We start from the raw sequence: 57,158 nt of genomic DNA, 5'->3' as shown, positions 1-57,158 counted from the left end.
ATTGAGCATTTGATTGGCTACGGTACAATGACTTCATATCCTCAAGGAACCTTTTTACCTTATTCGCCACGCATGAAACAAATTTTTGCATTGGCAAATAGTGAAGTAAGAAAAATGGGTGCTCAAAAAGTGGGAACGGAACATATCTTATTGAGTATGCTAAGAGATGAAAGTATCATGGCTACTCGGATGATGATCAATTTGGGGATCAGTTTAACGAAAGTCCGACAATCTTTGAAACAAAAAATGGGCATAAAAAATGATAGTCGTAATAATAGTATCCGTCGTAAAAACCCACAAGAAAAGCGTCAAATGGTAAAAGGTACTCCAACGTTAGATTCTTTAGCAAGAGATTTGACGAAGTTAGCGAGAGACGGAAAACTTGACCCAGTTGTTGGGCGTTCAAGAGAAGTAAAACGCTTGATTCAAATACTTAGTCGCCGAACTAAAAACAATCCTGTATTAGTAGGAGAACCTGGTGTTGGTAAGACAGCGATTGCTGAAGGTTTAGCCCAAAAAATCGTGATGGGTGAAGTTCCTGATGAGATGCAAGAAAAACGCTTGATGATGTTAGACATGGGGTCTTTAGTAGCGGGAACAAAATACCGTGGAGAATTTGAAGACCGTATGAAAAAGGTGATTGACGAAATCTATAACGACGGTCAAGTCATTTTATTTATTGATGAGTTGCATACCTTGATCGGTGCCGGTGGTGCAGAAGGGGCAATTGATGCATCTAATATTTTGAAACCTGCTTTAGCTCGTGGAGAATTACAGACAATTGGTGCTACAACGTTAGATGAATATCAAAAGTACATTGAAAAAGATTCTGCCCTTGAACGACGCTTTGCTCGAATTCAAGTAGATGAACCGACACCTGAAGAAGCAGAAGAGATTTTACGTGGTCTTCGTTCAAGATATGAAGAGCATCATGGTGTAGAAATCACTGATGATGCGATAAGAGCTGCGGTTCATCTTTCTGTACGCTATATCACTTCTCGTCAATTACCTGACAAAGCAATCGATTTGATTGATGAGTCAGCTGCTAAGGTACGCTTAGATCAAACAGATGATCTTTCGGAATCTACAGTAATTAAGTTGGAAATCGAACAATTAGTCAAAGAAAAAGAACGAGCAATCCAAAAACAAGACTTTGAAATAGCAGCACAATTGCGAAGACAAGAAAAAGCATTACACAAAAAATTAGTAAAACTATTGATACTAGAAGAAAAGCAGGAAAATGGTTATGCTGATCGTGTGACTGAAGAAGATGTAGCCACAGTCGTTTCTGAATGGACAGGTGTTCCATTACAACAACTGGAAAAGAAAGAAAGTCAGCGTTTATTGGAATTAGAAGCACTTTTACATGAACGTGTTGTTGGACAAGATGAAGCAGTCAAAGCAGTATCAAGAGCAATTCGTCGGGCTCGTAGTGGGTTAAAAGATCCAAATCGACCAATTGGCTCCTTTATGTTCTTAGGACCTACAGGAGTTGGTAAAACGGAACTTGCCAAAGCTTTATCGGAAGTGATGTTTGGGGACGAGAATTCCTTGATTCGGGTTGATATGTCTGAATTTATGGAAAAATACAGCACGAGTCGGTTGATTGGGTCACCTCCGGGCTATGTTGGGTATGATGAAGGTGGACAATTAACAGAAAAAATTCGACAAAAGCCCTACTCTGTCATCTTATTAGATGAAGTAGAAAAAGCCCATCCAGATGTATTTAATCTGTTATTACAAGTACTAGACGATGGACATTTAACAGACTCTAAAGGTCGGAAAGTTGATTTTAGAAATACGATCATGATTATGACTTCCAATATTGGTGCAACCCAAATTCGAGAAGAAAAAAACGTTGGCTTCAATGTCCAAGACATTACCAAAGATCATAAAGCCATGCAAAAGCGTATTTTAGAAGAATTAAAGAAAACATTCCGTCCAGAGTTCTTGAACCGGATAGATGAAACAGTTGTCTTCCATTCATTAAGCAAGGATGAAATCCACTCCATTGTTCAAATTATGAGTCGAGCAATCGTCAAACGTTTGAAAGAACAGGATATCCAAGTGAAGATCACTCCGGCAGCAATAGATGTGATCGGAAAAGCTGGTTTTGATCCTGAATATGGCGCTCGTCCAATACGAAGAGCGTTGCAAAAAGAAATAGAAGATCGTTTAAGTGAAGCATTATTAGGTGGAGAAATCCATTTAGGCGATCAAGTGACAGTGGGAGCCTCCAAAGGAAAAATCACTTTGAATGTACGTCTTCCAAAAAAGTATGTAGTTGAATCATAGGAGTTAAAAAAGAAGTGAGAGAATTTTGTTCCACATAACGATTGAAGGTTATGGGCAAAAGGCTCTCACTTTTTTATTTTTTTTAACTTTTTTTCTTGTGAATTTAAATTCAAAAATCCACCAATAAATGTAAGAAGTGTTGGCAACTTTTTTAAGCTATGCTACTATTATGGAGTTGTAGGAGGAGGAAATGATGATCGAAATCATAACTACGGTAGAAACTTTTGAACAAGCAAAAGAATTACTTGAAGCAGGAACAGATACTTTGTATTTTGGCGAGGAACTATTTGGTTTGCGATTACCTGCGTCGTTTACAAGAGAAGAACAACGTCAATTAGTTGAATTGGCGCACACATATGGTAAAAAAGTAAATATTGCGATGAATGGGATTATTCATCCTGAAAAAATGAAAAAAGTACCTGAATATCTACAATTCCTGAAAGAAATTGGGGTAGATCAACTGACAGTAGGTGATACAGGTATCATATACACCATGAAGAAACATCCAGAATGGCGTATTCCCTACATTTTTGATGCAGAAACGTTAGTTACTAGTGCTAGACAAATCAATTTTTGGGCGAAAAGAGGAGCTGTTGGAGCTGTTTTAGCTAGAGAAGTTCCTTTTGAAGAAATGAAAGCCATGGAAGAAAAACTAAATGTTCCGGTAGAAATTCTAGTGTATGGTGCTACTTGCATTCATCAATCAAAACGTCCTTTATTGCAAAATTATTATCATTTTACCAAACAAGAAGAGCGAGTAGATCGTGATCGGGGATTGTTTATTTCAGAACCTAAGAAAGACGACACACATTATTCCATCTATGAAGACACTCATGGGACCCATATTTTTGCCAGCAATGACATCAACCTGTCAAAAGAATTAGGGTTATTGTATCAACATCAGTTCCGTACATGGAAACTTGATGGTTTATTTACCCCAGGAGAAAATTTTGTAAAAATTACCAAAGCATTTGTGGAAGCGAAAGAACAAATCCTTGCAGGTACTTGGAATGAGGAAAGTGCTGAAAAATTAAGCAAAAAGATAAGTGAATTACATCCTCAAAATCGTGAATTAGATACTGGCTTCTTCTATATTGATCCTGAAGCCATCAAGTAAGGAGTATGACGAGAAAAAATGACAACAAAAAGAAAATTGAAACGACCCGAAGTCTTAGCTCCAGCTGGGACACTTGAAAAATTAAAGACAGCGATTCATTATGGCGCAGATGCAGTCTATATTGGCGGAAATGCTTATGGACTAAGAAGTCGCGCAGGTAACTTTACCTATGAAGAGATGGCTGAAGGCGTAGCTTTTGCAAAAGCACATAACGCAAAAGTATATGTTGCTGCAAATATGGTGACACATGAAGGAAATGAAGAAGGTGCTGGAGAATTTTTCCGTCAATTACGTGATGTCGGAATTTCTGCCGTAATTGTTTCAGATCCAGCGCTGATTGAAATATGTGCGACAGAAGCACCGGGCTTACCGATCCATTTATCGACACAAGCATCTGCCACTAACTTTGAAACTCTTGAATTTTGGAAAGAAGAAGGATTAGAGCGTGTCGTTTTAGCTCGTGAAGTTTCTATGGAAGAAGTGGCTGAGATTCGTAAAAATACGGATGTGGAAATTGAAGCCTTTATCCATGGTGCGATGTGTATTTCTTATTCTGGCCGTTGTACCTTATCTAATCACATGTCAATGCGTGATGCTAATCGTGGGGGCTGTTCACAATCTTGTCGTTGGAAATATGGATTATTTGATATGCCTTTTGGCCAAGAAAGAAATCATCTGACAGAAAACGGCGAAATAGAAGAAGAATTTTCAATGAGTGCAGTAGATATGTCGATGATCGAGCATATCCCGGAATTGATTGAAAATGGGGTAGATAGCTTTAAGATTGAAGGAAGAATGAAATCAATTCACTATGTATCTACAGTTTCTAATGTTTATAAAGCTGCGGTCGACAGTTATATGGAAGACCCTGAAAATTATGTCTGCAAGCAAGAGTGGATTGATGAGTTATGGAAAGTGGCACAACGGGAACTTGCTACAGGATTTTATTACAATACACCAACAGAAAATGAACAATTATTTGGGGAACGTCGTAAGATCCCTGTTTATAAATTTGTAGGTGAAGTAATGTCTTATGATGAAAAAACCAAAATTGCAACGATCCGTCAACGAAATCTATTTTCTGTGGGAGATGAGATCGAATTTTATGGTCCAGGATTCACTCATTTTAGCCAAACGGTTGAGGTAATGTACAATGAAGAAGATGAATCCATTGACCGGGCACCAAATCCGATGATGATTTTAACTATGCCAGTGACACAACCTGTAAAACCAGGAGATATGATTCGGAAAAGAAAATAAAAGCATACGCTAATCAATCCAATAAAAATAAAGCATCAAAGTTATATTATCTGTTTAAACGTGTTAAACTTATTTTTTGTAAGGATAAAAAGAGTAGAGAAGAAATTTTTCTTGAAAATTTATCCAAAGTAAGAAGAAAAGCAAGCATCTTCTTAAATTAGGAGGCATAGCATGAAAACGTATGATTATATAGTTGTCGGTGGTGGTTCTGGAGGGATCGCCTCTGCGAATCGTGCCGGAATGCACGGTGCAAAAGTTTTATTAATTGAAGGAAATGAACTTGGTGGGACTTGTGTGAATGTTGGTTGTGTACCCAAAAAGGTGATGTGGCAAGCCAGCACGATTTTAGAAACAATGGAACGAGATGCTTCAAGTTATGGGATTCAAGCAGATGTAAAAAAAGTAGATTTTAGAGAGTTAGTTGAAAAGCGTGAGAAATATATTGACTTTTTACATGGTGCGTATCAACGTGGCTTGGATAGTAATCAAGTGGATGCAATTAAAGGATATGCTACCTTTATAGACAGTCAAACCGTGGAAGTAAATGGGGAAACCTATCAAGCAACAAAAATTCTGATTGCAACTGGTGGTAAGCCTAGCAAAATGACGATCCCTGGTGGCGAATATGCAATTGATTCAAATGGCTTCTTTGAGATGACAGAATTGCCAACACGGACAATTGTTTTAGGAGCAGGTTATATTGCCGCAGAACTTTCTGGTGTTTTACACGGGCTAGGTAGTGAGGTAATGTGGGCGTATCGAAAAGAACGTCCATTACGAACTTTTGATAAAATGCTATCTGATAACTTAGTTGAGATGTATCAAGAAGCTGGGATCAAAACTTACGCTGGACATATAGCTAAAGAAATCATCAAAAACGACAATGAGTATACAGTTGTATTTGAAAATGGTGAACGACTCTCTGGTGATTGTGTATTGTTCGCAGGTGGTCGAGTGCCTAATACCGATCAATTAGGATTAGAAAATACCCAAGTAAAATTAGATGAACGTGGTTTTATAAAAGTTGATAAATATCAAAATACCACAGATCCACATATTTTTGCGGTGGGAGATGTGATCGGTAAAATTGATTTGACACCAGTGGCAATTGCTGCAGGTCGCCGTTTATCTGAACGGCTATTTAATGGGAAAGAAAATTCTTATCTAGACTATCACTTAGTACCAACAGTTGTATTTACCCATCCACCAATTGCAACGATCGGTGTAACAGAAGATGAAGCATTGGCTACCTATGGAAGTGATCAGATCAAAGTTTATCGTTCACGATTTACACCTATGTATTTTGCATTGAATGACTATCGACAAAAATGTGAAATGAAATTGATTTGCGTAGGAGAAGAAGAAAAAATCATTGGCTTACATGCAATTGGTATTGGTGTCGATGAAATGTTACAAGGTTTTGCTGTTGCAATTAAAATGGGCGCGACAAAAGCAGATTTTGATGATACGGTCGCTATCCATCCAACTGGTGCAGAAGAGTTTGTTACTATGCGATAGAAAGTATAACTATAGTGCGAGTCCAAAGTTAGTTTTTAGACTAACTTCAGGTCGCACTATATTTTTATGCTGTGATACCGATGTTAAACGAGCAATGATGTAACTCCCTTATGCATAAAGAAGTTCTTTTAGGTTGCTCCAAAAAGCAGAAGTGGGAATTTTTGATATTTTTAACATATTAGTCGAGATCTTCGTTTGATTTAGCTCGATATCAGTTAAAATTAGGTCATATTGATTGATTTTCACATAATCAACAGAGAAAATATTTTCTTGATACATATCAATTTTATATAACGACGGAAATTTTTTTAACAGCAGTTGTTTATAGAAAGACAAAATCCGTTCTTCCTGATAAGAAACAATGACGATGGATAAATGTTTTTTATAAGGAAGGAGTGTTGATAATAATTGTGGAGATAATGTAATCAGTTCTAAAAATAATTCTTCATAAAGCAATTGGTTTTCTTTGATTTCAGTCAAACCGGCTTGTTCGATTGACTTTTCATAAGCTGATAATAGTTTTTCTGATTCTTTGATAAATGTTTGTGACAAAAGATCTATGTATGTCGTCTTAAAGGATTGCAATCGTTCATTAAAATGGATAAAGTCATTTAGTCTTTGTATGTCATTAGGAGATAAGGTAATATCTATGCCCATATAATGATAAAAACTATGAACTAAATTTTGTAATTTCTTTTGCTCCATTAATTCATCATTTTTTGAATTAAAAAAATATAAATGACTATATGAACTTAATAGGTTATGGACATTTGACTTTGTAATACTAAAATTATATTTCTTTTCAATGATCGAACAAAGAACGGTACTTTTTGTCAATAAGTCAAAAAATAATCGTTCACTTTCGGTTTCTTTTTTTAAAGGGTAATCAATTATGTGTCGTTGTCCGATACGAATAATGGACGTATAAAAATAATAACTATTTAAAATTAACTTATATGTACTTACTGAAGAAAACGTATGGTTTTTATTATGATAACGTTGTAACAAGTCAAATATATAGTCAAAATGTGGTAGTTGCTGCGGGGTATAAATTTCACGAAACATGCTACAAAAAAAATGCCGTATAAAACTTTCGTCACCTGTAATTTGTAACTGAGAAGCAACTTTGATCATGATTGGCCAGTTTCTTTCAGAAAAATATTCATTGATTTTAAAAATAATTCGCCGAATACTGGTTTCACTTAAAAATAATGTTTCAGCGAGTTTTGACAAAACAGGCTCATTGATAAAAATCGTTTTTAAGATTTGAACGTTCGTAGAATGATTTAGTATTTTTTTGATTAAGTCTTCCAGATTCATATCATTAGGCATTTTTAATGTTATGATTTGATACTGATCAATTTTAACGACAACAGGTGAATAGGTGTGGTTAAAAAAAACAATGTCACTTAATAATGTTTTTTTTGTCACATTTAATTGCTTTGTTAGCGTGTTGCACTCAATTGATGACATACCCAGAAGTAATGCTAACTTGACTTGTCTTTCTGAAGTTTTTTCCAGTATATTAAGTTCTTTCATCATCATTTTGGATTTCAAAATCTTAGAAATCGCTTCCTCCCACCTTTCTCTTATGGTATATAAATTATTTTATCATATATTTTTGTTATGTTAGTGTTTTTTTTATAAATTTCTATACTTGTTTTTTGTTAACTTTATAGTAAATCGTTCATGGTTATTTGTTACATTGGTTATTATTGTATTTAGTTATTGTTATTTAAAAAATGGAATAAATATATTCTATATGATTGGATTTTTAAATTTTATATTTTAACACAATTCAAATATTTTTGAGAACTTAAATTTCTAAAACTAGAAAAAAACATACGGGAAATTAAAGGAATTGACTGTACGATACTCTTACATGATGTTTAATAGAAGGGAGTTTTGTACTTATGGGGTTACTTGAAAAGCAATTAGAAAGACAAGTTACCTTACTTTATTTGTTAAATACTAGATCTTCCAATCTTAACAAACTAGCAAGGAAGCTGACAATTACCGATAAAACACTAATTGCTGATATTGAACACTTCAATGATTCCTATTTTCCTGTTCATATTGAGGTAAATAATCACAAAGAAGTGAGTTTGACGATACCGAACAATGTCAATTTAGATGATATTTTTGTTAAAATACTGAATAATTCAATTAATGTCAAAATACTAAAATACATAGTCATATACGAACCAACACTAACTGAAATTTCTCAATCTTTATTTTTGAGTAAAACAAGTATTCGCAGGATTGTGTCAAAAATAAACAATTATTTTTATACAGAGACCATAAATATTCAGATCGATTTACAAGCAAAATTAATGGTAGTTGGCAATGAAACGGAAATTAGACGTTTATTTGCATGTATGTTTAAAGAGATGTATCGAATACAAGAGTTTGCTTATTTTGATTCTATCTATCAATTAATACGTAGGTGTCTCAAAGCACAAAATAAAACGGCTAGTGCTCCTAAAATTATTTATTCGGTGTATTACATTTTTCTTTCGATCATTCGTATAGGTCACAAACACTTTGTACCGGAAGATGAGTTGGAGAATAAAGAAATGGTTGTCACTGAGCTTTTAACAGTAATTCAAAAAGATACAGTCTTTACAACGTTGATGAGTCAAAAATATAAGTTTAATGTAACTAGAAATAATGTAGCAAATGTCTTAAGTTCCTATTTCGGTTTGCTCTTTACAACAGATACTAATCGCCAGACAATCATGCCTAAGAAAATTGAAACTTTTCTTACTCATTTTTATTATTTACTTAATATTGAAGGATCGGTCAGTAAAAGGACAATCGACTACTTATCTGACTTTATCAATTTTTATAAAGAATTAATGATCTTTAAAGTCAGTTATGCGGATATATTTTATCAAAAAGTGATGCAAAACAATCCTAAGATTTGGCAAGCGTATCATCATTCGCTAGAAGTTGCAGAACTGAGCTTTATTGAAAAAAGTGAATTATTACATAAAGACTTATTTTTGGAATTACTTATTTCTTCCAATCAATTAGTACATATGATCGAACCACAAGTGAAAGAAAAGTCAATTTTGGTTTTAAGTACACAGGAAATTGGTGTAGCTTTACTTTATAAAAATATTATTTTAAACAAGTATCCTTTTTTTAAGCAGATTGATATTTATGAACAAGATGTTTTTTCAATTGATTACCAGGTGTTGAATCAATATGACTTGATACTAACAGATCTCTCCCTGAATTTTGAACGAATCAATGCGGATATTTTAAAAATTTCAAAAGTGCCAACGCCAATTTTTTGGTCGAATTTTGAGGCGTGTTTATATTCTTCCTAAGGACAACTTTTACGAGTGCCATCTTTTTTTATTTTTTGGAAAAAATAGGATAGAGCTAGCAAGAAAGTCAGGTATGATTAAAATAAACAAAAAAATAAAAAAATTTAAAGGAGGAAAAAGTGATGGATTCTGAAGATCGTAGTATGTTGTTTCTTTTATGTTGTCTATTTGGGGGCTTGGGATTTTTGACTGTGAAATTATTAAAATTGACTTGGGAAGTAGCGAAGTGGACTGGGGATAAGCTTTGGATAGGAGTAAAATGGACTGGAGTTAACCTTCGAAAAGGATATAAAGTTCTTAAGAAAAAATGGAATAAACGGCAAGAAAGAAAGTTATTAGCCAAAGAAAAACCAGACCTAAACCAAGAAACAGATAAGGTCCCATTACTTAAAGATGAACAAGTTCCAGAATTACAACCAATTGATAAACAAGTTCCAAAATTACAACCAATTTGGTTAGTAGCGCAACAACAAAATTCTGTGGGTGTATCAGATAAACAAGTAGATGACAAAAAGAGTATGAAAGATGCCATTACGGGAGCAGTAAAAACCAGTATAGATACTAAAAATAGTCTAACAAATGGTTTCCAAATAAACAACGGTCGTAGTGAAATTGCACATCAGATTTAATAAATTGCGCTATTATGCAATTAGAATAGATCTAGTAGAATGATCCAAGAAGGATGGAGGAGGAATGAACTACTTGGTAAGAAAGAATATATTGGAGAACGAAACCGGTGAATGGCAAAATAAATCTAATTTAAAGTCAGAGTTTATCAAAGAAGCATCGTCGTTTTCTGTCAAAAAAGAAAATGTCTTTACTCTTTGTGAAAAGTCAATCCAAGAGAATCATGGAGAAAAGACTGCACTTTTAAAAGTGCAAGATATGTTAGATGACTTTAAATTTGAAGTACTTCGACGGATGGCTGGGGATCGTAAAGTGTTTGAATTACAAAGTGAAAAAACTGAGTATGAAGCAAGAATCGAACACGCCGAGGGAAAAATCAGCGGGGAGCAACTTCAACAAAAAATTAATGTATTAGAAAAGGAACAAGAAACGAAGATCGTAAAGCATGAAAGGGATAAGGCCACAATAGAAGAATTAGAAACAAAGGACGTTTTTTTATCTAATAATAGTCATGAAAGTAATGATTATCTTGGAGCCATCGCAAAAGATGAAAAAACGAAGTACTTTGAGAATAAAGATCTGGCCGAAATATTAGCTAGTGAGATCAGTCAATCGAAACAAAAACTTACTGGGCTTAAGCAGCACAAACGAAACGAAGTAGCAGATTGTAACAAAAAATTAAATGAATTAAATAATGTTAGTCAGAAAAATAAAAAAATGATGCAAGAGATGTCAAATACGTCAAATACGCTAGATCCGCCAAATGCGTCAGATAAGGTAAGAGACCAAACAATAACAGATCAAACAATAACAGACGCTAAGATTGTTGATAAAATTAAGAAGCTTGTTAAAGAATTCATGAGAACTGAGAATTTTGAAATAATAAAAACGGATACTTTGGAAGAGAGGTATGCAAAAGCTACTGCAGTTGATATTACGAGGGAGGAAGTAGAGAACAGAAAAGACAAGGCGAAAAAAGTTCTCGTAGAGACAGCCACTATAAGGAGGAAAAAAAGACAGGATAGGGGGAGTGTATTAGAACAAAATCAAGACCAAATGAATGTATCAGAAAGGGTTGCAACGTTTGAAAAGAATGGAGAGTCAAAACCCGACCAAACAGTATCAGTAAAAACACCTAATAAAAATGGAAGTAATCTATCAAAAGGAAACAAGCAGCAAACGAATAATTCTTTCAATCGATCAGAAGACGATTTGCGAGATCAAGTAAAACCTGAACCTAAATCTATCAATCGCCTAAGTAATAGTAATCTATCAAAAGAGAACGAGCAGCAAACGAATCATTCTCTCGATGAACCAGAAGTCGGTTTGCGAAAGCAAGCTAAGCCTGAAATTCAAGCTACTAATAGTCTCCCAAATGGTGCATCAGAAAAGGATTCGGCAAATGCTAGACCTTACAGTGGCAATGTGCGAGGGCTAATCGATAAATTTAATAGCGAAAAAAAAGACTCTCACGAGCTTCAGAAAGGTCCTAGAATAACATTCGCTCAAGGACATAGCCAACAAGAAGTGTCTAACCCAAACGGAAATAAGCAGCAAACGAATAATTCTTTTAATCGATCAGAAGACGATTTACGAGAACAAGTAAAACCTGAACCTATCAATCACCTAAGTAATAGTAATCTATCAAAAGAGAACGAGCAGCAAACGAATCATTCTCTCGATGAATCAGAAGTTGGTTTGCGAAAACAAGCTAAGCCTGAAATTCAAGCTACTAATAGTCTCTCAAATGGTGCATCAGAAAAGGATTCGGCAAATAATAGACCTGTCAGTGGCGATGTGCAAAGTATAATCAATCAATTTAATAGCAACAAAGAAACCTCTCCCGAGCTCCAGAAAGGTCCTAGAATAACATTCGCTCAAGGACATAGCCAACAAGAAGTGTCTAACCCAAACGGAAATAAGCAGCAAACGAATAATTCTTTCAATCGATCAGAAGACGATTTGCGAGATCAAGCAAAACCTGATCCTGAATCTGAAACTAAATCTATCAATCGCCTAAGTAATGTATCAGAAATAGTTTCGACGTTTGAAAAGAATGGAGAGTCAAAACCCGACCAAACAGTATCAGTAAAAACACCTAATAAAAATGTAAGTAATCTACCACAAGGAAACAAGCAACAAACGAATAATTCTTTCAATCGATCAGAAGACGATTTGCGAAAGCAAGCTAAGCCTGAAATTCAAGCTACTAATAGTCTCGCAAATAGTGCATCAGAAAAGGATTCGGCAAATAATAGACCTGGCCCTGGCCATGTGAAAAATCTAATCCATAAATTTAATAATATAGAAGAAAAAGACTCCCTCGTGCTCCGGAAAGGTCCTAAAGCAAATTTTATTCATGGACTTAGCCAACAAGAGGAGCGTAGACCAAATAGAATAGCAAGATCTAGATCAGTTAGTCACACATTACATGAAGTACATAGAGAACAAACAGATAAAGGTCGCCGAAATAGTGCACCAGAACTCACTATGCCATCTGAATCTCCATTACGTTCAGAAGATCGAGAAACATCTTCACCCATGTATGATGACAGTCTTCATGAACGGCATTTAAAATTATCAGATTTTGAGTTAGATCCAGAGAAAAAACCATTTGATGATACACAATTTGACAAATTTCAAAGGTTTGAAAATGATATTCCATTGCGTTACATTGGAAAGTTACGGAATTTAACCAATTCAGAACGTGTACTATCATCATTATCTACAACTCAAGATTTAAAGAATCATGACAAGTTAGTTCGTAGAAATTCGGCTCCCGGAGTAATGACGGAACAGTCTATACCAAGTCACAGTTTTGACCAATTTGACCGAATTCTTATACCAAGAGTTAAATTGCGTTATGTTAATGGTAAAGTTAGTTTATCAAAGGAAATTACAAATCAAACTGCTGAACTCAATAAATTTCCAGAATTAAGCAGTTTTACAAACCAAGTTTTAACACCAGGAGATTCCTTAGACCAACCGTCTACACCCAATAGCGATTCAGAAATAAATAATCTTACAAATCAAGTTCCACTACCAAAGGATTCCACAGATTTACGTTCAGTATCAGAAGGTGACATGAACCAAACTTCTATGCCGGAAAACGTCAACAGTACATTAGATGAAACAGATAGTGTGAAAAAATCAGTTTCGGTTGAGGATCTAAAGTTAGCATACGTAGAAAGATTACGATCTCAGGTCGCGTTTGTCGAACAAAAGATAAAGCACGATGAAGAATTAAAAAAATATGGACCGTACAATAATTTTTTCCTTGATCAATCGAAGAAGTCTAAAGCAGCAAGATCTAAGATAGAAATCGATCTTACTAAAAATAAAACACTATGTGAAGGTTTAAAGACAATTCTTGGCGATGAAAAAAAATTAGCTGAATTTTTAGAAGAGATACAGCCAAAGGATCCTCAGGTGCTAGCTAAGGAACTCGAAAATGTTAAGCAAGATACGGCAGAATTGCAAGGAAAAGCCGAAGAGTTAAAAGAAATTACTTATAAAGATCTTAAAAAGAAATGGTATCAGGTGCTGACCCGCCCTTCATTTTATTTGTTTTTAGCAAGACAAGTACTGTGGGTTGCACCGATGGCGTTTTTTAGTGCGATGGCTGGCGCTCTTCCGCTAATGCCTACTGGCACACAAATATTACACGGATCCGCTGTAGTCAACTGGTTAAGAGGCGTGATTATTGGTAGTTATGTCGGTCAACGTTTAGTAAATGCCGTACCTAAAATCATTCCACGTACTTCCAAGAGAGTCCAGCGATTTGCTAAGGAAAGATTTCCTAAGACAGTGGCAGCGCTAGAAAAAGGATCAAAAACAATTGCTAGACCTTTTAAATCCATCGGAAAATCTGTGCGCTCGACAGCTAGAACAATTGGTCGACCTTTAAAACCAGTCGGTAAAGTAGTGGCTAGACCATATAAATTTGGTAAGGAAAAATTAAGTAATCTTAACGCTAAAACCTTTGTTCCAATCGGAAAGAAAATAAAAGAAACATTCGATATTGCCCATTCTGAAAAGCGTTCATCAGAAGAAAACCAAAATCTGAAAAAAGGGTTGGATGCTAACGGACAGCGGTTGCCGTTTGCTACTCGAGTAAAAAATGCGGCATTGATGACGACAACCAATTTCGCCAAACGTTTATGGAGAAATAAAGTGAAAACGTTAATTGGAGTCGCCCTATTTGTTGGGTTAGCTACTTTCGGCTTACCTTTACTGTTAACCGCAGCTCTTCCAGCGATTTCTGGTACACTTATTGCTTCAGTAGCAGCTATAGCAGTTCCTGCCCTTTTTACGTTGCTAGGTGTGTGGGTTGCTGATAAATACTTATTGAAACCCCTGCAAAATCGATTAGCTAATCGAGAAAATGCGAAGCGTGAACAGTTATTTACCGAACGCTCAGCTAAAGTGCAAGAACTAGGACAGCACCACTCTCTTACCCCTGATTTTAATACGCGAGTAGCACGAGTGGCTCAGATAGACAATGAAAAGCAAACAGCTGAAAAACAGAAAACGCAGACGAGCCAAAAAACGCAAGAACAAGAATCAGCTCGGACGAGTATATCTTCCATTTCTACTTTGAATAAACAGACAGAAACTGACAAAGTAAGATTAAGGGATTCTGTTAGTAGAGTGCTGAATAATCCAACTAATGCAAAACAATCTAGTGGACGAGCATCAGTGAGCAGTAAAAATGATCACCAGCGCTCGGAGGGCTACGGACGTTAGTGATAATATCACATAAACGCTATATTCAAATTAAGTAACGAAAGGGATGAACAACCACTTGAAAAAGTCTCAATATGTTTTATGGGTAGTCCACGTAGTTGTGGTGAGTACATTAATGTATATAGGGAATCGTACATTTTTTTTATTTACGATTGATCAAAATACAACCGTAACATTTGTGGAAAAAATAGCTAGATCTTTTCTTCACGCAGTTGATGAAATAGCTAGTTTTTCCTTCCAATTCTCATTTAACGTAAAGTCATTACTGGGAGGGCTCGCTTTTGTTCTTTCTTATGGATTACTAGTATTATACAAAACGTTTGATGAAAAAAAAGTACGCCCAAATGAAGAATATGGAAGTGCAAAATGGGGGAAATTTCGAGATATCAAACCATTTTTGGCGAAGAAAAAGAGTTTTAATATCATATTGACTAAAACAGAGAGTTTATCCCTGTCAGGACGAATGAAAATTACTGGTAAAGATAATTTTAACCGTAACAAAAATGTCGTTGTGGTTGGAGGAGCCGGTAGTGGTAAGACGCGATTTTATGTAAAACCGAATCTGATGCAAATGCATTCTTCCTATGTAGTCAGTGATTCCAAAGGATTGTTATTGATGGAAACAGGAAAAATGTTTGAGGAAGCGGGTTACAATATCAAAGTCTTTGATTTGATCAATCGGCGTGACACCCATCACTACAATCCATTTAAATACATAAGAACGGAAGACGATATTCTAAAAATCGTAAATAATTTGATTAAAAACACTTCAAACCCTGATAAAAAAGGTGGCGATGATTTCTGGGAAAAGGCAGAGACTGCTTTATTAATGGCAATTTTTAGCTATTTGATCCAAGAAGTCGTTGAAGAAGATCGCACATTAGGAAATGTGATTGAATTGGTACGTCTAGCAGATATTGACGAAAATGTTCCTGGATTCGTCAGTCCTTTAGACGTGCTGTTCAATGAGTTAGAAGAGAAAGATCCAACAAACTTCGCGGTTGCGCAATATAAAATTTTCAAACTATCAGGGGATAAGACGACCAAGAGTATTTTAGTTAGTTTAGGGGTAAGATTGTCTCCGTTTGATATTCCTAGTATCAAAGACTTGGTCTCTAAAGATACATTAGAATTGGACACCATTGGGGATCGGAAAACGATTTTGTACATCTTATTGCCAGATACAGATACCAGTTTTAACTTCTTAGCCAGTATGATGTACCAACAGCTCTTTGATATGCTGGTCTACAAAGCAGATAATATTTATAAAGGACGCTTACCATGTCACGTTCGCTGTATTCTAGATGAATTTGCCAATATTGGTCAAATTCCGGATTTTGAGAAAGTTATTTCGGTTATTCGAAGTCGAGAAATCTCAACAAATGTGATCTTACAAAATATTAGTCAGTTAAAAACGTTGTATAAAGACACTTGGGAAACCATCATCGGTACGAGTGACGTCTTTTTATATTTAGGTGGGATGGAACAAAGTACGCATGAATATATTTCTAAACTTTTAGGTAAAGAAACGATCGAACAAAGAAATATCAGTGTCACTAAAGGCTCAAATGGATCATTCAATGAAAGTTTCCAAAAGTTGGGGCGTAATTTGATGGACCCCGATGAAGTAGCCAGTTTGAAAGGGCAACAATGTATTTTAAAAATACGTGGAGCAAATCCTTTCCTGTCTGAAAAATATGACATTGTCAAACATAAAAACTATAAAAAATTAGGGGATGTGACAGACTCATATATGTATGAACGTAATCTCTCTACACCTTCCACTACGTAACATACATATGTAATAGGAATTTAATCCTTGTCAATGATGCTGAGTGAAACTAGTAGAAGATGATATAGGGACTGTCTGGCACTCGGAAATCATGGTGAATCCAAAAGTGGCTTCTTGTTATTTTGAGCATTTTTGATTTTTCGACTTATTTTCAGGAATCAATTCTTAAGCGCTGTGCATTTATTTGAAAAAAATGGATAGATGTTCCAAGTTTTGTAGATGAATCAATCTATTGTGTCCAAAATAACGAATTTTAAAATTTTTTAGAGTAACTATTCTTCTCAGCTAGTCTGCTTTTTGATAAGGACCTCTTACATATATTGACTAAATTAGTCAATTATAAAATTTGAGAGAGGGAGTTTCTAAAATTTCTCAACTTAGAAATAACTGGCAAACATCGGTTGAAAAATTACCATATACTAAAAGTAGTAACAAATAATAAATAACTCAAAAAAGGGGAAATGTTTAAATGAAAGATGCAGCTTTATTAGAAAAAGTTTTTAGTTTAGTATCAAACTTCACTTTAGTAGGTGGAGGTCTTTGGCTAATTTGGGGAACGGTCATTTTAGCTGGTGCATTAAAAGATAAAAATGGTCCGCAATTACAGCAAGGAATTTGGCAAATTGTCGGTGGTGGATTGATTTTAGTTGCTGCAGGCTGGTTCGCAACTCAATTTGATTTCTCTTCACTTTTACAATAATACACTGAAAGCAGGATTTAATTTATGACATCAGCGATAATGTGGCTCTTTAATCAAATCATGTTTTATTTGAATGGAGATGATTTAAAATACACTCTGAGTAAGAATCTATCAGGATACATGTATGATGCATATAAATTAGTAGTAGATTTACAGGAACTAGTTGTTATTCCGCTTTCATTGTCTATTTTAGCCATCTTTATTCTTTTGGAATTTCAAAAAATTTCACTTAAGGTTGAGGGAGCTGGAGGAGCACCAATGCTTGGGTTTGAAATGATCATCAAATCATTTATTAAATTTGCGATTTGTTATGTGGTTATTTTAAAAATCCAAGTTTTGTTAGACGGAATCATAGTGATTACTTCTAATTTAACGTATAAAATTTTACAAGTAGGTGACGAAAAAACTGTAGCGAATGTAGCAGCAAGAGTAGAACAGGCGGTAAACGATCTAGATTTCTGGTCACAAATCGCTGTGCTATTAATTATGTTCATTCTATTTTTAGTGTCACTTGTTGTACGGACGTTGATTCAGGTAACGATTTATTTACGATTTATGGAGCTTTATATTTTTAGCGCGATGGCACCAATTCCGATGGGGGCTCTACCAAGCCAAGAATTTTCTGCTATGACCAAAGGCTTCTTTAAAAATTTTGCCGCCACGGGGTTGCAGTCAACCTTTATCGCCCTGGTTTTAGTTACATATCCAATGCTATTCATGAGAATAATGGAAGACGTTGGCACCCATATGTTTGGGATTATTTTAGGATTAACGATCTATATGATTGGAATCTTACTAGCTATCAATAAAACTAAAGGATGGGCCAAAACACTAATATCTGCATCATAAGGAGGGGAGATATGGCAATAGAAGTAAAAGTTCCAAAAGATATCAAAGAATACAAAGAAAAAGTAATAGCAGGAATGAATCTAAAACAATTATTGTGTCTTTGTATTGCTGGCGGGGTAAATGTCGCGATCGCACTGATATTCATTGCATGGTTAAAAATGCCAATCGAAATCATCAGTTGGTTGATGATCATTGCCTCTATTCCAATCGTGTCTTTTGGATGGTTCAAACGAAATGGCTTATCATTTGAAGTTTATGTTAAGCAATTTTTTAAATACCATATTTCGACAGGAACTAGAAAAAAGAAACGAAAAAAGAATGATGGTCAGCAAGACATGTCAGAAAGTAAAGAATTAGGCGGACAAGAACGATGATGAAATTAAAGTCAAAAATTAAGAATAATCATAAAAATTTAAAGAAGACTTCTAAAAATATAAAGAAACAACAGAAAAAAAATCCACAAGATGTGGATTTTTTGCGCGATACTTTTTACTTTAAAACAATTTTTCCCAGCGGTGTTTGTCAACTGGATGATAATACGTACTCCATCACAGTCGAATTAGAAGATATCAACTATCAGCTTTCATCAGAAGAGAATCAGATTGAGATTTTCTCGCAATATTGTGATTTCCTTAATTCTTTAAGTAGTAAAACCCAGCTACAGTTAACTGTCTACAAAAAGAAACGACCGTTGAGTGAATTGCAATCAATTCTCTACTACCAAGAAAAGAATGATTTTTTAGACCCTTATCGCGTAGAAATGAATGATGTTATTTCCAGAAAACTGGATGAAGAAAAAAATGGCTATAAGAAACGGATTTTGTTTACCTTCATCCAGCAACATCAAACAGAAAAACTTGCTCATAAAGAGTTGGAAATGGTTGTAGATCGCTTTGCAATGTTTGCGAGTCGATTAGGTAGTAGGATCAACCGTCTTGAGAAAAAACAGATGTTGACAATTTTGTCTGATATTTTATTAACAAAAAGCGATAAGGAAGAACCAGAAATTGAGGATATCCTACCAGAAGTGATTGAACTGAAACAAAACAAAAACTACTTGAAAATGGATGATCATTATGCCAAAACCGTTTATTTGCAAGAATATCCATCGGAACTAGCAGATACTTTTATTTTTGAACTGTTAGAAATCCCTCAAGAGTTGGTGATTACATTACATATCAAGCCACTTGAGCAAGATGAAGCATTTGACTTAGTGAAGACCAAATTAGCTTTTATGGAACAACAAAAAGTGGATGAACAGAAAAAAGCCCTACAAAATGGCTACGATTTTGAAATGCTTTCCTATGATTTGACTTATTCGCTAACAGAAGCGAAAAATTTAGTTGATGATTTACAGAACAAGGGTCAAAAGCTTTATTCGATGACTGGAAGTATCCATTTCCATGCCCCAACAGTTGAAAAATTAACAGAAGTACATGACGAGGTATCTTCTATTGGTCGACAATTTGGATTTAAGATCATCGAGTTAGAATTTATGCAAGAGGCTGGGCTGAATGCAACCTTACCTTTAGGAAATAATATATTGCCATTGGATCGAACACTAACGACTGCCAGCACTGCGATATTTGTGCCATTTACTATTTCAGATCTAATTCAAGAAAATGGGAAATATTATGGCGTAAATGCTATTTCAAAGAATATTTTATCTCTTGACCGGAAATTATTAAAAGCACCCAATGGATTTGTTCTAGGAACTCCTGGTTCTGGTAAAAGTTTCTCGGTGAAGCGTGAGATCGTAAATGTACTATTGCGTGATGCCGAAGATGAAGTCATCATTATTGATCCTGAACGTGAGTATTCCGTTATCGGTAAAAATTTCAATGGTGAGATTATCAAGATCGCTAGTGATTCCGCTACCACGATCAATCCAATGGATATCAACGAAAACTATGGAGATGACAGTGACCCGGTTGTTTTAAAGTCGGAGTTTTTGATTTCATTGTTCGACTTGATCATTGGCGGCGCATTGGGGCTAACCTCTACCCAGAAAACGTTGATCGACCGTGTATGTCGTCGAACGTATGAAACAGTTAGCGATCGGATGCCAACTTTTGTAGATTTCTATCACATCTTACAAGAGCAAGAGGAAGAAGAAGCGCACCAATTGAGGACGGACTTGGAAATTTATATCGAAGGAAGTTTGTCAGTATTCTCCTCTGAAACAAATGTCGATATTACCAAACGGCTCGTTGTCTATGATATCAAAGATTTAGGGAAACAGCTCAAAACAATGGGGATGTTGATCGTGTTGGACCAAGTCTGGAATCGGATCACCACCAACCGGGAAAGAGGCGTTCGGACCTGGTTGTATATCGACGAAATGCAATTACTGTTTACAAATGAGTATTCTGAAAATTATTTCTTTGAATTATGGAGTCGTGCCAGAAAGTGGGGGGCAATTCCAACTGGGATTACACAGAATGTGGAGACGCTTTTACTTTCGGACCTTGCACGGCGGATGCTTTCAAATAGTGATTTCGTCATGATGCTCAATCAAGCAAAATCTGACCGTTCACAATTAGTCCGGTTATTTGATATCTCAGAAGAACAAGAAAAATTTGTTGTGAATTCACCAGAAGGTTATGGACTGATGGTATTTGGCGATACAACTTTACCTTTTTATGATCATTTTCCGAAAGATACGCAGTTGTATAAGATGATGTCAACCAAACCTGGTGAAGACTAAAACGAAAATGGAATCAGAAAGGATACGTCACAGTGCCCGATTTGAATGAACCCAATAACGAACAGCAGGAATCACAAAATAGTATTATCAGCACAGGATTAGAAAAAACCAAAGGTCTCATCAAAGACCAAAAAAAAAGTTCAGAACTAACAAAAGCGATCCTTAAAAACAATCAGACAATTAAAGTAACGATAATCGTCCATAGAAATGATAAACTACCAATCATTAAAAAAAATCTCGTTTAAAAAAGAGTCATTAAACAAGGGAAACAAAAGATTAAACTGACTAAGAAACAAATTTCAAAAATAAAACGAGACGTTGAAGAATTTGGAAATAAAACCGTCGTATTAGCTAAAAATAGGTTCCGTAAAGTTTTAGGCATAAAACGCAAAAATGATCAAAAAAAAGTGCGACAGGAATTACGTGCTGATTCAAAAAGTCAGAATAATATCCTGGGAACAAAACAGTCGACAGATCAACCAAAAGTGAATGTGCAAAAGAAACAGCTAAAAAAAGAACAGTTAAAAAAAGTAGCAGAAGAAACAAAAAAAGGCAATTTGGTTGCTCGTTCTTCTAAGGATAGTACCCCTTACAGCTACACTGCTTACAAAGATCAAAAAGGATTTGCACCTCAAGATTCAGTGAAATCCACCAAAAAAAAATGGTACAATATTTTTGGTAAGGGTAAAAACACGGAAGTTGTCTATGTAAATCCTACAAAAGGCGTTGGTAAAAAGGGTGGTTTCTTCAAGAATTTTCTAGGTAAAGCAAAATCAGCGCCAAAATTTTTAGATATGGCTCAAAAGCTGTCACCAAAAGGGCAAGCAAAAGAAGCGGCTATGAAAATGCTTGGTGGGCGAGATGAAAAGGGCGATCTAACGATTATCGGGATCCTCATTACGCTGATTTTTTTAGTGATTACAATCAAAGCGCTATTGATCATCGCGATAGTTATCGTTATACTAGCGATCATTCTCGTGGTAATCTCGGTTGTTTTAGCGATTTGGACTTTTATTGTCGCCTTGTTCACATTGAAAACAGAAGATATGGCGATCGCTGAAGCATTTGAGTATATTTCCTATTTGGATGCCTCTAAAAATAGAGATGTTTATAATCGTTACAATCAATTAGTTGAAGAACATGATGAAGTTTATTTTGAAGTGAATGGAATGGTTGCCGATCCGGAACAATTTTCGTTTGCTTCAAATGGGGATAACTATATCTATTACTTAAATGCCAAATATGAAAATTATAATATTAAAAATAGTGCGCTTCCTAATTATCTGAAACGACTAAAAGACCAAACATCCATGAGTCCTCCATTATATATGTCTTTTTATGCCCAGTTTAAAGATAAGTATTCACCAATGGAGGAAGAGCCAGTTAAGATTGCAAAAGTAGAAGATGAACTTCGCGCAATCCATGATGGCACTTTTACATACAAAGTCGAATTTGAAGAAGATAAAGATACAGAAGAAAAAGTTAAAGACAAAGACAAAGAAGAAGAAGACAAAGAAGAAAAAGACAAAGACAGCGTCACGCTGAATGTCAAAGTACAAACGATTGCTGAATTTCTTGATTTAGATCCTCAAATCGAACTCTATTCAAACAATAAAGTGATAGGAACGATCTCAGCATTCTCACAAGATGAAATCGATAAATATTATCCTGTGTTAGAAATCGATCGTTTTCAGGATAAGATTTTTATGGATAATCCTTTAGGGAAAGTTTCGTATGCTTCTGTTATAGGTAATTATGGTTATCGCGGTCGGGACGATGCCAATATGAATGATGAAATAATCATTGATGCGAAACCACAAACGCCTATCTATGCCACATCAAACGAGAAGGTAACAGAGATCAGTACACGTACGGCTCGAGATCTAAATGGGAAAAAGCAAACGACAACAAGTATCAAAACGGAAACAGGGAAATACCAAGCTTATTATATTAATGTGACGCCGATCATACGTGAAGGAGCTTCTTTAGAAAGCGGAGATTTGATTGGTTACACAAGTGACAAATTTGACGGTAATTTATTGATGATCATGAAAGAAAAACGAATCTTCCTCTACCGCAATCCAGAAATCAATCCGACAATTTTTATTGAAAATTTGGTTTATGGAAATCGTACGAAATTAAGTCAGTATGATCGAGAACAATCGCAAGGTGAGCTTATTTATCCACCTGAAAAAGTGGTTCAATGGCGAGAAAAAGTAGTAACAGAAGCAAAAAAACAGAACATTGAATCATTTACCAATGTCATACTATCTATAATCTGGGTAGAAAGTGGTGGGGATGGTGAAACCGTTCCGGATATTATGGGAATTGCTAAAGCACAAAATTTGAATCAAACGATCAACCCAGAAAAGTCAATTGAATTAGGTGTAGCTTATTTTGCAAATTTAATAAGAAAAGCACAAATGTATCAATTAGGTAACTTAGCAGCGATCCAAGCTTACAATTATGGGGAAGACTATTTGGACGAGTTGATCCGTACAGATAGTAAATATACATTTGAGCATAGCAAAGCTTATGCGCAAGAAAGAAGTAATGGGGAAGTTGTTTCTTATAATAAGGGCGTGGCTTTAGACCTTGGCTATAACTGGCGTTACGCATTTGGTGATATGTTCTATGCACGCTTAATTTCTTACAACCTCTCAAACTCTACTGGCAAGTTGGTAGAGGTGGCAACTAAAGAAATCGGTACGTTAAATGGCAATAAATATTGGGAGTGGGCTGGCTATGAGAGCCGAATGGAATGGTCTGCGATCTTTGTTACTTGGGTAGCAGAACAAGCAGGATATCTCAGTCAAGGTCGTGTACCGAATACTGTAAGACCGTTAGATATGTTCAATTGGTACAAAAAGAATAATAAATTCAAAGCCACTGATATAGGCTATATCCCGCAACCAGGGGATTTGATTTTCTTTGATTGGAAAGGTAATAAAACGGGGAAAGACCAAGTGGGGATCGTCGAATTTACAGGTGGAAATACGATTCAAGTAATTGAAGGTAATTCAGAAAATATGGTTCGAAGAAGAACCTATACACTCGATCATTCAGCAATCTCTGGATATGGGGTGCCTTAATCTTTCGACTAGCTAGTTAATGATTCATCAGTCAATTCGTGAAAAGTAAAGGTGGTGAGTAATTCCTAAAAATAACGAAAATCTTTATTTTTAGGAAAAAATATGATCAAAAATTTTTTAGAAACCAAAACAGGTAGAAATTTTTTAATAGGGGTAACAGTTTTTTTCGTTGTGGTCTTGGGTTTGACAAGCTATTCATTGTTCTCAAACACAGCCAATCGGGAAGAGACGACTAAAAAAGGTCAGACAGAAGAAACAGCGGAAAGTAAGGAACGATTAGGAGAATACAGTGCCACTACTTATAGTGGTAAATGGTACTCCAATCGAAGTGACGAAATGGTACTAGAATTAAAAACCGACGGGACCTATCGTGCTTCTTCTTGGCTAGCAGCTGGTAAATATTACTTAGTCGATAACGGGTATTTAGTGCTAGAAGATAAAGAAGGAACCATGAAAAAACTCAAATTACAATCACGTATGGGAAGTACAATCTTTTATTTAAAAGAAGATAAAGAAGAAATCTACTTCTATCCAAATGAAGAAGTTAAAGTCAAAATGGAAGAAGAAATCACCGAACAAGCAGAAGCAGCCCAACAAGTGATTTCACAAGCTTGGTTAGACGTCTTACAACAAGGCGCATGGGAAAATACGAATACCGATCGAACATTTACATTAGAATTTAAAGACGGTAAGTTAATCCAGAAAAAAATCGAAGAAGACAAAACGGTCAATGAGCTCACTTATGATTATCGTGTTGTCACCGTCAACCCAGATCAAGACGGTGCAGTATTTGTCATCACGAAAATCGACGATAACGGTAGAAAAGAAGAAGTTTCTTTCTCTATTGGAGAAAAAGGCTCGAAATATGCCCTAAGAGGCGACCCTGGTTCATTTAATTGGATTACGATATACGAGAAAGAATACGAAGCGGTATCTCCCACTCAAGATGGGACCACACGTGAAGAAGCAACGAAAAAGAATGTCTGATTCAGATGAAAAATAAGAAGGAGGTGATAAAATATGATGGAACCGGGAACGGAAAGAGAACTAGATTATACCGAAAGACTCTTTAAAAAGATGCCAAGATGGGCTGTTACTGCGACACTTTTTATTGGAAGAACGCTAATACGCGTAGGTCGAGCTGGGAAAAAATTATGGAATAAACGGAAAGAGAATCAACAACGAGCTTTTCTTACTCAACTATGTGAAGGAAAAAACGGTAGTGAAATAGAAAAAATAATAAAAGCAGATCCTAAACTAGCTAAATTAATCGAACCGAAAAAGAGAGGGTTGATTGGGCGAATAATTGATAAAGTGAGAGGTATTACGCCAGAAGCTAGGCAAAATAAATGGAAAGATAAACTACTTCAACAACCACTTCATAAATTTGATAAGAACCTATTAAAACCACTCATGAATGAGAATGAGGTCATTCGTGATAAAGTCCTAAGTGAGAACAGATTCTTGGGTTCGATTGATCCAAATGCAAGAAAAGTTTATCAAGCCACTCTAAAAGATACAACTAATCAGAGAGCTTTCGTTACGCAACTATGTGCAGGGAATCCAGCGGTAGTAGAGGCACTAAAAAACCAAAACTCTCCATTACTTAAATTAAACGGTCCGAAAAAAAGAGGCTGGGTTGGGCGAATGATTGATAAAGCGAGAGGTATTACGCCAGAAGCTAGGCAAAGAGAATTGCTCCAACGACCACTAAAAACATTTAATAAGTTAGCATTAGAAGACCTCATAACTAGAGATACTACTAAGGTAATTGAAGATCGAGTCAATAGTCATATCAAATTCAAGAGTTCGATTGATCCAGTTGCAAGAGTAGATTATAAAAATCATTTAATAGATGCAAAGATACAGGCTCAAAATGCTAAAAAGGGAGTGAGCGCACTTGACGTCGGTAATACCATGTCTCGTAAAGGAGAACTAAGTAAGCTTACTGATCTTACGAAACATGCAATACCACAGGCTAAAATACTAACTGCACAAAACCAACGAATAAACGGCGGCAATACACTAACGAAAGGTTTACAGGGACAGCTTTTGCAAGCACCTGTAAGGTAAAAGATTAGCATTCTAAGATAACTTAAAATTAACCCATGAAGTCACAGCTTTTCATTGACTTCATGGGTCTTATTTTTATTTGAAAAATCAATGGATCTCTAAACATAAGACAACAGAATACTGCAAAGTAAGCCCAATGCATAACTACTGTTGAACAAGATCATATTTTTGATGGCATAGCTAAAACTGATGGGGTGAGGCAAGGATTGTTTGAATTGTTGCAAGTTACGATAGATCGTTGGTAATGTGAGAAAAGTCAACAAGATAGGCCACTGGTAGACATGGCTCAATAGTCCAATCAAGACGACCAGATAACAAGCATACATCAATAACTGGAACAACAATTGTCCAATGGGACGCCCAATATAAAAAACTAAAGTATAGCGATGATTTTCGATATCCCTTTCTAAGTCCCGTAGGTTATTAGCTAACATGATATTGGCAATCGTAAAAACCAAGGGGAGTGAAGCTAGGATGATCGTCAAGATACTCCAAATATTTCCTTCTAAACGGAAGGTTCCTGTTTGAAAGGAAAGAATCAGGTCAAATACTTTCGTACTGTAAGTATTGATATAAATGACCATGGCAAAAATTCCCAACCCCATTGTTACACCGCTGAAAATTTCCCCTAATGGCATTCGTGATAAGGGAATGGGCCCAAAGGTATAAAAAATGCCAATAAAGCAACAAGTAGCGCCCATCAATAACAATAAGATCCCAGTTCTGGCGGTTAGGATTACACCAATCAGTAAGACAAAGAAAATCATTCCTAGGATCATTTTTTGGATCAGTTTTGGTGAGATGCCAGTTCGTCCAATTACGTTTTCTTGGTATTTATAAGTTTTCGAATGGGCTTTTTGGTAGTCCATATAGTTGTTGATTGCTGTAGTTGCTAAATCAAAAACCAACATACCAATAAAAAACAACCCTGTATTAAGCCAATGTATTTCATGAAAAAAAGCGATAGAGAATAAAACCCCTATCGCAAAAGGAAATACACTAGCCACTTTTGTTCGTAGTTCTACTACTTCTAAAAAGATCTTTAGTGTCATAGTTTATACTCCTTATTTCAATTCAGAACGATTGCCCATCGTATATTTAGAATCTTTGTCCAAAACGAAAGTATCTTTGATCGGATCGGTCACGTATACTTTGTTTTCTTTGGTAACAAAAATGGCTTCCGTTCCATCATTCAGTTCACTTTCGACGTATTCCAATCCTTTTTTCACACCCATTGAGAAGACAGCTGTCGACAAGCCATCGCCATCAATCGATTTATCTGTGATGATTGTGACACTAGCGATATCATTGTCAAAAGGATAACCAGTATCTGGATCAAATAGATGATGATATTTTTTACCATCTACTTCTAAATAACGCTCATAGATGCCAGAAGTCACTAATGTTTTGTTCCGTTCTTTGATCGTCCCTAAAACAGAACCACGTGCTAGATTCGGATCTTGGATACCAACTGTCCAGTCTTGATCTTCACCACGTGGGCTATGACCTAAAACATAGACATTTCCACCTAAGTCAACGATAGCAGTCGTTACACCTTGCTGTTTTAACACTTTGACAACTTCATCTGTGATATAGCCTTTAGCAATGGCTCCAAGATCGATGATCATGCCTTTTTCTTTCAGATAAACAGTTTTGTCTTTATCGTTCAGCTCAATTTTATGGTAATCAACCAGCTTTAATGCTTGATCGATTTCTTCTTGGGCCGGTTTTCTCGCATCGTCAAACCCAATACGCCATAATTGAGTAATAGCACCGATTGCCATGTCAAAACCACCTTGTGAATCTTGACTATATTCATAAGCACGTTTTAGTAACGTGTAGATATCATCAGAAACCTTTACTGGCTTGATACCCGCTTGTTGGTTCACTGCGTCGATTTCGGAACCCTCCTGATTGATCGTGATTTTATCACCTAGTTCTTTGACCCGAGCAAAGGCAGGTTTTAATGCTGCTTCTTTGCCTTCATCATAGATTCGAATCCGAACATAAGTCCCTAATAAGAACTGTTCATCAGAATAAGGTTCTTGTAAAATTTTGGTGGTCGTTTTGCTCTCAGAGGTCGTTTGTTTCGTCGCTGTGCTGCAAGCTGCTAACGTGAACAAACTTAAAAAGGCTACGAAAGAGAGTAATCGTTTCTTTAACATGTGTTTCCTCATTTCATTAGTGGAAGGGACGGTTGCTGAGAAATCAAAAAGTGTACTTTGAGAAATAAGCCGAAACATCACAAAAATTTTTCAAAGAAAAATTTTGGACATCTCGGCTTGGATCTCAAAGAAACAACTTGTGCAATCGTCTCTTCCACGGATAATTATAGAAAATTTATTTTGTTACGATATTGTCAACTTGAATGGTTTGAGTGTCGCCTTTTTCAGCAGCATTCACTAATTGTTGTGCATACATTACAAATGAATGTGAGCTGTGAGTCGCACCAGTGACAACTTCAACATCTGCAGGTGAACCATCTTCTTCGCCCATCGCTTTGACAAGTTCATCATTCAATTCAGGAATGTATGTCTCTGGAGAAGTACCACTTTTTGCTTTCATATTTTTGTTGTAGTCTGCATCGTCTTGTTTTGAGTTGCCGTCTTTGTCGACATAGTCAAATTTAGATTCAGATACTTTACCATCAGCGACTGTCATTTCAAATTGGACACGGTAACCATTAGAATAGTTTTTCTCTTCTAATTTGTATGTGCCATCTTGAAGATCTGCACCGTTATTGATTTCAATTGTATCAGTATTACCAGCTTGAGCAGCTTGGATCAATTGTTGTGCATAGTTTTGGAAGCTTTCTGAAGAATGAGTTGCACCAGTAACAACTTCAACTCCACTTGCGCTTTGTGCTTCGACTAATTGTTCATTCAATTGTGGAATGAATTTTTCTGGGCTAGTACCAGCTTTTGCTTCCATGTTTTTGTTGTATTCTGTATCTTTGGTTTTAGACTCGCCATTTTCGTTGATGTTGTCATATTTAGATTCAGTGATTTTGCCATCTTTGACAACCATTTCGAAGACTGCACGATAACCGTTAGAGTAATTTTTTTCTTCTAATTTATAAGTACCATCTTGTAACTCGCCGCCAGCAACGATTTGTGCTGAGCTTTCAGTTGTTTTTGTTTCTGATGTCTTAGCAGTTGAAGCTTCTGTTGAGCTGTTAGAGCTTCCGTTATCATCCGCACCACAAGCACCTAACATTAAAGCTGAAAAAGCTAATACAGCAAATCCAGTAATAAAACGTTTTTTCTTCATTTTACTCCCACCGTTTCCTTTTTTAGTACACAATATTCTTTGTGATTCATTATACATTCTAATGAAAATCAGCCATAAGTCAACCGTTTTCGTCAAATAACTAGTGTAATCTTTAAACCGTTTTCTTTCTGTAAATTTCGTGAAAAAGAGCTTAACCACAAATTTTTAAAAATAATGAAAATGAGTTAGACAAAAGGGAATAACATCTATATAATGTATAAAGATTGTGTAATAGGTAGCAAACTAATACAAATGTTAATCATTTCAAATAAAGGATTACCAATAAGGAGCGGATGAACAATGACAAAGCAAAATATTGTCGTTGTGGGTGCAGGTTATGCCGGGGTATCAGCAACAAAATACTTGGCAAAAAAACTTAAAAAAGAAGATGTGACAATCACTTTGATTGATCGTCATTCGTACCACACGATGATGACAGAATTACACGAAGTTGCAGGTGGACGGGTTGAACCAGAAGCAATCCAATATGATCTACAGCACTTGTTTGCTCGACAAAAAAATGTTCAATTAGTGACAGATACGGTCACTGGTATCGATAAAGAACAAAAAGTTGTGAAAACAAAATTAGGCACTTACCCATTCGATCAGTTGATCTTGGGAATGGGGGGAGAACCAAATGACTTTGGGACTCCTGGAGTAAAAGAAAACGGCTTTACCTTATGGTCATTTGAAGATTCAGTTAAAATACGTGAACACATTGAACGTACCGTGGCAAAAGCAGCTTTAGAACCTAACGATGCGTTACGTAAAGCAATGCTGACGTTTGTGGTCTGTGGTTCAGGGTTCACCGGAATCGAAATGATTGGTGAATTGATTGATTGGAAAAACCGTTTGGCAAAAGACTACAAATTAGACCCAAGTGAAATTACACTGATGGTTGTAGAAGCAATGCCGACGATTTTAAATATGCTGGATCGTAATGATGCAGCCAAAGCAGAGCGCTATTTAAAGAAACATAAAGTAGAACTACTATTGAATGCACCAATCGTGGAAGTAGCGAAAGACCATATCAAGTTAAAAGATGGTCGTCAGATTCCTACCCACACATTGATCTGGACAGCTGGTGTCAAAGGAACTTCTGATGCTGCTGATTTCGGCTTAGAGTCCGCTCGTGGTCAACGTTTGGTAGCGAATGAATATATGCAGGCAAAAGGATATGAAGATAAAAACATCTATATTATCGGAGACTTGGTTTTCTATGAAGAATTTCCTGGAACACCAACGCCACAAATCGTTCAAGCAGCTGAACAAACAGGTCATACAGCAGCAGCCAATATCGTAGCTGCCATCAAAGGCGGCGAAAAGCATAAGTTTAAAGGAAACTATCAAGGTTTCATGGTATCGATCGGTGCCAAATGGGGCGTTGCCAATTTATTTGATAAGATCCATTTAAGTGGTTTCTTAGCGATTGTGATGAAACACATCGTCAATTTGAAATATTTCTTTGATATTCGTTCTGGCTATTATATGTTCCAATACATGATGCACGAATTCTTCCATATCAAAGACGATCGTAATGTGACACGTGGCCATTCTTCCCGTTATGGAAATGTCTTATGGAGTGTGCCTTTACGAGTGTTCTATGGTCTGGTTTGGTTTATCGAAGCCTTCAAAAAAATTGTTGGTGATGGGCAAGTGTTGAAACCAGGTACTTGGTTTGGTGAAGGTTCATGGTTTACAGGTAACAGCGTGTTCCCTTGGACTTGGGAATACAATGTGACCGATGTAGCAAGTGGGGCTTCCGCTGCTGGCGAAGCAACAACAGCAGCTACTGGTGCAGCAACCAGTGGTGCAGGAGAAGCTGCGACACAAGCTACTCACTTTGGTCTAAGTTATGCTTATGGTGAACAGCCTATGGCCGTGATTGAAAAATCACCAGACTGGTTCACGAAAATGATGCAAGTGATCATGCCAAATAATGATGTAGCAATGTTTTTCCAAAAATTCATGGTATTCTTTGAAATTGCTTTAGCACTCGCTTTGATTGCTGGTTTATTTACCTGGTTATGTAGTGCAACGACCATTGTTTTAGTGATTACTTTCTGTCTATCTGGAATGTTCTACTGGGTAAACATCTGGTTTATCTTTGTTGCTTTTGCATTGATGAACGGTTCAGGTCGTGCAATTGGTCTTGATCGCTGGGTGATTCCATGGTTACAAAAAACACTAGGCAATTGGTGGTATGGGAGACCTAAATCCCGATATGGATCAAAATAAAAAATTAGCCTAGAGCTTAAACTGAACAATTTGAGAATAATGGCTGATTGAAGAAAGTTCTAGGGAAACCTAGGACTTTCTTTTGTTTCATGCTAAAATTGGAGAACAGTTCAGCAAGAGGAGGCGTGCGAAAAGATGAAAGAATTTATCAAGAAAAGTTTGCTTAAACCTTGGGATATTTTCATTATCGTTCTTTTGATTGCTCTTTCTTTTTTACCCATCATCGTATTTAGTTATCAACAAGACAATGTAGCTCCTGATAAAGAAGCTGTACTACGCGTTGATGGTGATGAAATCAAAACCTTCCCATTAGTAGCTGGGAGTAAAAAATATACGTATACTTATGAAGATCCACATGGTGATTATAATTTAATCGAAGTTGATGGCGACAAGATACGCATAAAAGAAGCAGATTGTGGCGATCAGATTTGTGTGAGACGAGGGTGGGCTTCTAAGAATGGCGAAACGATTGTTTGCTTGCCTCATAAATTAGTGATCGAGGTTCGGTCAACAGATGGGAGTGACAAAGATGGTCTGATCTATTAGGCTATCCACACCATGACAAAATTACAAAAAATGATTTATATATCTTTACTAGTGGCGCAAGGAGTCATCATTGGATTAATTGAGAACATGATCCCATATCCTTTTTCATTTGCTCCTGGAGCAAAGTTAGGACTTGCTAATTTGATTACCATTGTAGCGATTTTTACGATGAAAAAACGGGATAGTTTTTTATTGTTATGGCTTCGCCTATTTTTAACAACTTTGTTAGGTGGGACGATCTCTACCTTTCTTTATAGTATGAGCGGCGCGTTACTCAGCTATGTAGGAATGCTGTTAGTGAAACAGTTAGGTCCTAAGCGAGTCAGCATTATTGGAATCAGTGCAACAGGTGGCTTTATGCATAATGTCGGACAACTAGTGATGGCTTCGTTCATTGCTCAATCATGGACAGTCATGTTATATCTGCCGATTCTATCTTTCTTAGGTATTCTGTCTGGAATTGCGATCGGGATTGCAGCCAATTATTTGTTGCAACATGTACGTACATTACAACTTTTTCAAAGAGACTATGAGAAAGAACAAAAAGAGAAATGGCAACCGCTTTTTTTGAAAAAATAATGGTTATACAAGGAGTTTTTTTATGAAGCTACATCCAATGTGGAGTGAGTATCCAACTTTGAAAAACGAATTAAACGAGACGTTGAAAAAGATGGAAGATGTTGTCCGCTTAAAGAACAAGCCAGTCGAACAAGCAATCAAAGAGACGATTCATGCGGGAGGTAAACTGCTAAGACCTGCCTATCAATTGCTCTTTTCTCAATTTGGTCCAGAACAAGATCGTGAAAAGGCGATTGCGCTAGCTGCTTCGATCGAAATGCTTCATACCGCTACATTGATCCATGATGATATCGTTGATGAGGCAGATGTTCGACGTGGTCAGCCTAATTTACGTGGTCGATTTGGGAATACGGTAGCCGTTTATGCAGGAGACTATTTATTTGTTTGCTGTTTCAAATTACTTTCAAATTATTCTAATTCGCTAAAGAGCTTACAATCTAATTCTCGGAGTATGGAAAAAGTATTAGATGGTGAGCTTGGACAAATGGACGACCGTTACAATTATCATTTAACTGTGCCGGAGTATTTAGAAAACATCTCAGGGAAAACGGCCGAACTCTTTCAATTAAGTTGTTCAGTCGGAGCTTATGAAAGTGGAATGAATGAACGGTTTGCTCGAAAAGCAGGTTCAATCGGTTTAGCTGTCGGGATGGCGTTTCAGATCATTGACGATATCCTGGATTACACGAAAGATGCGGTCGATATCGGTAAACCAGTATTAGAAGATATGCGTCAAGGCGTGTATTCTCTACCATTGATTTACGCATTACAAACAGATAAAAAAGCAGAATTGATTGCATACTTGGATAAAAAAACTGAGTTGACACAAGAGGAAGCAGAAAGTGTTCGTCAGATTGTCAGAGAAGTCAATGGTGTGACAAAAGCCAAAAAATTAGCGGAAGATTACACAAAAAAAGCCTTAAAGGAAATTAGTAAGCTCCCTGATACAGCCTTTGATACACGTGAGATTCTTTTGTCAGTTACTGAGTTGATTTTAGATAGGGAAAATTAAAGAAAAATATCGGAAATCAGCCGCTACAATGGCATATTCTATTTCAAGAATCAAGAAGTAAAAAGAGTAGGCATGTGATGGTTGAACTTGAGAACCTTATTGTTGAGGAGTTGCTTCTTGAACGCCGTTTATTCGTTTTTAGATATACCACCAGAAGAGATTGAGGAAAGTTTTGGCTCAGTCTCTTTTTTATTTTAGAAAAATATTGGATCTATTTCAATCACTTTACTTCTTTTGGCTTTTTTCCAACAATTTGTATTACTTCTTTATTTGGAAGATCGGTCTAAAGTTTATTCTTTAATTTTACCAATTTTTTTTATTTTTAGAAAAAATAGTTGTCAAAGAGTATTGAGAAGAAAGTATGCTAATAATAGATGCCAGTGAAATCAGAGGACTTTGCTGTTGCAGTCTGAAATTTACTTAACTTTAGGCATGTACTTATAAGTGAGACTTTGTATACACAGAAAGTCGCTATCTGTATAAAAGGAGGGATCAGACTATAGGTTACAATCTTTAACTGACTATTCGTAGTTTTGGGGGAAACGACGAATAAATTTTAAATAACATTCAGCCGGTTTTCTATTTAGGAAATCGGTTTTTTTATAACTGGATGACAAATCCAAAAGGTAAGAGTGAAAAAAAGAAATTTTAACGTGTATTATTCATTAAAACAACTATTTTGCGAAACAATCTTTCCTAATTTTGAAAATAATTGTTCTGGACCAAGACTAAAAATATGTTATATTCACTAGTGAAGAAATACAATTAGAAAGGAAGATGTTGAGTGAAAAAACGATTAACAACGGATTTAACCAGAGTAGATGTAAATAAGATTTTAACCCGAATGATCAGTAAAAAAAATCATTTCTCATTTGAAGATATTGAAAAAGAATGTCAAAAACCGTTAACCACGGCGGATAAATTTCTAATTAGGACACTTGTTGTCAAAAAATTTAAGCTGAATGTAGAATATCTTTCATCTAATCAGTTAAAATTTTATCGTGTAAACAAAGAAGCGTGTTTGTAAGTCCTTTTTGTACATAATAAAATCAAAAATGTTGCAATACCATACAAAATAACACAGACCTTAAAGAATAAGGTAAGATAGAACCAGAAAGAGAAAAGGAGGAGAGCTGGGAAAGAAAAAGTGTTGTTGTGTATGGATCAAGAAGTAGCATGTTTGATTGAACAAGATTTTGGGGAAATCCGTTTAATGAAACATTATATATTGGGGAAGCGACAATAAGTAGAAGTCATACTTATATGACAGAATAGCATCAGAAAAACAAACCTTTTATAGGTGGAAGTTTGTCTGTGGCTTTTGATTGAAACATTCGATACATCAGATCAATGATATTGCAGTTGTATAAAAAAGCACATAGAGGTTTAAAAATTGTGTAGCATTTTTGTTATGAACAGCAATAGCACATAGAATAACAACTTCATTTTACAACTCGCTAAATGAAGGGGCTATGAAGTATTCTGCGAGATCACATAAAAAAGGAACCACCATTGATGAAGAAAGGGATGGGCATTTTTGCCCATCCCTTTCTTTTTGACTTACTCAATGGAGGTTAAACTAATTTCGCCAGAAAAAAGAGTGAGAAATTGGTCTTCTACTTGTACGATCAACTCTCCATGTTCTCCGATTTCTTTAGCAATCCCAGTATAATGTTGCCCTTTTTGGGTAAATTGTACTTTTTTTCCAAGAACGAAAGACTTTTCACGATAAAGTGTTAAGTATTCGTCTGTGGGTTCTGAAAGATAGTAAAAGAAATTTTTCCAAATTTGACTAATCAATTGATTCCGTGTGATGGATTTATGACCATCAGGGAAAAGAGACGTTGCTTTCTTTTGAATGGCTTCAGGAAACTGTTTTTGCGGGATGGAAAAATTTAGACCAATGCCAATAATGATCGAACTGATCCCGCCAGTTTCCATGTCACTGATTGCTTCAGATAAAATCCCGCTAATTTTTTTTCCATTTAAATAAAGATCATTGACCCATTTGATCGAAGGATCTTTTTTAGTCAATTCTTGAATGGCTTTCACGCATGCACTTGCTGCAATAACTGTATATTGGGGCAATTCATCAAATCGTTGATTGGGATGGATCAATAAGCTCATATAAATGCCTTGTCCAGGGGCTGCAAAAAAAGGGCGTCCAAATCGGCCGTGTGCCTGTTCTTGGGTATCGGCGATAAAAAGAGCGGGTCCGATTTCTTTGGTTGCCGCAAGCTTAGCATCTTTCATCGTAGATTCTGATCGTTCTTGTACCGACACCGTCAAATCTGGTATCCAAGGTTCTAATGCTTGGCGAATTTCTTGGGCATCTAACACATCAGAAGGAAGATAACGGTACCCCTTAGCTTGATGCTCAAAATGATAACCTGTTTTTTCTAATTCTTTGATTGCTTTCCAAATACTGGTACGTGACACTTGTAATTGCTGTGCCATTTTTTCACCTGATAAAAAATCAGGAGATTCTTTTAATAGTTGGAGTACTTTGTCTTTTGTCGTCATCCATTGCAACTCCTTTCATGTAGTATTGTATCAATAAGAAAGCAGAAAACAAATGAGAAATTTGTCAGTTGTTGTGGAAGCGACAGCAGATGATTGCTAACTTAAAAGTACTTGGTCGTCTTTCAATGCAGCGCCACTATTTTGTTTGAACATTTCTAGTAGCTGAGGGACAGTCAAATGTTGTTTTTCTGCCTGTTGAATATCCACGACGATTTGCCCTTGGTGTAGCATGATCAATCGATTTCCATAGCGGATGGCATCTTCCATATCATGGGTGACCATGAAAGCCGTCAAGTGCTGTTCACTAATTAATTTGTCCGTGAGTTCCATCACTGTTTTTGAAGTTGCCGGGTCGAGGGCTGCAGTATGTTCATCTAATAAAATCAATTCAGGACGTTGTAAAGTAGCCATTAATAAAGTGATCGCTTGACGCTGTCCTCCAGAAAGCAAGCCGATTTCAGTGGTCAAACGATTTTCTAACCCAAGATTCAAGCGTGCGAGATGTTCCTTGAAAAAGGAACGATCTTGCGGCTTGACTCCTCGGAAAAAGCCTCGTTTTTTACCACGTTTCATTGCTAGTGCTAAATTTTCTTCCACCGTCAATCGGACAGCAGTGCCTAATTTAGGGTCTTGAAAGACACGACTGATTTCTTTGGAGCGAGCAACCACTGACTTTTTGGTGATATCTTTGCCATTCAATAAAATCTTCCCTTGATCCACTGGAAAAGAACCAGCAATACTGTTCAATAGTGTCGATTTACCTGCACCATTTCCGCCAATAATTGTTACGAAATCACCTTGTTTCAACGAGAGATTAACTCCTTTTAGCACATGGTTTTCATTGATGCTTCCTTTTTCAAACGTATGGTGGATAGATTGAAGTGTTAAAACATCAGTCATTGATAGATCCTCCTTTTGCTTTCGTACGCTTAGGTAACTTTAATTTTTGTTGGATTTGTGGAAAAGATAAACAGATAACCAGAACAAGTGCAGAAGCTAATTTTGAATCGCTTGGTTGAACGTTCAACTCAAAAACTAACGCTAAGATAAAACGATAGATCACGGCGCCTAAAATAATTGTCAATAATCGAAGAAGCAATGGTTGGTTTCGAAAGAGGACTTCAGCGATGATGATTGAAGCCAAGCCAATCACGATCGTACCGATCCCAGAGTTTAAATCAGCAAAGCCATTGTTTTGTGCAAGCAACGAACCAGATAAAGCAATACAGCCATTTGAAATCATATACCCAATGATTTTCATCGTATCGGTGTTGATGCCGTTTGCTTCACTCATTGCTAAATTATCGCCAGTCGCTCGAATCGCCAACCCCGTTTCTGTCCGTAAAAATAAAACAAGCAACGTGACAACGATCAATCCGACAAGTAAGCCAGCAATCAATACAGCATTTTCTTTTGAAACACCGAGTGATTCTGCCCATGTAAAGACGTTTTTTTGTCCTAACAAAGAAAGATTAGGTGCGCCCATGATCCGTGAGGTAACGGAATATAAGCCAGTCATCGTGATGATTCCAGCTAGAAGTGCCGGAATTTTAAGTTTGGTATGGAGCAGTCCTGAAACTAAGCCAGCTGCTGCGCCTCCTAAAAATCCTAAGAGGCAAGCAACGATCGGGGAAAGTCCATTAGTGATACTGACAGCAGCAATCCCAGCACCTAAAGGGAAACTGCCTTCAGCTGTTAAATCAGCGATATCTAGAATACGAAAAGTAAGGAAGACACCGATTGCCAGCAGTGCCCAAAGCACGCCTTGTGAAGCAGAAGATAAAAAGATACTTATTAAATTAGTCATGATTGTCCTCCTGTAAAATTATTCAGTCTCTTTGATTGTTGTTGGATCGATCCCAAGGGCTTTTGCCATGTCTTTATTGACATATAAGGAAAGATCATCTGCTGATTCAACCGGTAATTCACTCGGTTTTTTGCCAGCTAAGATTTTGGCAGCCATTTCACCTGTTTGTCGTCCTAATTCTTCATAATCAATCCCAACAGTCGCTAAGCCACCTTCTTTGACTTGATCCACGGAACCAGCAACGATCGGTGTTTTTGTTTCTTTGGCTACTTCACCGATAACGCTAGCAGCACTGGCGAATGTATTATCCGTTGGGATGTAGATACCGTCGACACCTTTGGCTAAACTTTTTGTCACTTGTTGAACATCATTGGTGGAGTTTGCCGTCAATACTTTGACTTTCACCCCGGCTTTTTTCAATGTTTTCTCGGCTAGGTCTCCTTGGATTTTGGAATTTGCTTCCCCGTTGTTGTACATGATTCCGATCGTTTTTGCTTTTGGCACGATCTGTAATAATAGCTCGATTTGTTTTTCGATTGGTACCATATCCGTCGTACCAGTCACATTACCGCCAGGTTTGTCATTAGAGGAAACTAAATGTGCTTTTTCTAAGTCGGTAACTGCCGTCACTGTAATAGGAATCGTAGTTGTTTCATTAAGGAGTGATTGCGCAGCTGGAGTTGCAATCCCTAATAATAAGTCGGGTTGATCCTTTACTAATTTTTCACTCATACTTTTTAGATTGTCTTGATTGTTTTGCGCATTTTGATAGTTGATTGTTAAATTGTCGCCTTCTTTATAGCCATTTTCTGCTAGCCCTTCTTTGAACCCTTTGTATGTAGCATCTAATGAATTGTGTTGAACCAGTTGTAAAACACCGATTGTTTTCGAGTCATCCGATTTTGCTGAGGAACTATTTGCAGTTCCACATCCACCAAGTGCTAGTAATAATGTTGCGCCTAATCCGATCAATAAATTTTTTTTCATTTCTTTTTCCTCCTTCAATTTTGAAAACAAAAAATCCATTTAGACAAAACGTCTAAATGGATTGAGTATCGAAAGAGTATGTAAGTAAGAAATCGTGATTACTTTGTACTTTTCGCTTAGCCACTTAACGTAATGTCTACGTGGCTTTTGCGTAATACAAAGTTCTTTAGCCATCATAGATACAAACCAGTTGTTTGGTGTTTGTATCCATAATTCATGAATACAAACCTATCTAAAGTAGCTAAAGTAAAAGTTATTCAATTGTGTCGGGATAAGTTGTATATTCGGTTTTTGCATAAATAAATCCTCCACAAATAATAAATTTTCCTAAGTATAGCCGAGATGTAAGGGGATTGTCAAGACGAACATTCAGAAAATTCTCAAAATCCGTGAATGTTTATTCGATATATTATAGTAAGAAAAGTTTAAGAAAAAATGATGAAAAGAGGAGGGAAACGCCAGGAAGTGTTGACTTTTATGAAAAAAGAGTGTAATATATGAAGTTGCAAAAACTATCTGATGAAGTAAAGGCAGAAACGAAATATTGTCCGTTTCGGCTTTATAATAAGGAAACAAAAATAGAAGCGCATGAAGAAATGGTTTCAAAAGAATGCTCTATTTTTGGTTTTTTTTTGCCTAAAAGCCGCAAAAAATGTCTATTGTTATCTAAATATAATATTTTTAATATTATTGTAACAATTGATCGGGTAGTCTTTTTGAATGACATTTTAGAGGGGTGAAGAGCTTGGCTGGACACGTAGTAAAGTACGGAAAACATCGCGAACGTAGAAGTTTCGCACGAATCAGTGAAGTGTTGGAATTACCAAATTTGATCGAAATTCAAACAGACTCTTACCAATGGTTCCTAGATGAAGGACTAAGAGAAATGTTTGAAGACATTTTGCCAATTGATGACTTCAATGGCAATCTATCTTTGGAATTTGTGGATTATGAATTGAAAGAACCTAAGTATACGGTAGCAGAAGCACGCGCACATGATGCAAATTACTCTGCACCATTACATGTAACGTTACGTCTAACAAACCGTGAGACAGGTGAAATCAAAGCGCAAGAAGTCTTCTTCGGTGATTTCCCATTAATGACTGAACAAGGAACATTCATTATCAACGGAGCAGAACGAGTAATCGTTTCTCAGTTAGTGCGTTCACCTGGTGTGTACTTCCATGGAAAAGTAGACAAAAACGGAAAAGAAGGTTTCGGTTCAACTGTGATCCCGAACCGTGGTGCATGGTTAGAAATGGAAACTGATGCAAAAGATATTTCTTACGTACGTATTGATCGTACCCGTAAGATTCCTTTGACTGTGTTAGTTCGTGCCCTAGGATTTGGATCAGATGATACCATCTTTGAAATCTTTGGTGACAGTGAAACGTTACGCAATACAGTTGAAAAAGACTTGCACAAAAATGCAAGTGATTCAAGAACAGAAGAAGGATTAAAAGACGTTTACGAACGTCTACGTCCAGGCGAGCCTAAGACAGCCGATAGTTCTCGGAACTTATTGAATGCTCGTTTCTTCGATCCAAAACGCTACGACTTAGCCAACGTTGGTCGTTATAAAGTAAATAAAAAATTAGACTTGAAAACACGTCTATTGAACTTAACATTAGCAGAAACATTGGTTGATCCAGAAACTGGTGAAATCATCGTTGAAAAAGGAACTGTGTTGACTCACCAAGTGATGGAAACATTAGCACCTTTCATTGATAATGGATTGAATTCAGTGACTTACTATCCATCAGAAGATGGTGTTGTGACTGATCCAATGACTGTTCAAGTGATCAAAGTCTTTTCACCAAAAGATCCAGAACGTGAAGTGAATGTGATCGGTAACGGTTATCCAGAATCAGCTGTGAAAACTGTTCGTCCGGCAGACATCATCGCATCAATGAGTTATTTCTTAAACTTGATGGAAGGGATCGGCAACGTGGACGATATCGACCACTTAGGAAACCGTCGTATCCGTTCAGTCGGTGAATTACTGCAAAACCAATTCCGTATCGGTTTAGCTCGGATGGAACGTGTCGTACGTGAAAGAATGTCGATCCAAGATACAGAAACATTGACACCACAACAATTGATCAACATCCGTCCAGTGGTTGCAAGTATCAAAGAATTCTTCGGTTCTTCTCAGTTGTCTCAGTTCATGGATCAAACGAACCCACTTGGGGAATTGACACACAAACGTCGTCTTTCAGCCTTAGGACCTGGTGGTTTGACTCGTGACCGAGCTGGTTATGAAGTTCGTGACGTTCACTATTCTCACTATGGCCGTATGTGTCCGATTGAAACGCCTGAAGGACCAAATATCGGGTTGATCAATAGTTTATCTAGCTATGCGAAAGTTAATAAATTTGGATTTATCGAAACTCCTTACCGTCGTGTTGATCGTGAAACTGGTCGTGTAACGGATCAAATCGACTATCTAACAGCTGACATCGAAGACCACTACATCGTTGCCCAAGCAAATAGCCCATTAAATGAAGATGGTACTTTTGCACAAGACGTTGTTATGGCTCGTGCTCAAAGTGAAAACTTAGAAGTTTCAATCGATAAAGTCGATTATATGGACGTATCACCTAAACAAGTAGTTGCGGTAGCGACAGCATGTATTCCTTTCTTGGAAAACGATGACTCCAACCGTGCCTTGATGGGTGCCAACATGCAGCGTCAAGCAGTGCCATTGATCAATCCACAAGCACCATGGGTTGGTACTGGTATGGAATATAAATCAGCTCATGACTCAGGAGCTGCTTTGCTATGTAAACATGATGGTGTCGTTGAATTTGTGGATGCCTCTGAGATTCGTGTTCGTCGTGACAACGGTGCATTAGATAAATACGCTGTAACAAAATTCCGTCGTTCAAACTCAGGAACAAGCTACAACCAACGCCCAATCGTTCATTTAGGCGAAAAAGTTGAAAAAGGCGATACTTTAGCAGATGGACCTTCAATGGAACAAGGTGAAATGGCGCTAGGACAAAACGTTTTAGTTGGTTTCATGACTTGGGAAGGTTACAACTATGAAGATGCGATCATCATGAGCCGCCGTCTTGTGAAAGACGATGTCTATACTTCGATCCACATCGAAGAATATGAATCAGAAGCTCGTGATACAAAATTAGGACCTGAAGAAATCACTCGTGAAATCCCTAACGTTGGGGAAGATGCTTTGAAAGATCTAGACGAGATGGGTATTATCCGTATCGGTGCGGAAGTCCAAGATGGTGACTTGCTAGTTGGTAAAGTAACACCAAAAGGGGTAACCGAATTATCCGCTGAAGAACGTCTTTTACATGCGATCTTTGGTGAAAAAGCTCGTGAAGTCCGTGATACTTCATTACGTGTACCACACGGTGGTGGCGGGATCGTCCACGACGTAAAAATCTTTACTCGTGAAGCCGGCGATGAATTATCACCAGGCGTAAACATGCTTGTACGTGTGTATATCGTTCAAAAACGTAAAATCCATGAAGGAGATAAGATGGCCGGACGTCATGGTAATAAAGGGGTTGTATCCCGTATCATGCCGGAAGAAGATATGCCATTCTTACCAGATGGAACACCAATCGATATCATGTTGAATCCTTTAGGGGTGCCATCACGGATGAATATCGGACAAGTATTGGAATTGCATTTAGGGATGGCTGCTCGTCAGTTAGGTATCCATGTTGCAACACCAGTATTTGATGGTGCAAGTGATGAGGACGTTTGGGAAACGGTTCGTGAAGCTGGTATGGCCAGCGATGCGAAAACCATCCTTTATGACGGACGTACAGGTGAACCATTTGACGGCCGAGTGTCTGTCGGTGTCATGTACATGATCAAACTTGCTCACATGGTCGATGATAAATTGCATGCTCGTTCAATCGGACCTTACTCATTGGTTACACAACAACCATTGGGTGGTAAAGCACAATTTGGTGGACAACGTTTTGGTGAAATGGAAGTTTGGGCTTTGGAAGCTTACGGTGCCGCTTATACCTTACAAGAAATCTTGACATACAAATCAGATGATGTAGTTGGTCGTGTGAAAACTTATGAAGCGATCGTCAAAGGCGAACCAATTCCAAAACCAGGTGTACCAGAATCATTCCGAGTATTAGTAAAAGAATTACAATCACTAGGATTAGACATGCGTGTCTTGGATATCAAAGATTCTGAAATCGAACTCCGTGATATGGATGACGAAGATGATGATTTGATCACTGTAGATGCTTTGACAAAATTTGCTGAACAGCAAACAGCCAAAGAATTAGAAAAGAAAGCTGCTGAACAAGTGGAAGATGAAAGACAAGATATCATCCAAAACTTTGAAACCGCAGAAGATAACTTAGACTAATCCGGTCTATGAGCTGTAAGGCGGTCGATGATCAGCCGCCTTGCGGTTTTGCCATTAAACGAAATGGAGGGAACCCCTTTTGATCGATGTAAATAAATTCGAAAGTATGCAAATAGGTTTGGCTTCTCCCGAAAAAATCAGAAGCTGGTCTTATGGTGAAGTAAAAAAACCTGAGACGATTAACTATCGTACCTTAAAACCTGAACGCGAAGGGTTGTTCTGTGAGCGGATTTTTGGTCCTACGAAAGACTGGGAATGTGCCTGCGGAAAATACAAACGTATCCGTTATAAAGGAATCGTTTGTGACCGATGCGGTGTTGAAGTGACACGTTCAAAAGTACGTCGCGAACGTATGGGTCACATTGAATTAGCAGCACCTGTTTCACATATCTGGTACTTTAAAGGAATTCCTTCTCGTATGGGACTTGTTTTAGACATGAGTCCTCGTGCCTTAGAAGAAATCATTTATTTTGCTTCATATGTGGTTATCGAACCAGGAAATACCAACTTAGAGAAAAAACAATTGTTGACAGAACGTGAATACCGCGAAAAACGTGAACAATATGGACAAGAATTCCAAGCAGCAATGGGTGCAGAAGCAATCAAACAATTACTAGACAGTGTTGATTTAGATGCTGAAGCAGCTGAATTGAAAGAAGAATTGAAATCTGCTCAAGGGCAAAAACGGACTCGTGCGATCCGCCGTTTGGACATTTTAGAAGCTTTCCGTGCTTCAGGAAATGAACCAAGTTGGATGGTTATGGACGTTATTCCAGTTATTCCACCAGATTTACGACCAATGGTGCAATTAGAAGGTGGACGTTTTGCAACAAGTGACTTAAATGATCTTTATCGTCGAGTAATCAACCGTAATAATCGTTTGAAACGCTTGTTAGATTTGAATGCTCCAGGAATCATCGTCCAAAACGAAAAACGGATGTTACAAGAAGCTGTTGATGCGTTGATCGATAATGGTCGTCGTGGCCGTCCAGTTACTGGACCAGGTAACCGTCCATTGAAATCTCTTTCTCACATGTTGAAAGGGAAACAAGGTCGTTTCCGTCAAAACTTACTTGGTAAACGTGTTGACTATTCAGGACGTTCCGTTATCGTTGTAGGACCTTTCTTGAAAATGTATCAATGTGGGTTGCCAAAAGAAATGGCGATCGAACTATTTAAACCATTTGTGATGCGTGAATTGGTTCAACGTGAACTAGCTTCTAACATCAAAAATGCGAAACGTAAAATCGAACGTCAAGAAGACGAAGTTTGGGATGTCTTGGAAGACGTAATCAAAGAACACCCAGTACTACTTAACCGAGCACCTACGCTACACAGACTTGGTATCCAAGCATTTGAACCTGTTTTAGTACAAGGTCGTGCGATTCGTTTGCACCCACTTGTATGTGAAGCTTATAATGCCGACTTTGATGGAGACCAAATGGCCGTTCACGTACCATTGAACGAAGAAGCACAAGCGGAAGCTCGTATGTTGATGCTAGCTGCTCAAAATATTTTGAATCCAAAAGACGGTAAACCAGTTGTAACACCTTCCCAAGATATGGTTTTAGGTAACTACTACCTAACAATGGAAGAAGAAGGTCGTGAAGGCGAAGGAATGGTCTTCCGTGACCAAAACGAAGCTGTGATCGCATGGCGTAACGGCTACGTTCATTTACACTCACGTATCGGTGTGAACCCTAATTCATTAGGTGAAAAACCATTTACTGACTGGCAAAAAGAACGTACGATGATTACAACCGTTGGTAAGATCATCTTTAATGAGATCATGCCTCCAGAGTTCCCTTACTTGAATGAACCAACAGACTTCAACTTAACGGTACAAACACCGGATAAATATTTTGTTGAAGCAGGTACAGATATTCCTGCGCATATCAAAGAGCAAGAATTAGTCTTACCATTCAAGAAGAAAAATCTAGGAAATATCATTGCGGAAGTCTTCAAACGTTTCAAAGTAACTGAAACTTCTAAGATGCTTGACCGAATGAAAGACTTAGGGTATAAACATTCTACACATGCTGGTATCACAGTAGGTATCGCAGATATCAGTGTACTGAATGAAAAACAAGGAATCATCGAAAATGCCCATAAACAAGTTGAAACAATTACAAAACAATTCCGTCGTGGATTGATTACTGATGACGAACGTTATGAACGAGTAATCGCTGTTTGGAATGCTGCTAAAGATAGCATCCAACAAAAACTGATGGAAGGGTTAGAAGCGAAAAACCCAATCTTCATGATGTCTGACTCTGGAGCCCGTGGTAACATCTCCAACTTTACTCAGCTTGCTGGTATGCGTGGACTGATGGCTGCTCCGAATGGTCGAATCATGGAATTACCGATCATCTCAAACTTCCGTGAAGGACTTTCTGTCTTAGAAATGTTTATCTCTACTCACGGGGCTCGTAAAGGGATGACCGATACTGCCTTGAAGACAGCCGATTCAGGTTACTTGACTCGTCGTTTAGTTGACGTTGCCCAAGACGTTATTATTCGTGAAGAAGATTGTGGAACAGACCGCGGTCTTGAAATCCAAGCGATTCGTGAAGGAAACGAAATCATTGAATCATTAGAAGATCGTTTGATCGGTCGTTACACACGTAAAGAAGTACGTGATCCAGAAACGAACGAATTGATCATCGCTGGTAACCAATTGATTTCAGAAGATATTGCAAAAAAAATCGTGGATGCAGGTGTGGAAACTGTCACGATCCGTTCTGTCTTCACATGTAACACAAAACATGGTGTCTGCAAACACTGTTATGGACGTAACTTGGCAACTGGATCTGACGTTGAAGTTGGTGAAGCAGTTGGTACGATCGCCGCTCAATCAATCGGAGAACCAGGTACTCAGTTGACAATGCGTACCTTCCATACCGGTGGGGTAGCCGGAGACGATATCACTCAAGGTCTTCCTCGTGTCCAAGAAATTTTTGAAGCACGTAATCCTAAAGGGCAAGCAGTGATCACCGAAGTAACTGGTGACGTCATCGATATCTCAGAAGATGCTTCAACTCGTACAAAAGAAGTAACAATCAAAGGGAAAACCGACACACGTACGTATACTGTTCCTTATACAGCACGTATGAAAGTCGCTGAAGGCGATATGATCCACCGTGGTGCGCCATTAACGGAAGGTTCAATCGATCCTAAACAATTGTTACAAGTTCGTGATGTATTATCAGTTGAAAACTACTTGCTGCGTGAAGTACAACGTGTATACCGTATGCAAGGGGTAGAAATCGGCGATAAACATATCGAAGTAATGGTTCGACAAATGTTACGTAAAGTCCGTGTAATGGATCCAGGTGATACAGATATCTTACCAGGTACATTGATGGATATTGCTGACTTCAAAGACCAAAACTACAATACATTGGTAGCTGGAGGCGTACCTGCAACATCTCGCCCAGTCCTACTAGGTATTACCAAAGCATCATTAGAAACAAACAGCTTCTTATCTGCTGCATCCTTCCAAGAAACAACTCGTGTCTTGACTGATGCTGCGATCCGAGGCAAAAAAGATCCTCTTCTTGGTTTGAAAGAAAATGTTATCATCGGTAAAATCATCCCAGCTGGTACTGGTATGGCTCGTTACCGTAACATGGAACCAAAAGAAGTCGGTGTTGCAAGTGAAAATGTTTATAGTATTTCAGACATCGAAGCACAAATGGCTGCAGAAGATGCAATGAATGAACAAACAAAATAATGTGACACCAAACAGAGCTAAGATGAACATCTTAGCTCTGTTTTTTTGTCGTGCTAAAGTTGATAGAAACAAACGAAATTGAGAATTTGTTCATTACAGACGAGCATTTTTTCTTATTTTTGTACTTCTAGAAAAATAGGTCCATGAATCATTGAATTGCTTAGCAAAACTTGCTAAAGGTTGCTATGCTAGATCAGGTTTGTTCATCGTTCAGGTAAAACTGCTATGTAGGAGCGGATGGGTTGAGATTTTTTCAGATAATAAACGATACATAATCGAGTTTGAACCAAACGTTTCAGTAAATGATGCGAGTGCTTGTTGAGCTTGAAGTATAAAAACTTCTTCTTGTAGTTGGGAATGTGAGGACGAAGGATGTGTGGTATTGAGAATCAATTTTTCAAGTAGATTTTTTGGGTTGTCTTGATCTACTAGCGTACCAGAATTCTTTACTGACTTACTTGGTAAAATTTGTTGAATTTTATCAGTGAAATTAGTTTTTTGACATAACGTGTCCCCCTGAAGTTAAAAATTTTAGCGGTTGTTAATTCAAAATCTGTGGAAAAGTATAATATAAAAGAACTATCCACAAGGAAAAAGAAAAACCGTTTTATTCTCTCTTGTGGAAAAAACAGTTGAGACGAAAAAGAAAGTTATCCACAAAAGAGAATGAAAATAGGGAAAATCGATGAAAATACCGGGAGGGGGTAAAATGAGTATTTCTTTGGAGTATTGTATATACTTTTAAATAGATGGATAAAAAAATCAAATCAATGAAAAGATTAGTAAAAAAGAAAATGTTGCAATACTCTATCTTAATAAAGCAAGCAGGTAAGTATAGGAGTATCGATTCTTTGTTTATTCGTTTCGAAGGTAAGCAAAACAGTATCACCCTTTTATAAATCAAGGTATGATGAAAGACAAAGGGGGATTTTATATGACGAAAAAAGCAGTTTTTGCAGGTGGTTGTTTTTGGTGCATGGTCAAACCTTTTGAAACACAGCCAGGAATCATAGCAGTAACCTCTGGCTATACGGGAGGACATGTCCCAAATCCTACCTATGAACAAGTAACCACAGGAACGACAGGTCATACGGAAGCGGTAGAAATCGAGTATGATCCGTCTCTGGTTTCTTATGAACAGTTAGTCGAAATCTACTGGCAACAAACAGACCCAACGGATGCTTTCGGTCAATTTGCTGATCGCGGAGACTCTTATCGACCGGTCATTTATTATAGCAATGAAGAAGAACGTGAAATCGCTGAAGCATCAAAGAAACAACTACAAGAAAGTGGTCGATTCGATCGTCCGATTGTCACAAAAATCGAACCCCGAAGTGAATTTTATCCCGCTGAGGAGTATCATCAAGACTATTATAAGAAGAACAAAGTCCACTATAATCTTTACCGAGAAGGCTCTGGACGAGGGAGTTTTTTACGAAAACATTGGTCTGGAAAATAAGACACATTGCATTTTGAAGAATTTCAGTTAGGGATAAAAGCTGGCTATGCTTTGGCTTGCTGTGAATTTAGTGATTTTTAAAGTTATCTAAGTGTCAATGGATCGACCATCTGGTTGATCCATTTTTTTATAAATCAAGGTTCATTATCGTTTGTTGAATGACAGCAAGCAGAAAAGATACTAAGCTATCAAAAGCGTACGTAATGAGGCAAATAAGCGAAGTCCGTCAAATCATTAATCATCATCAGTTAAAAGACTCACATCGTTGATAACCAATAAATAGACAACTAAATTACCACACATGAAGGAGAAAAAGTGCGACACTCAAAAAAGGCACAAAAGGTACTCTTTTAGATTTTTTATCGTGAGAGAGAAAAATAAAGAAAAAAAGTAATCCCAATAAACTAGCAAGAAAGAGGAGTTGCATCAGTTGATTGAGAGTTAGACCGCCACTCCAGCTTAAAAGTAATAAAGCATCACCTAAACCTAAAAATTCACTCCCGTAACGAGTAAGGAAAAAACTGATCAAGAATAAAACAGCAAAACTAAGCCATTGAAATTCTCCTTTGATCAACCAAGTCATCCATAAGATAAACCAGATAAAATAAAGCGTTCTTCCCTCGATCATCAAATAAAAACTATCCATTAACGAGAGTAAAAAGGCTGACAAAAACCAAAAAATAAGTAACCCGTCTGGGCGCTGTGAAAAATAAAATAGCCAAACAGATAAACAACCACCGATACATTCTGCTATAAAATAAATCGGTGAAAGCTTGCTGCGACAGTTTCGACAACGAAAACGTTGGTAACAGATGGAAAGCAATGGGACCAGTTCATACCAAGCCAATACATGCTGACAGTTGACACAATGAGACCGTGGGTAAATAATAGAGTGTCCTTGTGGTAGGCGTTGTGCCACTAAGCATAAGAACGAACCAATGCAACAACCAATGATAAAATAGAGAAACATAGCGAGGGCCTCCTTTTAAAGAAAGATACGCCAATAACAACCATTTTATTTATTTTTAGTAGAGGTGACAAAATGAAGATTTCGATCGGAGTCGATATCGGTACGACACAAACAAAAGCAGTGGCATTCAACGAGCGAGCTGAAGTCATCGCTTCAGCTTATTTCCTTAATCCAATGATCCAAGAAGCACCAGGAATGGCAGAACAAGACCCAGAATTGATCTTCCACGGTGTATGTACAGTAATCAAAGAAGTCGTCAAACAGTTACCGAAGTCGACAACTATAGAAGTGATTGCATTTTCATCAGCGATGCACAGTTTGATTCTGTTAGATGATAATAAACACCCTTTGACCCGTATGATCACTTGGGCAGATAATCGTGCGAAGGTACAGGCTGAAAAACTAAAAAACAGCCAACTAGGGTTTCACTTCTATCAACAGACAGGCACGCCGATCCACCCAATGACGCCACTAGTTAAAATCCATTGGTTGAACGAAACCCAACCAGAACTAACGAAGCAAGTGGCATACTATGTTAGCATAAAAGAATATATCTTTTACCGTTTGTTTGGGCAACTAGTCTGTGACTACAGTACAGCCTCAGGCACAGGTTATTTTGATATCCATCAATTCAAATGGGCAGAAGAAGCGTTAAATTACTTATCAATCACTCAAGAACAACTACCTGAAGTGATGCCGTCAACCATGATACTCAATGGATTATCAAAAGAAATGCAAGAAATCCTAGGATTAGAAAATGATATATCATTTGTTTTAGGTGGTGCTGATGGTCCTTTATCTAATTTGGGGCTAGGAGCTTTTGGCGAAAAGGTAGCTGCGTTAACAGTCGGAACCAGTGGGGCATTAAGATTTATTACAGACAAACCACAACTACATCCAGAGATGGAAACCTTCTGTTATGTACTGGATCGTACACACTGGGTAGTCGGTGGCGCAACAAGTAATGGTGCGGGGATTTTTGATTGGGCAAGTCAAACTTTGATGCAAGAAGTAACACAAGCAGCTATTGACCAAGGTGAAAATCCTTACGATGCTCTTTTCTCAGCAATTACGTTTGTCCCACCAGGAGCGAACGGATTACTCTTTCAGCCCTATTTATTAGGAGAACGAGCCCCTCTATGGGAGGCAGAAGCTTCTGGGAGTTTTTTAGGTTTGCAAAGAGACCACACGGAAAAAGAAATGATGCGAGCTATTCTAGAAGGAATTTGTTTCAATTTAAAAAGGATTTTGACAGGAGTTTGTTCAAAAGATCAATTAACAGAAATCAGAGCTACAGGCGGATTCTCACAATCGCCTGTCTTTCGCCAATTAATGGCTGACGTTTTGGGGTATCCGCTCATTTTCCCGGCGGTGTCTGAAGCCTCCGCTTTAGGAGCCGTTTTCTTAGGGTGGCAAAGTATCGGGAAGATCACTGACTTAAGCGAAGCTATAGAAAAAGTACAGCTTGCTTCACAAGTACCAGTTCAACAAACGGTCAAAGAGACATATCAAAAAATCTTTCCGATTTTTGTTGAAACACAAAAACAAGTAGCGGCAACTTATCAGCCTTTAGCACATTTACGTCAAACTTTAAGTACTATGAATGAAAAATAGGATGAAAAAGTAGAATGACGGAATAAGAGAGGAATAGTGTAAGAACTAGAAAAAACGACTAAAGCAATAGAAAGTCTTTTCTAAGAAATGATAGGATGAAAATCGTTCTCAACTAATTGGTTTTATTGTACTTTTGTCTCAAAGTTTACTATGCTTTTATTGTAGACAAAAGTTAGGAGGAGAAAAGAAAATGAAATTTCCACAAACAAAAGAAGTATTAAATCAATTAGTTGCAGACTTGAGTCAAATGTCTGTTGTTGTTCACCAAACACATTGGTATATGCGTGGACCAGGTTTCTTGACATTGCACCCAATGATGGATGAATTTATGGATGACTTGAATGAACAATTAGATGAAATCTCAGAGCGTTTGATCACACTAGATGGTTCTCCTTATTCAACCTTACGTGAATTTGCAGACAACACCAATATTCCTGACGAAGTAGGCAATTGGGATCGGACTATTCCAGAACGCTTGGAAATTCTTGTGAAAGGTTACCGCTATTTGGCAGACCTTTACCAAAAAGGAATTGAAGTAGCTGGTGAGGAAGGCGACGACCCAACACAAGATATCTTTATCGAATTCAAAACAGCGACTGAAAAACGTATCTGGATGATCCAAGCTCATTTAGGAAAAGCACCAGAAATCGATGCGTAAAATGATCATCAGCTGATGATGTTATATAATAGTAGAAAAACTGCGAGGGAAGTCATTTTCCTTGCAGTTTTTATTTTAGAAGAGAAAGAAACGTTCTTCGTTCTAAAAGAGCACGAGGGAATCACAAGGATACGTGCAATAAAAACGAAAGTTTCGGATTGCTAAGAAAAAACGTTGACATTAAGGGGATTAGCAGGTAATATGTTAAATGGTATTGTTTGCCCCACAAAGAGCCCCGGAAACTCGAAGTGTATGTCAAACATCAGAACTTAAATTGGAGGAAACTAACGTGCGTACAACATATATGGCCAAACCAGGCGAAGTAGAACGTAAATGGTATGTAGTAGACGCAACTGATGTTCCATTGGGACGTCTTTCAACAGTTGTTGCATCTGTACTACGTGGTAAAAATAAACCAACTTTCACACCTCATTTGGACACTGGCGATTTCGTCATCGTAATCAATGCAGATAAAGTGAAATTAACAGGTAAAAAAGCGACTGATAAAATTTATTACCGTCACAGCAACTACCCAGGAGGATTGAAATCAATCACTGCTGGCGAATTGCGTGCTAAAAATTCTCGTCGTTTGATCGAAACTTCTGTAAAAGGAATGCTTCCTAAAAATACTTTAGGCCGCAAACAATTTACAAAATTGAATGTATACGCTGGAGCTGAGCATCCACATGCAGCACAACAACCAGAAGTTTTAGACATTACAAACTTAATCTAATAGGAGGGAATTTCATTGGCACAAGTTCAATATATCGGCACAGGCCGTCGTAAAAATGCAGTTGCTCGTGTACGTTTAGTACCAGGAACTGGTAAAATTACTGTAAACAAAAAAGATGTTGAAGAATACATTCCACATGCTGACTTGCGTGAAGTAATCAATCAACCTTTCGCTGTTACTGAAACAAAAGGCGCTTATGACGTATTTGTTAACGTAAACGGTGGAGGCTACGCTGGACAATCAGGAGCTATCCGTCATGGTATCGCTCGTGCATTGCTAGAAGTTGATCCTGACTTCCGTCTAGCTCTTAAACGTGCTGGCTTACTTACTCGTGACGCACGTATGGTTGAACGTAAAAAACCAGGTCTTAAGAAAGCTCGTAAAGCTTCACAGTTCTCAAAACGTTAAGAATTCTATTATATCAACGTTTCAGACACTTTCCAAATTTTGGAGAGTGTCTTTTTTTGTACTTTTGGGAACGACAATGATTTGCATTTATTGGATAAAACAATGTCTTCATTAGATAGTGTTTCCAAAGAGAGTATTCCTAATTTAGCGCCAGGACAAGTTATATTGACTGGTGTATTATTTGATCTTTCAATAATTATACAAGTTGAACCCTGTAAAAAAAATTATCTTTTTTTGAGGCGTTAATAGGCTACTACTTATGAGTACCGAATCCTTTAATATAGACAATTTGATTTTTTACATTCTTTTTGATATGTTAATTACGCGAAGCAATACTATTTTTATCAATAAAGCACAAAAACCACTCTACTGCGAATAGAGTGGTTTTCTTTTTCATCCGTTGCGACTACGAATGAGTGGGCTAGAAGCAACTTACTATTAGTCATTGTCTGTCTCATCTAACCAGTAAGAAAAAAGTTTGATAACGTTACCTACAAAAATAGGCGCAATGACCTAGGCTACTATTTTTTCCAATAAAGCACACCCCCTTTGAGGGCAAGTTGCCAAAGTGAGTATAGCATATTGTGTATTAGAAAGTGAATTTAAATTTTATGGGTGAGGAATTGTTATTAAAGGGTTATCCATCCCTTTCCAAATTTTGGAGAGTGTCTTTTTTGTACTTTTGGGTATGGAAATGGGTACTAGCTTTTTAAACATGCTATTCATTTAGCATTTTTTACTTCTGCTAATCGTTGTTCAAATTTTTTATAAGTGGATAGATCGATAATTTAGTAGTTATCTTAGGAATGTTTGGAGTATATAAATAATGATAGATGTAATTACTTGTTTCTATAATTGTATACGCAGATAGTATTTTTAAAGTATCTATTTAATAAAATGAATATTATCAGTGCAATAAATAGTGTTTAATTATTTTACAAATTATCTAACCACTGAAGAAAATCAGAAGAGTATATAAAATAAATAAGTTAGTAAGGACAATTTGATTTTTTGGATTATTCTTGATATGATGATGGTGCGAAGTGATATTAATTTTTACCAATGGAACACAAAAACCACTCTACGGCGAATAGAGTGGTTTTCTTTTACAATCGTTGCGACTTCGAATGTGTGGGTTAGAAGCAACTTGCTATTAGTCATTGTCTTTCTCATCTAACCAGTGAGAAATTAGTTGAATAACTAAACCTACAAAGATAGGTGCAATAACTAGCGATATTAATTTTTCCAATGGAATCACCCCCTTGGGGGCAAGTTGCCAAAGTGAGTATAGCATATTGTGCATTAGGAAGTGAACTTAAATTTTATGGGTGAGAAATTGTTATAAAATAGTCTTTTTGATTCACGCATATTTTTTGGGTACGTCTTTAGGTACGAAGGTCTTAAAATGTGGTGAAATCCATTAAAACCGTACTTGTTGAAGAGTTGCTCAATCTATTGCTATCCATTCCCTTCAAAATCTCTGCTACAGAACTAGCTCTTAAGAAAGCTCGTAAAGAATCACAGTTTCCAAAACGTTAAGAATTCTATATATCAACGTTTCAGACACTTTCCAAATTTTGGAGAGTGTCTTTTTTCATTTTGAATCATAAAAAAGTTGTCGTGAGTCTCACCAACATCAAAAAGTATAGGGTCATAATAATCTGTTCCACTTTAATGTGGAACAGATTACGTATTTATCTTTAGGGAGAAAAACTCTATGATATAGACAAGGAAAACGTTTTCTGAGGTGATGATGGATGTTATCAAAGCGCGAGAGTCAGTTAATTGAATTACTTTTAGAGGAGGAGAATTTTCAACCAGCAAGTTTCTTTAGTGAAAAACTCAATGTTTCGAATAAAACAATTTATCAAGATATTCAGAAGCTTGGACAGTTCTTGAATCGTTTTGAGTTAAAAATTGAAAAAAAACCTCGCATTGGGATCTACCTAATTGGAACGTCAACTAAAAAAAATGATGCCAAAATATTTATCACTAGTAAAGAAGCCATGTCAACAGAGGTAAAGTATAGTTCAAATTATCGGAGAGTGTACTTATTCGCCAATCTAATTTTTAAAACGAATAAAAAAAGATATGAGTATTTTGAAAAAAAGTTTTTTGTCAGTATTGCAACTTTGCGTAAGGACTATGAGGAAATCATCAAATATTGTCGGTTAGCTGGGATTAGGATTACTTCAAATCATGTAATAGACACACAAAAAACACCTGAAGAGTTGATCCAGCGGACATTTGTCAATTATTTTGAAAAAAACATCGGTGTAGGGAATGAAAAATGTCAATATCACTTTGTTTTTGATCAAGCGATGGTTCAGTTTGTGGATGATTTTGTAAAGAATTTTTACCAACAGTCTAAACAGCAACCAACAAATTATATTGTCCATTCACTCAAACTTTCGTTGTTAACTTTGATTGGTCGAGTGAAGCATGGCTACCATTCACAAACGAATAAAAATCCTTTGTTTGTCGAAATAAAGAAAATGGAATTATATATGGTGGCACTAGATTTTTCAAATGGGGTCAAAGATGAATTGAATTGTTCCTTTACGATAAATGATCTTTACTTTATTTGTTCGTTGTTTATGGGACATGGAGTGAGACCGTTTGTGAATCTGGCAACCCATAGTCAACAAATCATGGAGACCACCAAACAATTCATTCAAGATATGTCGACACTGGTTGAGAAAGATTTGGAGCAAGATGGACAGCTACTTCAATCACTATTTGCGCATATTGAGCCAATGGTTTATCGGTTGCAAATGGGGATTACCATTAAAAATCCTTTAAAAGAGGATATCATTCGGCAATACAGCACAATGTATACGCTAACAACTTACTGTATTCCAAAATTGGAAAAAGCAATGGGGATCAGAGTAACGGATGATGAAATTACTTTTTTGACTATTCATTTTCAGTTAGCTTTTGAAAAAATTGTGAATACGAAGCATGTTTTTCTTATTTGTCCAACTGGATTGGGAACTTCGCAATTATTATTTCAGCGTATTCGTCATAGTTCTCCTAGCACCGTAGTCTATGAAGTGATTGATGTTCAAAAGTTGCAGGATTACAACTTAGATAGTGTCGATTTGATTATTTCAACAGTCAAATTGGAAAATGAGTATCAAACGCCGATTATTTATGTTCGACCATTACCAACGAAAGAAGAAATTGCATTGATTAATCGTCATCTTCTTACCTTGAATCAACAAGACAATACATTTTTACCATCCATTGCACCGGATAAAACGATTTTAAAGAAATATTTGAAGGATGGTTGGATGTTTTTGAATCAAGATTTTGATAGTAGAGAATCTGTACTTTCTTTCATCACTGAGAAATATAAAGAAGAACAATTAGTAAAGGATAATTTTCTTGAGGTTGTACTTCAAAGAGAAAAACTAGGAGCTACCGGACTTTCATCAGGCGTAGCCATCCCACATGCAAATCCTAAATATGTAGTCAAAACAAAAATTTCTATTATCACTCTAAAAAACAAAATTACTTGGGGAGATGTGGATATAAGGGTTGTTTTATTCTTAGCGATTGCAGAAGAAGATATGATTCAAGTGAAAAATATGATTGCACTACTTTATGATGTCTTTGTCTCACCTGAGAGAATAAAAAGTATTGCAAGTAATGAAACAAGGAATGAGATTATTAACGAAATTATAGGAAAGAGGAAGTAAGATGACGAGTTATTTTGGAAAGAAAATTGCATTATTTCAATCTGAGGTAAAGAGTCAGAAGGAAGCTTTATCAATTATTGCAACTTGTCTATATCAAACAGGTTTAGTGAAGGATTCGTTTGCAGAGAATGTACTGAAAAGAGAAGAAGTGTTTCCTACTGGCTTATTAATCAATGATGTTGGGATTGCTATTCCACATACGGATGCAGAACACGTGAATGATTCTCAAATTGCATTTATGTCATTGAAAACACCAGTAACTTTTTATGAAATGGGAACTGCAGATAAGGAAATTTCAGTCAGCTTGATCTTCATGTTGGCGTTGAAAGAACCACATGCACAGTTAGAAATGTTACAGAAGTTAATTACGATGTTTCAAAAAAAAGAGGTGGTTCAAAAGCTTCGAGCTGTAAATAATACTGAGGAGTATTATCAAATTATTGAAA

At 37.0% G+C, this 57,158-nt stretch carries 42 protein-coding genes (2 of these 42 only partly in view); 31 read left to right on the top strand and 11 right to left on the bottom strand.

The annotated features are described in order from the left end of the window. From IGL28_RS13125 to gor, 4 genes are all read left to right on the top strand, one after another. Positions 1–2,295, top strand: partial view of an ATP-dependent Clp protease ATP-binding subunit gene (locus IGL28_RS13125; protein ID WP_081128989.1) — the 3' portion only. 186 nt of this gene lie to the left of the window's left edge; 2,295 of the gene's 2,481 nt are visible here — the last part of the coding sequence; its start codon lies off the left edge, out of view; the stop codon is at positions 2,293–2,295. A gap of 193 nt (positions 2,296–2,488) precedes the next feature. Continuing rightward, positions 2,489–3,412: a peptidase U32 family protein gene (locus tag IGL28_RS13120; RefSeq protein WP_081128994.1), complete on the top strand. Its 924-nt coding sequence runs from the start codon at positions 2,489–2,491 to the stop codon at positions 3,410–3,412. A gap of 18 nt (positions 3,413–3,430) precedes the next feature. Next, positions 3,431–4,672 carry a peptidase U32 family protein gene (locus IGL28_RS13115; RefSeq protein WP_010720714.1) on the top strand — a complete coding sequence of 414 codons (1,242 nt, stop codon included), beginning with the start codon at positions 3,431–3,433 and terminating at the stop codon, positions 4,670–4,672. Positions 4,673–4,843: 171 nt separating this feature from the next. Next, complete coding sequence (gor, locus tag IGL28_RS13110; RefSeq protein WP_081128988.1) at positions 4,844–6,190, top strand: glutathione-disulfide reductase; 1,347 nt, start codon at positions 4,844–4,846, stop codon at positions 6,188–6,190. A 108-nt stretch (positions 6,191–6,298) separates the two neighbouring features. Here gor and IGL28_RS13105 read toward each other — a convergent pair whose 3' ends face one another. Beyond that, entirely contained in the window at positions 6,299–7,732 is a 1,434-nt protein-coding gene (locus tag IGL28_RS13105) for a helix-turn-helix domain-containing protein (protein ID WP_063627736.1), read from the bottom strand. A gap of 371 nt (positions 7,733–8,103) precedes the next feature. Between IGL28_RS13105 and IGL28_RS13100 the strand changes: the two genes are divergently transcribed. From IGL28_RS13100 to IGL28_RS13045, 12 genes are all read left to right on the top strand, one after another. After that, complete coding sequence (locus IGL28_RS13100) at positions 8,104–9,525, top strand: helix-turn-helix domain-containing protein (protein WP_010737210.1); 1,422 nt, start codon at positions 8,104–8,106, stop codon at positions 9,523–9,525. Between the two features lie 122 nt (positions 9,526–9,647). Beyond that, complete coding sequence (locus IGL28_RS13095; RefSeq protein ID WP_081128986.1) at positions 9,648–10,154, top strand: hypothetical protein; 507 nt, start codon at positions 9,648–9,650, stop codon at positions 10,152–10,154. A 64-nt stretch (positions 10,155–10,218) separates the two neighbouring features. Continuing rightward, positions 10,219–14,898 (top strand): hypothetical protein, encoded by a 4,680-nt coding sequence (locus IGL28_RS13090; protein WP_438843969.1) that lies wholly within the window; start codon positions 10,219–10,221, stop codon positions 14,896–14,898. Positions 14,899–14,944: 46 nt separating this feature from the next. After that, entirely contained in the window at positions 14,945–16,690 is a 1,746-nt protein-coding gene (locus tag IGL28_RS13085) for a VirD4-like conjugal transfer protein, CD1115 family (protein WP_370566299.1), read from the top strand. A gap of 469 nt (positions 16,691–17,159) precedes the next feature. Continuing rightward, complete coding sequence (locus IGL28_RS13080) at positions 17,160–17,390, top strand: hypothetical protein (protein WP_010720705.1); 231 nt, start codon at positions 17,160–17,162, stop codon at positions 17,388–17,390. A gap of 24 nt (positions 17,391–17,414) precedes the next feature. Then, a complete protein-coding gene (locus IGL28_RS13075; RefSeq protein ID WP_010737215.1) occupies positions 17,415–18,239 on the top strand; it encodes a hypothetical protein in 825 nt (274 codons plus the stop codon). Between the two features lie 11 nt (positions 18,240–18,250). Beyond that, positions 18,251–18,613, top strand: a complete 363-nt coding sequence (locus tag IGL28_RS13070; RefSeq protein ID WP_010737216.1) for a PrgI family protein — start codon at positions 18,251–18,253, stop codon at positions 18,611–18,613. Further along, on the top strand, positions 18,610–20,946 hold the full coding sequence (locus tag IGL28_RS13065; RefSeq protein ID WP_081128983.1) for a VirB4-like conjugal transfer ATPase, CD1110 family: 2,337 nt from the start codon (positions 18,610–18,612) through the stop codon (positions 20,944–20,946). The genes IGL28_RS13070 and IGL28_RS13065 overlap by 4 nt, the downstream gene beginning before the upstream one ends. 32 nt (positions 20,947–20,978) lie before the next feature. Continuing rightward, a complete protein-coding gene (locus IGL28_RS13060; RefSeq protein WP_185184814.1) occupies positions 20,979–21,191 on the top strand; it encodes a hypothetical protein in 213 nt (70 codons plus the stop codon). A gap of 162 nt (positions 21,192–21,353) precedes the next feature. After that, positions 21,354–24,038 (top strand): lysozyme family protein, encoded by a 2,685-nt coding sequence (locus IGL28_RS13055; RefSeq protein ID WP_438843968.1) that lies wholly within the window; start codon positions 21,354–21,356, stop codon positions 24,036–24,038. A 102-nt stretch (positions 24,039–24,140) separates the two neighbouring features. Then, on the top strand, positions 24,141–25,025 hold the full coding sequence (locus IGL28_RS13050; protein ID WP_010737219.1) for a hypothetical protein: 885 nt from the start codon (positions 24,141–24,143) through the stop codon (positions 25,023–25,025). 33 nt (positions 25,026–25,058) lie between these two features. Next, a complete protein-coding gene (locus IGL28_RS13045) occupies positions 25,059–26,111 on the top strand; it encodes a hypothetical protein (RefSeq protein ID WP_232088541.1) in 1,053 nt (350 codons plus the stop codon). A 98-nt stretch (positions 26,112–26,209) separates the two neighbouring features. Here IGL28_RS13045 and menA read toward each other — a convergent pair whose 3' ends face one another. The 3 genes from menA to pplA form a co-directional block, all read right to left on the bottom strand. After that, complete coding sequence (gene menA / locus IGL28_RS13040; protein ID WP_010737221.1) at positions 26,210–27,163, bottom strand: 1,4-dihydroxy-2-naphthoate polyprenyltransferase; 954 nt, start codon at positions 27,161–27,163, stop codon at positions 26,210–26,212. 12 nt (positions 27,164–27,175) lie between these two features. Continuing rightward, entirely contained in the window at positions 27,176–28,276 is a 1,101-nt protein-coding gene (locus IGL28_RS13035) for an FAD:protein FMN transferase (protein ID WP_081128980.1), read from the bottom strand. A gap of 175 nt (positions 28,277–28,451) precedes the next feature. Next, positions 28,452–29,381 (bottom strand): extracellular electron transfer flavoprotein PplA, encoded by a 930-nt coding sequence (gene pplA / locus IGL28_RS13030; protein ID WP_010720695.1) that lies wholly within the window; start codon positions 29,379–29,381, stop codon positions 28,452–28,454. A 300-nt stretch (positions 29,382–29,681) separates the two neighbouring features. On the opposite strand from pplA, the gene IGL28_RS13025 reads away from it, so the two are divergent. The 5 genes from IGL28_RS13025 (at position 29,682) to IGL28_RS13005 (ending at position 34,783) form a co-directional block, all read left to right on the top strand. Then, positions 29,682–31,619 (top strand): NAD(P)/FAD-dependent oxidoreductase, encoded by a 1,938-nt coding sequence (locus IGL28_RS13025; protein ID WP_081128979.1) that lies wholly within the window; start codon positions 29,682–29,684, stop codon positions 31,617–31,619. A gap of 135 nt (positions 31,620–31,754) precedes the next feature. After that, positions 31,755–32,165: a NusG domain II-containing protein gene (locus IGL28_RS13020; protein WP_010737224.1), complete on the top strand. Its 411-nt coding sequence runs from the start codon at positions 31,755–31,757 to the stop codon at positions 32,163–32,165. A gap of 12 nt (positions 32,166–32,177) precedes the next feature. Beyond that, positions 32,178–32,744 carry a Gx transporter family protein gene (locus tag IGL28_RS13015; RefSeq protein WP_010720692.1) on the top strand — a complete coding sequence of 189 codons (567 nt, stop codon included), beginning with the start codon at positions 32,178–32,180 and terminating at the stop codon, positions 32,742–32,744. A 22-nt stretch (positions 32,745–32,766) separates the two neighbouring features. Continuing rightward, a complete protein-coding gene (locus IGL28_RS13010) occupies positions 32,767–33,756 on the top strand; it encodes a polyprenyl synthetase family protein (RefSeq protein WP_010737225.1) in 990 nt (329 codons plus the stop codon). A 784-nt stretch (positions 33,757–34,540) separates the two neighbouring features. Beyond that, positions 34,541–34,783, top strand: a complete 243-nt coding sequence (locus tag IGL28_RS13005) for a hypothetical protein (protein WP_010737226.1) — start codon at positions 34,541–34,543, stop codon at positions 34,781–34,783. 533 nt (positions 34,784–35,316) lie between these two features. Here the strand turns inward: IGL28_RS13005 and birA are convergent. The 4 genes from birA to IGL28_RS12985 all read right to left on the bottom strand — a co-directional run bounded on the left by birA (position 35,317) and on the right by IGL28_RS12985 (position 39,073). Beyond that, entirely contained in the window at positions 35,317–36,279 is a 963-nt protein-coding gene (gene birA / locus IGL28_RS13000; RefSeq protein ID WP_081128977.1) for a bifunctional biotin--[acetyl-CoA-carboxylase] ligase/biotin operon repressor BirA, read from the bottom strand. 96 nt (positions 36,280–36,375) lie between these two features. Next, complete coding sequence (locus IGL28_RS12995) at positions 36,376–37,179, bottom strand: ABC transporter ATP-binding protein (protein ID WP_438843967.1); 804 nt, start codon at positions 37,177–37,179, stop codon at positions 36,376–36,378. Then, the gene (locus tag IGL28_RS12990; protein WP_438843966.1) at positions 37,172–38,086 is read right to left on the bottom strand and encodes an ABC transporter permease; all 915 of its coding nucleotides are present in this window, start codon (positions 38,084–38,086) and stop codon (positions 37,172–37,174) included. The genes IGL28_RS12995 and IGL28_RS12990 overlap by 8 nt, the downstream gene beginning before the upstream one ends. 18 nt (positions 38,087–38,104) lie before the next feature. Then, positions 38,105–39,073, bottom strand: coding sequence for an ABC transporter substrate-binding protein (locus IGL28_RS12985; RefSeq protein WP_081128976.1), 969 nt, complete (start codon positions 39,071–39,073; stop codon positions 38,105–38,107). Positions 39,074–39,570: 497 nt separating this feature from the next. Between IGL28_RS12985 and IGL28_RS12980 the strand changes: the two genes are divergently transcribed. The 4 genes from IGL28_RS12980 to msrA all read left to right on the top strand — a co-directional run bounded on the left by IGL28_RS12980 (position 39,571) and on the right by msrA (position 48,628). Further along, positions 39,571–39,813, top strand: a complete 243-nt coding sequence (locus IGL28_RS12980) for a hypothetical protein (RefSeq protein WP_010720685.1) — start codon at positions 39,571–39,573, stop codon at positions 39,811–39,813. 5 nt (positions 39,814–39,818) lie between these two features. Continuing rightward, on the top strand, positions 39,819–43,436 hold the full coding sequence (gene rpoB, locus IGL28_RS12975; protein ID WP_010720684.1) for a DNA-directed RNA polymerase subunit beta: 3,618 nt from the start codon (positions 39,819–39,821) through the stop codon (positions 43,434–43,436). Between the two features lie 79 nt (positions 43,437–43,515). Next, complete coding sequence (gene rpoC / locus IGL28_RS12970; protein ID WP_081128974.1) at positions 43,516–47,169, top strand: DNA-directed RNA polymerase subunit beta'; 3,654 nt, start codon at positions 43,516–43,518, stop codon at positions 47,167–47,169. Between the two features lie 934 nt (positions 47,170–48,103). Further along, positions 48,104–48,628, top strand: a complete 525-nt coding sequence (gene msrA / locus IGL28_RS12965) for a peptide-methionine (S)-S-oxide reductase MsrA (RefSeq protein ID WP_080704615.1) — start codon at positions 48,104–48,106, stop codon at positions 48,626–48,628. 292 nt (positions 48,629–48,920) lie between these two features. Here the strand turns inward: msrA and IGL28_RS12960 are convergent, their stop codons facing one another. Beyond that, positions 48,921–49,598: a prepilin peptidase gene (locus IGL28_RS12960; RefSeq protein ID WP_105198792.1), complete on the bottom strand. Its 678-nt coding sequence runs from the start codon at positions 49,596–49,598 to the stop codon at positions 48,921–48,923. Between the two features lie 72 nt (positions 49,599–49,670). Here IGL28_RS12960 and IGL28_RS12955 point away from each other — a divergent pair, with 72 nt between their 5' ends. From IGL28_RS12955 to rpsI, 4 genes are all read left to right on the top strand, one after another. Further along, complete coding sequence (locus tag IGL28_RS12955; protein WP_081128973.1) at positions 49,671–51,212, top strand: gluconokinase; 1,542 nt, start codon at positions 49,671–49,673, stop codon at positions 51,210–51,212. 190 nt (positions 51,213–51,402) lie between these two features. Further along, the gene (locus IGL28_RS12950) at positions 51,403–51,870 is read left to right on the top strand and encodes a Dps family protein (RefSeq protein ID WP_010720679.1); all 468 of its coding nucleotides are present in this window, start codon (positions 51,403–51,405) and stop codon (positions 51,868–51,870) included. A 304-nt stretch (positions 51,871–52,174) separates the two neighbouring features. Beyond that, positions 52,175–52,603 carry a 50S ribosomal protein L13 gene (gene rplM / locus IGL28_RS12945; protein WP_034686358.1) on the top strand — a complete coding sequence of 143 codons (429 nt, stop codon included), beginning with the start codon at positions 52,175–52,177 and terminating at the stop codon, positions 52,601–52,603. Positions 52,604–52,618: 15 nt separating this feature from the next. Beyond that, positions 52,619–53,011, top strand: a complete 393-nt coding sequence (gene rpsI / locus IGL28_RS12940; RefSeq protein WP_002287505.1) for a 30S ribosomal protein S9 — start codon at positions 52,619–52,621, stop codon at positions 53,009–53,011. A gap of 438 nt (positions 53,012–53,449) precedes the next feature. Here rpsI and IGL28_RS12935 read toward each other — a convergent pair whose 3' ends face one another. Beyond that, positions 53,450–53,521 (bottom strand): type I toxin-antitoxin system Fst family toxin, encoded by a 72-nt coding sequence (locus IGL28_RS12935; protein ID WP_128427655.1) that lies wholly within the window; start codon positions 53,519–53,521, stop codon positions 53,450–53,452. Positions 53,522–54,164: 643 nt separating this feature from the next. Then, a complete protein-coding gene (locus IGL28_RS12930; RefSeq protein ID WP_115233184.1) occupies positions 54,165–54,305 on the bottom strand; it encodes a type I toxin-antitoxin system Fst family toxin in 141 nt (46 codons plus the stop codon). A gap of 463 nt (positions 54,306–54,768) precedes the next feature. Here IGL28_RS12930 and IGL28_RS12925 point away from each other — a divergent pair, with 463 nt between their 5' ends. Continuing rightward, positions 54,769–56,712 (top strand): BglG family transcription antiterminator, encoded by a 1,944-nt coding sequence (locus IGL28_RS12925; protein WP_081128971.1) that lies wholly within the window; start codon positions 54,769–54,771, stop codon positions 56,710–56,712. Position 56,713: 1 nt separating this feature from the next. Next, positions 56,714–57,158 carry the 5' portion of a PTS sugar transporter subunit IIA gene (locus IGL28_RS12920; RefSeq protein ID WP_010720675.1) on the top strand. 17 nt of this gene lie beyond the right edge of the window, so the window shows 445 of its 462 coding nt (coding positions 1–445); it begins with the start codon at positions 56,714–56,716; its stop codon lies beyond the right edge, outside the window.

Origin of the sequence: Enterococcus sp. AZ077 (assembly GCF_051714965.1) — a bacterium.
Taxonomy (GTDB): Bacteria; Bacillota; Bacilli; order Lactobacillales; family Enterococcaceae; genus Enterococcus_B; species Enterococcus_B hirae.
This window is presented reverse-complemented; position numbering and strand designations above follow the sequence as displayed.

Excerpts from the sequence above, each read along its gene's own strand:
- IGL28_RS13120 (WP_081128994.1), top strand. The coding sequence starts at position 2,489 with ATGATCGAAATCATAACTACGGTAGAAACTTTTGAACAAGCAAAAGAA.
- IGL28_RS13115 (WP_010720714.1), top strand. The coding sequence starts at position 3,431 with ATGACAACAAAAAGAAAATTGAAACGACCCGAAGTCTTAGCTCCAGCT.
- gor (WP_081128988.1), top strand. The coding sequence starts at position 4,844 with ATGAAAACGTATGATTATATAGTTGTCGGTGGTGGTTCTGGAGGGATC.
- IGL28_RS13105 (WP_063627736.1), bottom strand. The coding sequence starts at position 7,732 with ATGATGAAAGAACTTAATATACTGGAAAAAACTTCAGAAAGACAAGTC.
- IGL28_RS13100 (WP_010737210.1), top strand. The coding sequence starts at position 8,104 with ATGGGGTTACTTGAAAAGCAATTAGAAAGACAAGTTACCTTACTTTAT.
- IGL28_RS13095 (WP_081128986.1), top strand. The coding sequence starts at position 9,648 with ATGGATTCTGAAGATCGTAGTATGTTGTTTCTTTTATGTTGTCTATTT.
- IGL28_RS13090 (WP_438843969.1), top strand. The coding sequence starts at position 10,219 with ATGAACTACTTGGTAAGAAAGAATATATTGGAGAACGAAACCGGTGAA.
- IGL28_RS13085 (WP_370566299.1), top strand. The coding sequence starts at position 14,945 with ATGAACAACCACTTGAAAAAGTCTCAATATGTTTTATGGGTAGTCCAC.
- IGL28_RS13080 (WP_010720705.1), top strand. The coding sequence starts at position 17,160 with ATGAAAGATGCAGCTTTATTAGAAAAAGTTTTTAGTTTAGTATCAAAC.
- IGL28_RS13075 (WP_010737215.1), top strand. The coding sequence starts at position 17,415 with ATGACATCAGCGATAATGTGGCTCTTTAATCAAATCATGTTTTATTTG.
- IGL28_RS13070 (WP_010737216.1), top strand. The coding sequence starts at position 18,251 with ATGGCAATAGAAGTAAAAGTTCCAAAAGATATCAAAGAATACAAAGAA.
- IGL28_RS13065 (WP_081128983.1), top strand. The coding sequence starts at position 18,610 with ATGATGAAATTAAAGTCAAAAATTAAGAATAATCATAAAAATTTAAAG.
- IGL28_RS13050 (WP_010737219.1), top strand. The coding sequence starts at position 24,141 with ATGATCAAAAATTTTTTAGAAACCAAAACAGGTAGAAATTTTTTAATA.
- IGL28_RS13045 (WP_232088541.1), top strand. The coding sequence starts at position 25,059 with ATGATGGAACCGGGAACGGAAAGAGAACTAGATTATACCGAAAGACTC.
- menA (WP_010737221.1), bottom strand. The coding sequence starts at position 27,163 with ATGACACTAAAGATCTTTTTAGAAGTAGTAGAACTACGAACAAAAGTG.
- IGL28_RS13035 (WP_081128980.1), bottom strand. The coding sequence starts at position 28,276 with ATGTTAAAGAAACGATTACTCTCTTTCGTAGCCTTTTTAAGTTTGTTC.
- pplA (WP_010720695.1), bottom strand. The coding sequence starts at position 29,381 with ATGAAGAAAAAACGTTTTATTACTGGATTTGCTGTATTAGCTTTTTCA.
- IGL28_RS13025 (WP_081128979.1), top strand. The coding sequence starts at position 29,682 with ATGACAAAGCAAAATATTGTCGTTGTGGGTGCAGGTTATGCCGGGGTA.
- IGL28_RS13020 (WP_010737224.1), top strand. The coding sequence starts at position 31,755 with ATGAAAGAATTTATCAAGAAAAGTTTGCTTAAACCTTGGGATATTTTC.
- IGL28_RS13015 (WP_010720692.1), top strand. The coding sequence starts at position 32,178 with ATGACAAAATTACAAAAAATGATTTATATATCTTTACTAGTGGCGCAA.
- IGL28_RS13010 (WP_010737225.1), top strand. The coding sequence starts at position 32,767 with ATGAAGCTACATCCAATGTGGAGTGAGTATCCAACTTTGAAAAACGAA.
- birA (WP_081128977.1), bottom strand. The coding sequence starts at position 36,279 with ATGACGACAAAAGACAAAGTACTCCAACTATTAAAAGAATCTCCTGAT.
- IGL28_RS12995 (WP_438843967.1), bottom strand. The coding sequence starts at position 37,179 with ATGACTGATGTTTTAACACTTCAATCTATCCACCATACGTTTGAAAAA.
- IGL28_RS12990 (WP_438843966.1), bottom strand. The coding sequence starts at position 38,086 with ATGACTAATTTAATAAGTATCTTTTTATCTTCTGCTTCACAAGGCGTG.
- IGL28_RS12985 (WP_081128976.1), bottom strand. The coding sequence starts at position 39,073 with ATGAAAAAAAATTTATTGATCGGATTAGGCGCAACATTATTACTAGCA.
- IGL28_RS12980 (WP_010720685.1), top strand. The coding sequence starts at position 39,571 with ATGAAGTTGCAAAAACTATCTGATGAAGTAAAGGCAGAAACGAAATAT.
- msrA (WP_080704615.1), top strand. The coding sequence starts at position 48,104 with ATGACGAAAAAAGCAGTTTTTGCAGGTGGTTGTTTTTGGTGCATGGTC.
- IGL28_RS12960 (WP_105198792.1), bottom strand. The coding sequence starts at position 49,598 with ATGTTTCTCTATTTTATCATTGGTTGTTGCATTGGTTCGTTCTTATGC.
- IGL28_RS12955 (WP_081128973.1), top strand. The coding sequence starts at position 49,671 with ATGAAGATTTCGATCGGAGTCGATATCGGTACGACACAAACAAAAGCA.
- IGL28_RS12950 (WP_010720679.1), top strand. The coding sequence starts at position 51,403 with ATGAAATTTCCACAAACAAAAGAAGTATTAAATCAATTAGTTGCAGAC.
- rplM (WP_034686358.1), top strand. The coding sequence starts at position 52,175 with ATGGCCAAACCAGGCGAAGTAGAACGTAAATGGTATGTAGTAGACGCA.
- IGL28_RS12930 (WP_115233184.1), bottom strand. The coding sequence starts at position 54,305 with ATGCTATACTCACTTTGGCAACTTGCCCCCAAGGGGGTGATTCCATTG.
- IGL28_RS12925 (WP_081128971.1), top strand. The coding sequence starts at position 54,769 with ATGTTATCAAAGCGCGAGAGTCAGTTAATTGAATTACTTTTAGAGGAG.